The sequence below is a fragment of the Pseudomonas ovata genome, assembly GCF_003131185.1.
GTDB classification, from domain to species: domain Bacteria; phylum Pseudomonadota; class Gammaproteobacteria; order Pseudomonadales; family Pseudomonadaceae; genus Aquipseudomonas; species Aquipseudomonas ovata.
Genome location: NZ_QFFU01000019.1, coordinates 56093 through 112410, shown reverse-complemented (window position 1 = coordinate 112410; position 56318 = coordinate 56093). Strand labels below are relative to the sequence as shown.

Here is a 56318-nt window from a genome sequence, read left to right as displayed (position 1 = left end):
CCGCCCGATGGTCAGTGGGGCGGTTCTTGTAGAACAGGGGAGGTTTAGGGTCTGTTGCCGTTTCATCACGGCCGTGCTGAAACGGCAACAGCCCCTAGCGCACGGTACTTTCGTAACGCGCCTGCCCCACCAGTTCCAGAGCGATGCGGTCGCCGGCTTCGAACGGACCGACACCGGCCGGCGTGCCGGTCATGATGATGTCGCCGGCCTGCAGCGAGAAATTGGCGGCCATGTGCTGCAACATCGGCACGATCGGGTTGAGCATCAGGCTGCTGTTGCCGTCCTGCACGATCTTGTCGTTGATGGTCAGGCGAATGCCGATGTCGGTCAGGTCCGGGAAGGTGTCAGCCGAGACGAACGGCGCGATCACCGCAGCCCCGTCGAAGCACTTGGCCAGTTCCCACGGCAGGCCTTTCTCGCGCAGGCGGGTCTGCACGTCGCGCAGGGTCAGGTCCAGGCCGGGGGCAAAGCCGCTGATGGCGTCCAGCACTTCTTCGACCGACGGGTTCTTGCTCAGCGACTTGCCCAGCAGCACCACGATCTCGGCTTCATAGTGCACGCTGCCACGGTCGGCAGGGATGCTGAAGCTGTCTTCCAGCGGCACCACGCAACTGCCCGGTTTCATGAACAGCAGCGGCTCGGTCGGCACCGGGTTGCCCAGTTCCTTGGCGTGTTCGGCGTAGTTGCGGCCGATGCAGACCACTTTGCCCAGGGGAAAGTGGATATTCGTTCCGTCGACATATTTATGCTGGTAGCTCATGGGGGCTCCTGAGGTCTGAGGGGGCAGGCATTCACCCTTGAGGGGCGAAGATTTTGCCGGGGTTCATGATGCCATTGGGGTCAAACACGGCCTTGATGGCTTTCATGTACTCGATTTCGGCCGGCGAACGACTGTACGCCAGATAATCGCGCTTGGTCATCCCCACGCCGTGCTCGGCGGAGATCGAGCCGTTGTACTTCTGCACGATCTCGAACACCCAGGTATTGACCTTCGCGCAGGTCTCGAAGAACACCGCGTTGTCCATGTGCCGGGGCTTGAGGATGTTCAGGTGCAGGTTGCCGTCGCCGATATGGCCGTACCACAGCACCTCGAAATCAGGGTAGTGCGCAGCCACGATGGCATCGATTTCAGCCAGGAAGGCCGGCACTTTGGCGACGGTCACGGAAATATCGTTTTTGTACGGGGTGTAGTGCGAGATGGTTTCGGAGATGTACTCGCGCAGCTTCCACAGGTTGCGCAGCTGTTGCTCGCTCTGGCTCATCACCCCGTCAAGCACCCAGCCCTGCTCGACACAGTGCTCGAAGAGGGCCAACGCCTGGTCGGCAAGCGCTTCATTGACCGCTTCGAACTCCAGCAGCGCATAGAACGGGCACGGCGTGGCGAAGGGCGCCGGCACATCGCCGCGAGCCAGCACCTTGGCCATCGAGGCATGGGAAAAGAATTCGAAGGCGGTCAGGTCCAGCTTGCCGTGGAAGGCATGCAACACCGGCATGATCGAGGCCACGTCGGCCGCGCCCAGCACCATCGCGGTCAGGTTCTTCGGTGCCCGGTCCAGGCGCATCGTGGCCTCGACCACAAAGCCCAGCGTGCCTTCGGCGCCGATGAACAGCTGGCGCAGGTCGTAGCCGGTGGCGTTCTTGAGCAGGTCCTTGTTCAACTCCAGCAGGTCGCCCTTGCCGGTCACCACTTTCAGGCCCGCCACCCAGTTGCGGGTCATGCCATAGCGAATGACCTTGATCCCGCCGGCATTGGTGCCGATATTGCCGCCTATCTGACTGGAACCGGACGAGGCGAAGTCCACCGGGTAATACAACCCGTGCTCGGCCGCCAGGTCCTGCAACTGGCGGGTGATCACCCCCGGCTGGCAGACCACGGTGCGGTCGGTCAGGTTGACGTCCAGCACCTGGTTCATGGCCTCGAATGACACCACCAGCTCGCCATTGGCCGCCACCGCCGCTGCCGACAACCCGGTGCGCCCGCCCGACGGCACCAGCGCCACACGGTGTTCATTGGCCCAGCGCACGATGGCCTGGACGTGTTCGACGGTGCGGGGCAGCACGACGGCCAGTGGCGCAGGAATAAACTGCCTGGTCCAGTCCTTGCCGTAGGTTTCAAGCGAGGGGGCGTCGGTCAGCACTCTGGCGGGCGCGACAAGCGCTGCCAGTTCATCGATAAGGGCACGCTGGGTCATCACTGAACTCTCGCAGATTTCATGGCAATCCTGAGAACCATTCACGTTGTGAAATGGGGTTTCGCGGGGTGCTTATGCTAGCATACGACGCCCAGTTGCCATTATGCGACGCGCCCACAGCGGGTCCATCCATGGTCAATGATGCCCCCATGCCATTTTTCCGGGATACAGGTTTACGCAGATGAGCAAGACTTCCCTCGACAAGAGCAAGATCAAGTTCCTTCTTCTCGAAGGTGTCCACCAGTCCGCAGTCGACGTACTCAAGGCCGCTGGTTACACCAGCATCGAGTACCACACCAAGTCACTGCCGGAAGCCGAGCTCAAGGAAAAGATCGCCGATGCCCATTTCATCGGCATCCGCTCGCGCACCCAACTGACCGAAGAACTTTTCGATTGCGCGAAAAAACTGGTCGCGGTGGGCTGCTTCTGCATCGGCACCAACCAGGTTGACCTGGACGCCGCCCGCGAGCGCGGTATCGCCGTGTTCAACGCCCCGTACTCCAACACCCGTTCGGTGGCCGAACTGGTGCTGGCCGAAGCCATCCTGCTGCTGCGCGGCATCCCCGAGAAGAACGCCTCGTGCCACCGTGGTGGCTGGATCAAGAGCGCGGCCAACTCCTTTGAGATCCGTGGCAAGAAGCTGGGCATCATCGGCTACGGCTCGATCGGCACGCAGCTGTCGGTCCTGGCCGAAGGCCTGGGCATGCAGGTGTACTTCTACGACACCGTGACCAAGCTGCCGCTGGGCAACGCCACTCAGGTCAACAACCTGAACGAACTGCTGGGCATGTCCGACATCGTCACCCTGCACGTGCCGGAAACCGCTGCCACCCAGTGGATGATCGGCGAGAAGGAAATCCGCGCCATCAAGAAGGGCGGCATCCTGATCAACGCCGCCCGCGGCACCGTGGTCGAGCTGGATGCCCTGGCCGAGGCCATCAAGGACAAGCACCTGATCGGCGCGGCCATCGACGTGTTCCCGGTCGAGCCGCGCTCGAACGACGACATCTTCGAAAGCCCGCTGCGCGGCCTGGACAACGTGATCCTGACCCCGCACATCGGTGGCTCCACCGCCGAGGCCCAGGCCAACATCGGCCTGGAAGTGGCCGAGAAGCTGGTCAAGTACAGCGACAACGGTACCTCCGTGTCGTCGGTCAACTTCCCTGAAGTGGCCCTGCCGGCCCACCCGGGCAAGCACCGCCTGCTGCACATCCACGAAAACATCCCTGGCGTGCTCAGCGAGATCAACAAGGTCTTCGCCGAAAACGGCATCAACATCTCCGGTCAGTTCCTGCAGACCAACGAGAAGGTTGGCTACGTGGTGATCGACGTCGACGCCGAGTACTCGGACCTGGCGCAGGAAAAACTGCAACAGGTCAAAGGCACCATCCGTAGCCGCGTGCTGTTCTAAGCCTCGCGGCTGCAATGAAAAGGAGACCTTCGGGTCTCCTTTTTTGTGGGCGGCACGGTCCACTGTGGGAAGTCGCCCTGTATCGCGCAGCAAACATGGGACCGGTGTAGCGCGCTTGCCGGAATGCCGGAATGCCGGACCACCGCGACCGGCTGCGCAGCAGTCGTAAATTGTGGCGTTTCACAGATTTCTGCGAGCGCTTCGCACTCGATCGCCGGATCGCCGCCCGGAGCAAAGCCCCCTCCCCCCATACCGCGTCGCCCTTGACTGATCGGTATTAACCTTCGGGTCTCCTTTTTTTGCCTGAAAGACCGGTTATGGCCGGGGCGTATAATGCGTATTCGCAGCCGAACCGAGATGACAGCAAAGCCCATGAACAGCGCCCGTTTGATTATCCGCAAAGCCGAGCCTGCCGATATTGCAGGCATCGTCGAACTGCAAAAAGCCAACCAGCAGGCGCGTGGCGGCAGCCTGTCCGGCGAGCTGCCAGCGGCACGCATCGCCGAAATGCTCGAAGACATGCCACAGGTCGTGGCGATGCAGGGCGACGAAGTGGTCGGTTTCTTGCTGACGACCTCACAGGTGGTCAACCGCCGACACCCGGTCATGGTGGTGGAAAAAACCCTTGAGGCCTTCCCGGCCATGGAGCCGGACGCCTATATCTATGGCCCGATCTGCGTCAGTGCCCGCCAGCGTGGTCAAGGACTGGCACAACGGCTGTTCGAAGCTCTGTTGCAATACGCACCTGATCGCCAGGGCGTGTTGTTCATCCGCGACGACAACCCGGCGTCTCTGCAGGCGCATCGCAAGATGGGCATGCGCGCAGTGGCGCAGTTTCATTTCAATGACGCGCTGTTTCATGTCTTTGCCTACAAAACGCAGGCAGGCAGCACACGCTAAGGAAACGGATCATCGCCCCGGCGCCGGAACCAGCCGGTCAGGGACAGGCGGTCGCGGCACGCAGGCAGCACCTCATGGGGGACTTCGCCGGAGAGAAACACCACCAGGCAACCGCCGACCGGGTCTACGTCATGGGGCTGGTCATTGCCCAGGTACATGCGCAACTGCCCACCCTGCCCGGCCTGCCAGTCGGGGTTGAGGTACAGCACGGCCGAGACCATGCGCCGGTCGTCATCGCGAAAGCGGTCCAGGTGGCGACGGTAGAACGCCCCCGGCGGGTACTGGGCAAAATGGCTTTCGAAATCTTCCAGCCCCAGGAACAGCCCGCGATTGAGCGCCATACGCAGGCTGTCCATGATCGACAGGTACTGGTCGCAGACCTCGACCTGACCCGGTTCCAGCCACTGGATGCGGTCGCCACGGACCTTTTCGCGCACTTCCTGGGCCGGGCCCCGACCGACGGCGGCCGGCTCCAGCTCACCGGCAGCCGCGCGCCTGCGGCACTCGGCCGCCAGGGCGCCGGTCAGCGCATCGGGCACGAAGACGCTCTGCTGCGACCAGCCCTGGGCGACCAGGTCATCAACGATGCGCAGCAATACGGGGTGATCAGGGGTCATTTGCATGGCGTGCATAGTATCCACAAGCCTGACGGACCGACAGCGGCGCCTGTGTGGATGACTGCTTTATTGTTCAAGGCAGTCACGCCTCGACAAAGCCCCGCCAACACCCGGACAATAGCACTCTGCCGACAGGAGTCCCGAATGCGTCGTTTGTGTGTTGTGCTGTTGATGTTGTGCGCGCTGCCTGCCTGGGCAGATGGCTTCGACCAGTTATACAAGGCCGCCGGCTGGCAACAGCAACGGGCGCACTTCAACGACGCCCTCAAGGCGGCGCAGCAGCGCTATAGCGCCAACCTGCCACCGGCGGTGTTCCAGGCCCTGGTCAATAACAGCAACCAGCGTTTTGCCCCGCAGGCGGTCGACCAGCGCGCCGAACAGCGCCTGCGCGAAAGCCTCAAGGACCCGGCCCCGGCGCTGCAATTTTTCCAGTCGCCGCTGGGCCGCAAGATCGTCGAGGCCGAGCTGACCGCCACGCGTGCCGACCAGTTGGCCAGGCACACCCAGGGCTTGCCGGTGGTCGAGGCCGATGCCACCCGCCAGTTGCTGATCGGCCACCTGGCTCAGGCGCTGCCGGCCAAGCAGGCCGGTGCCGAAGTCAGCCTGGCGCTGGCGGGTGTGGCCGCCGACAGCCTGAGCCAGATGATTCCCGGTCTGCTCGGCGGCGGCCAGGCCCAGGGCATGCTCGAAGGCCAGCGCGAGCGGCTGATGACCCAGATCGAAGCCGACCTGCATAACACCTTGCTGTACGTGTACCGCGACCTGTCGAACCCGGAGCTGGAAGAATTCGCCAGCTTCGCCGAGTCCGCCGAAGGCCGTGCCTACTACCAGGCCGCCCTGGCCGCAATCCGCGCCGGCCTGGCGGTCGGCCAGAGCAATTCGAGCCTGGTGCAGTAACCACGGCGCTGACACCTGGCAAACACCGGACGGCCTGGCGGCCGCCGCGCGCTTATCAAAAAAACCCACTCATTTATTGGATATTACATTCGCCGCTTGTAGGAGCGCGCTCTGCCCGCGACCGAGTGCGCAGCGCTCGCAAAATCTACGAAACGCCACAATTTTACAGTTGTGAACACATTCGAAATCTACGAAACGCCACAATTTTACGACTGCTAACGCAGCCGGTCGCGGGCAAGCGCGCTCCTACAAGCGCAGCTTCGGATTCTGTATACGTCCGTGCAGGAACTCGAAATACCGTGCGCGCAGTTCCGGCACTTCATTGGCCAGGTGGTGCCGGGCCTCGCGCAGCATCAGGATCTGCGGCTGGCTGAACTTTTCGTTGAGCACGCCCAGGTTGTGGCTCCAGTCGACGGTCATGTCCGCCTCGCCCTGTACGATCAACGGCGTGCGCGGGCTGCGCGGGGCGTTTTCGATGTGCACGATCCAGCGCGCCAAGGCACCGACCCAGGCGGTGGGCAGGCGCTTGGGTTGCAGCGGGTCGGCCAGCAGAAAAGGCAGGAAGGCCGGTGCGTTGGAGTTTTCGGTAAAGCGCCGGTTGATGCCGCTGACAAACGGGCGCAGCAGGTAATAGCTGGCCTTGGACCAACCCCAGGCACGCGGACGCACCAGCGGTGACAGCAGGATCACCTGGCCCTGGGCCGGGCTGTCGGCGCCGCGATGCAGCACATGGTCGACCACGATCGCCCCGCCGGTGCTCTGCCCGCACAGATGCCAGGGCTGCGGCAGACCCAGCGCCTCGGCTTCGACCAACAGGCGCTGCAAGACGGTCTGGTACTCGGCGAAGTCGCCAATGCTGGCGCGGCTGCCGCTGGATAATCCGTGCCCCGGCAGGTCGCAGGAGATCACGGCGAAATGCTGTGCCAGCGCCCACTCGACCACATGCCGGTACAGGCCCATGTGGTCATAGAAGCCGTGCATCAGAATCAGCGTGGCCACCGGTCGCTCGGGCCGCCAGACCTGGCCGACGATCTCGTAGCCGGCCACGTCCAGGCGCCCCAGCCAGCTGCGCACGACGTTTTCGCCGCCCAGGGTGCCCAGGCTGTAGAAGCGCTGGTAGGCCTGGCCGTCGGGCGACAGCGCGTCGCTGGCGTGCAGCGGCACCAGGCTGGCGCGCAGGTGCTCGTAGTTGAAAGTGTCGGACATCGGGCATCCACAAGGATCAGGTAAAACACAGCCTCGATCTTCGGCTGTCTGCAAGGCGCTGGCAAGCCACTGCGTCACAAACCGGCCAGCCTCTACACAGCCTGCAAGCAAGCCTGTAGCCTGCGCGGTTGCCCATGCCCTCACCGAGATACCGGATGAAACGCCGTCTTCGTATTGTCGCCACGACCCTCGGCGTCTTCCTGGCCCTGCTCGCCGCCGGGACGGCCTGGTATGTGTACAGCAAGCAACCGGTGCGTCAGGGCGAGCAAGCGCTCAAGGGGCTGCAGGCACCGGTCAGCGTGCGCTACGACGAACGCGGCGTGCCGCACATCCGGGCGCAAGACCAGGCCGACCTGTACCGGGCGCTGGGCTATGTACAAGCGCAGGACCGTCTGTTCCAGATGGAAATGCTCCGCCGCCTGGCGCGCGGCGAGCTGGCCGAGGTGCTGGGCCCCAGACTGATCGACACCGACAAACTGTTTCGCAGCCTGCGCATTGGCGAGCACGCCGACGCCTATGTCGCCCGCCAGGATCGCAACACGCCCAGTTGGCAGGCGTTGCAGCATTATCTGGACGGCATCAACCAGTATCAGGACAGCCACCCTCGCCCGCTGGAGTTCGACCTGCTGGGCATTACGCCACGGCCCTTCACCGCCGAAGACACCCTGAGCATCGGTGGCTACCTGGCCTACAGCTTTGCCGCTGCCTTTCGCACCGAGCCGTTGCTGACCTATGTGCGCGACGAACTGGGCGCCGACTACCTCAAGGTGTTCGACCTGGGCTGGCACCCGGATGGCCTGCTCGACGCCCGCCCGACCCTGAGCCAGGCCGACTGGCAGGGCCTGGGCGCCCTGGCGCAGTTGAGCCATCAGGCCTTGCAGGACGCCGGCCTGCCGCAGTTCGAAGGCAGCAATGCCTGGGCCATGGCCGGCAGTCGCACCCGCAGTGGCAAACCCTTGCTGGCAGGCGACCCGCACATTCGCTTCTCGGTGCCGGCGGTGTGGTACGAGGCGCACCTGTCGGCGCCGGGTTTCGAGCTGTACGGCCATTACCAGCCGCTCAATCCGTTTGCCTTTCTCGGCCATAACCTGGATTTCGGCTGGAGCCTGACCATGTTCCAGAACGACGACCTGGACCTGATCGTGGAGAAAACCAACCCCGACAACCCCGAGCAGGTCTGGTATCAGGGTCGCTGGGTGGACATGACCCGCAGCGAACAGCAGATCGCGGTCAAGGGCCAGGCGCCCGTCAGTCTGACCCTGCGCCGCTCGCCCCATGGGCCGATCGTCAATGACGCCCTGGGTCGCAATGCTGGCAGCACGCCAGTGGCCATGTGGTGGGCGTTTCTGGAAACCGACAACCCGCTGCTCGACGGCTTCTATGAAGCCAACCGCGCCGACACCCTGGGCAAGATGCGCAGCGCCGCCGAGAAGATCCAGGCGCCAGGGCTGAACATCGTCTGGGCCAGTGCCGCCGGTGACATCGGCTGGTGGGCCACCGGCCAGTTGCCGATACGCCCGGCCGGGGTCAACCCGGCCTTCCTGCTCGATGGCAGCACCGGCCAGGCCGACAAGCCGGGCTTTTACCCGTTCAGCGCCAACCCGCAGGAAGAAAACCCGGCGCGCGGCTATATCCTGTCGGCCAACGTCCAGCCCTTGTCACCCGCTGGTATCGAGATTCCGGGTTACTACAACCCGCCCGAGCGCGGTCAGCAGCTTGATCAGCAATTACGCGACCCGGCCATCAAATGGGATCTGGCGTCGAGCCAGGCCCTGCAACTGGGCACCCGTACCGATTATGCACGCAGCATCCTCAAGCCCTTGCTGCCGGTGCTGCGCCAGGTGGTCAGCGACCATGGCGAACAGCAGTGGGTCGAGAAAATGGCCGACTGGTCGGGTGATTATTCGCTGGACTCGGTCGCGGCCACGCTGTTCAACCAGTTCTTGTATGACCTGGCAGACAAGACGTTCCGCGATGAGCTGGGCGACGTCCTGTTCGATACGTTGCTGTCGACCCGGGCGTTTGATTCGGCCCTGCCGCGCCTGGCCGCCGAAGCCGACTCGCCGTGGTGGGACAATCGCGGCTCACCGCTGACCGAAACCCGCACCGACACCGTACGCGCAGCCTGGCGCGCCAGCATCAACCACCTCACGGCCGTGTACGGCCCGGACCCCAGGCAATGGCAGTGGGGCAAGGTCCATACGCTGACCCACGCCCACCCGCTGGGGGCGCAAAAGCCGCTGGACCGGCTGCTCAACGTCGGCCCTTTTCCGGCGCCGGGCACGCATGAAGTGCCCAACAACCAGTCGTCACGACTGAGCCCTGCGCCGTGGCCGGTGAACTACGGCCCCTCGACCCGGCGCCTGATCGACTTTGCCGACCCGGCCCACGCCCTGGGCATCAGCCCGGTGGGTCAGAGCGGCGTGCCGTTCGATACGCACTATGCTGACCAGGCCGAAGCGTACATGCGTGGCGAGTACAGACCGCAGCACATGAGCGAAGCAGACGTGGCGGCGCACAGCCAGGGGGAGTTGCGACTGCTGCCGTAGGAGCGCGCTTGCCCGCGACCGGCTGCGTTAGCAGTCGTAAATTTGTGGCGTTTCGTAGATTTACGGTCGTAAATTTGTGGCGTTTCATCAATTTTGCGAGCGCTAGCGCACTCGGTCGCGGGCAAGCGCGCTCCTACGGAGGTCAAGCGCCACGTCTACGATCATGTCTTCCTGGCCGCCCACCATGCGCCGCTTGCCCAGCTCGACCAGAATATCCACGGTCTTGAGGCCATAACGTGCGGCGGCCGCTTCGGCGTGGCGCAGGAAACTCGAATACACCCCGGCATAGCCCAGCGCCAGGGACTCGCGGTCGACACGCACCGGGCGGTCCTGCAACGGGCGCACGATATCGTCGGCGGCGTCCATCAGGGTGTAGAGGTCTGTGCCGTGGTTCCAGCCCAGGCGGTCGGCGGCGGCGATGAACACCTCCAGCGGTGCATTGCCGGCGCCGGCGCCCATGCCGGCGAGGCTGGCGTCGATGCGGTCGCAGCCCTCCTCCACCGCCACGATCGAATTGGCCACTCCCAGCGACAGGTTATGGTGGGCGTGCATGCCGGTTTCGGTGTCCGGCTTGAGCACCGCCTTGAACGCCCGAAAGCGCTCGCGCACATCCTGCATGCTCATCGCCCCGCCCGAGTCGGCCATGTACACGCATGTGGCGCCATAGCGTTCCATCAACCGCGCCTGCCCGGCCAACGCCTCGGGCGCCAGCATGTGGCTCATCATCAGAAAACCCACCGTGTCCATGCCCAGCTCGCGGGCACACTCGATGTGCTGCCGGGAGACATCGGCCTCGGTGCAATGGGTCGCCACCCGCACCACGCGGGCACCGGCGTTGTAGGCCGCCTTGAGGTCATGCACGGTGCCGATACCCGGCAGCAGCAAGGTGGTGATGCGCGCATGGCTGATGACATCGGCCACCGCCTCGATCCACTCAAGGTCCGAATGGGCGGCAAACCCGTAGTTGAAACTGGAGCCCTGCAAGCCGTCGCCGTGGGCCACTTCAATGCTGTCGACGCGGGCACGGTCCAGCGCCCGGGCGATGTCCTGCACGTTCTGGATCGAATACTGGTGGCGCACCGCATGGCTGCCGTCGCGCAGCGTCACGTCGGAGATATACAGCTTTCTGGTCGGATCAAAGGTCATCGCGGGTTCCTCAGGCGTTCAGCATCGACTGGGCCATCCGCTCGGCGGTGGCCAGCGCGGCGCTGGTCATGATGTCGAGGTTGCCGGCGTAGGCCGGCAGGTAGTGTGCGGCGCCTTCGACTTCGAGAAACACCGAGGTCTTGAGCCCGCAGAACCGGCCCAGCCCGGGGATATTCAACGGCGCCTCTGCCGGGATGACCTCGAACTGCACACGCTGCTTGAGCCGATAGCCCGGCACATAGGCGTGCACGGCAGCAACCATCTCTTCGATAGAGGCCTCGATCAGCGCCTGGTCGGCGGCCTCGGACAACACGAACACGGTGTCGCGCATCATCGGCGGCGGCTCGGCCGGGTTCATGACAATGATGGCCTTGCCCTTGCCGGCGCCACCGATGGCCTCGATGGCCCGGGAGGTGGTTTCGGTGAACTCGTCGATGTTGGCGCGGGTGCCGGGGCCGGCGGACTTGCTGGCAATCGAGGCGACGATTTCGGCGTAGTGCACCTTGGCAATGCGCGACACCGCCGCGACGATCGGAATGGTCGCCTGGCCGCCACAGGTCACCATGTTGACGTTCAACCGGTCCAGGTTCTGCTCCAGGTTGGCCACCGGCACGCAATAGGGCCCGATGGCCGCCGGGGTCAGGTCGATCAGGCGGATGCCCGGCTTGATCGCCCGCAGCAAGGCGTCGTTGTGCACATGGGCGCCGGCCGAGGTGGCATCGAAGACAAAATCGATCTCGTCGAACACCGGCAGGCGCGTCAGGCCTTCGACGCCTTCATGGGTCACCGCCACGCCCAGCCGGGCGGCGCGGGCCAGGCCGTCGGAGGCCGGGTCGATGCCGACCATCGCGCCCATTTCCAGGTGCCGGGCGTTGCGCAGCACCTTGATCATCAGGTCAGTGCCGATATTGCCCGAGCCGACAATCGCGACTTTGAGCTTCTTGGTGGTTTCAAGGGTCATGCATGTGCTCCGTAACGGCGGGCATCCCTGCGCGCCTCAAGGGTCAGGAAGTCTGTCCGAGCGCGGCGGCGCGGGCCTGGGATTTCTTTTCCAGCTGGGTGTAGACGATCCAGGTCAGCACCACCCCGCTGAGCATCACCGCCGACAGGAAATACAGCCCCGACGACAGCGTGCCGGTGTATTCCTTGAGCGCACCGATGCCGAACGGGCCAATGTAGCCGCCCAGGTTGCCGAACGAGTTGATCAGGGCAATGCCCGCCGCCGCACTGGCACCAGACAGGAAGCGCCCCGGCAGCACCCAGAAGATCGCCGTCACCGAGAACAGGCTGAAGGCCGTCAGGCACAAGGCCGCCAGTTGCCAGACAGGAATGCTCAGCCAGGCACTGAGGAACAGGCCGGTGGCGCCGAGGATGTACAGCACGGTGAGGTGCCCATAGCGGTCATTGAGACGGTCAGAGCTGCGCGGCACCAACAGCAGGCCCAGTACGCCGAAGACATAGGGAATCGACGAGATGAAACCGGTGGTCAGGTCGCTGCCGCCGAACTGGTGCACCAGGGTCGGCAGCCACAGGCTCAGGCCGTAGGTGCTCAAGGTGCTGGGCAGGTACAGCAGCGCCAGGATCAGCACGCGGCGATCAGCCAGGGCGCGCAGCGGGTTGGTGTGGTCGGTCTGGCCGTACTCGGCGCGGTCTTTCTCCAGCTCGCCCAGCAGCCACTGACGGTCGGCCTCGGCCAGCCAGCGGGCATCCTTGGGCGTGTCGGGCAGAATCTTCAGGGTCGGCCAGGCCAACAGCACCGCCGGCACCCCGATGACGATGAACAACCACTGCCAGCCGGCCAGGCCAAAGATGCCGTTCATGCCCAGCAGCCAGCCGGCCAGGGGCCCGGTGACCATCAGCGCAATGGGCTGCGAGAGAATGAAGAAGCCCAGCACCTTGCCGCGATGGCGCACCGGGAACCAGCGGGTAATGTAATACAGCACACCCGGGAAGAAGCCGGCCTCGGCCGCCCCCAGCAGAAAGCGCATCACATAGAAGCTGTAGGCACCCTGCACGAAGGCCATGCCGATGGTGATCAGCCCCCAGGTGATCAGGATCCGGGCAAACCAGCGCCGCGCCCCGAACCGCTCCAGCAACAGGTTGCTGGGCACCTCGAAGATGAAATAGCCAATGAAGAACAACCCGGCACCGAAGCCATAGGCCATGTCGCTCAGGCCCAGGTCGGCGTTCATGTGCAATTTGGCAAAGCCGACAGCGGAGCGGTCGATGAACGCGACCAGGTACAGCAGGATCAGGAACGGAATCAACCTGAGCGTGAGCCTGCGAATGATCCGAGCTTCCGGATTCATAGGTGTTCTCCAATTGTTTTTGTTATGGATTCGTTAGTCCTGATTAATCTGACTAATCACCGGCGCGCAGGCCGGAAAAGCCGGATCGACTCATTGATCCGGACAATATAGTAATACTATTTAAGCCGCAACCCTTTGAAATGCCCTTCATCTGGTGTATGTTTCAGGCACAGCATTCAAATAGTCATACAATAAGAGTTGCCTGATCATGACCGACAAGAAGACCCCACTGCGCTCCGCCCAATGGTTCGGTACGGCCGACAAGAACGGCTTCATGTACCGCAGCTGGATGAAGAACCAGGGCATCCCGGACCATGAATTCCAGGGCAAGCCGATCATCGGCATCTGCAACACCTGGTCGGAACTGACCCCCTGCAACGCGCATTTCCGCAAGATCGCCGAACATGTGAAGAAAGGCGTGCTGGAAGCTGGCGGCTTCCCGGTGGAGTTCCCGGTGTTCTCCAGCGGCGAATCCAACCTGCGCCCCACCGCCATGCTGACCCGCAACCTGGCGAGCATGGACGTCGAGGAAGCCATTCGCGGCAACCCGGTAGACGCCGTGGTGCTGCTCACCGGTTGCGACAAGACCACGCCGGCCCTGCTGATGGGCGCGGCCAGTTGCGACGTACCGGCCATCGTGGTCACCGGCGGGCCCATGCTCAACGGCAAGCACAACGGCAAGGACATCGGCTCCGGCACCGTGGTCTGGCAGATGCATGAGGCCTATAAAGGCGGGCAGATCAGCCTCGACGAGTTCCTGTCGGCCGAAGCCGGCATGTCGCGCTCGGCCGGCACCTGCAACACCATGGGCACCGCCTCGACCATGGCCTGCATGGCCGAAGCCCTGGGCACCTCGCTGCCGCACAACGCCGCCATCCCGGCGGTCGACTCGCGCCGCTATGTGCTGGCACACCTGTCCGGTATGCGCATTGTCGACATGGTCCGCGAAGACCTGCGCCTGTCGAAGATCCTCACCAAGGCCGCGTTCGAGAACGCTATCAAGGTCAATGCCGCCATTGGTGGCTCGACCAACGCAGTCATCCACCTCAAGGCCATTGCCGGACGCATCGGCGTCGAGCTGGACCTGGAAGACTGGACCCGTGTCGGGCGCGGCACGCCGACCCTGGTCGACCTGCAGCCGTCCGGGCGCTTTCTGATGGAAGAGTTCTACTACGCCGGTGGCCTGCCGGCAGTGATCCGCCGCCTGGGTGAGAACGGCCTGCTGCCCAACCCCGACGCACTGACCGCCAATGGCAAGAGCCTCTGGCAGAACTGCCAGGCCTCACCGCAGTACAACGACGAAGTGATCCGCCCGATCGACAACCCGCTGGTGCCTGACGGCGGCCTGTGCATCCTGCGCGGCAACCTGGCGCCACGTGGCGCAGTGGTCAAGCCGTCGGCCGCCACGCCGGCGCTGATGCAGCATCGCGGCCGCGCGGTGGTGTTCGAGAACTTCGACGACTACAAGGCGCGCATCGCCGACCCGGACCTGGACGTCGACGAAACCTGCGTGCTGGTGCTCAAGAACGCCGGCCCCAAGGGCTACCCGGGCATGGCCGAGGTCGGCAACATGGGCCTGCCACCCAAGGTGCTGGCCAAAGGCGTGACCGACATGGTGCGCATTTCCGACGCCCGCATGAGCGGCACCGCCTACGGCACGGTGGTGTTGCACGTGGCCCCGGAAGCGGCGGCCGGTGGCCCGCTGGCGGCGGTGCACAACGGTGACTTCATCGAACTCGACTGCCTGACCGGCCGCCTGCACCTGGACATCAGCGACGAAGAACTGCAAGGCCGTCTGCTCGACCTCAAGCCCGACACCTCGGCCAAAATTTTCTCCAGCGGCTACAGCCGGCTGTACGTCGACCATGTGCTGCAGGCCGACGAAGGCTGCGACTTCGACTTTCTGGTGGGCTGCCGTGGCTCGGAGGTGCCGCGTCATTCACATTGACCCACGTCCACCAGGCAGGAGCGCCAGCCGCCGTATTGCCGCGCCCCCCTCAGCCCGGCCCCAGGCGGGAGGGATGTTATGATGCAGCGCATTTCGCCAGAGCCCCTGCGTCTTTATGGATTACCAGACTCCCAAGCCACGCAAAAGCATGCATGCCCAGATCGTTCAGGAACTGGGCATGCACATCGTTTCCGGCCGCTTCAAGCCTGAAGAAAAGCTGCCACCGGAAGCCACGCTGTGCGAGGAGTACAAGGTCAGCCGCCCGGTCCTGCGCGAAGCCACGCGGGTGCTGACGGCCAAGGGGCTGGTCTATTCACGGCCACGGGTCGGCACTGTGGTCCGGCCCCGGGTGGAGTGGCACCTGCTCGACCCGGACGTGCTGTTCTGGCTGATGCGATCCACGCCACACAGCGAGTTTTTCAACACCCTGGCCGGGGTGCGACGCATCCTGGAACCGGAGATTGCCGCGCTGGCCGCCAGCACCGCGACCGACGCCGACATTGCCGTGATCGAAGCCGCCTACCAGCGCATGGAAGCGGCCAGGACCCGGGAAGAAATGCTCCAGCCCGACCTCGACTTTCACCGCGCTATTGCCGACGCCACCCATAACGACCTGCTGGCCTACATGTGCAACATGCTGTCGCTGCCGCTGCGTGAGTCGATCAACTTGACCAACCTGCGCCCCAACACCCAGCAACTGAGCCTGCCGCGCCACCAGGCGATCCTGACCGCGATCAAGAACCGCGACGCCCTGGCCGCCCGCTACGCCTCGCTGGTGCAGCTCGACGACACCCGCACGGCACTCGATACCGTCATGAATGTTTTGACACCGCTGTAGGAGCGCGCTTGCCCGCGACCGGCTGCGTTAGCAGTCGTAAATTTGTGGCGTTTCGTAGATTTAAGGTCGTGATTTTGTGGCGTTTCATAAATTTAAGGTCGTAAATTTTTGGCGTTTCATAAATTTAAGGTCGTAAATTTCAGCGTTTCGTAGATTTAAGCTCGTAAATTTGTGGCGTTTCGTAGATTTAAGGCCGTAAATTTGTGGCGTTTCGTAGATTTTGCGAGCGCTACGCACTCGGTCGCGGGCAAGCGCGCTCCTACGGGGTTCCAATCAGTGCTGCGCCTTGCGTGGCGGCTACGCGCTTGTCCATACAGCGTTGACTCAAAGCCCGACAATCCCCCCCGGCGCCAACGGCTCGTCGTCCTGCACGATGCCGGTGCGAAGCGCGGCGCCGAACTCCGGGATCTCGATTTCGAAGGTGTCGCCTGGCTGCGGCTTGATTGCGTCGGCGAACGACAGCGTGGCAGTGCCGAAAAAGTGCACGTGCACATCCCCGGGGCGCAGGAACTGGCGGTACTTGAAGTGGTGGTATTCAAGATTTTCCAGGCTGTGGCACATGTTCTGTTCGCCGCTGAGAAACTCCTTTTCCCACAGCACTTCGCCGTTGCGATGAATGCGGCTGGTGCCGACCAGATTCGCGGGCAGCGCGCCGATGCGCAATTCCGGGCCATAGGCACAGAACCGCAGCTTGGAATGGGCCAGGTACAGGTAGCTGCGCCGCTCCAGCACATGGTCAGACAACTCGTTGCCCAGCGCATAGCCAAGACGGTACGGCTTGCTGTCCGGACCGATCACATACAGGCCGACCAACTCGGGCTCCTCGCCGACGTCCTCGGCAAAGGTAGGCAATGGAAAGTCGGCGCCGGGGCGCAGCACGATGCTGCCGTCGCCCTTGTAGAACCACTCCGGCTGCGCGCCCACCTGCCCGGTCCCCGGCTTGCCGCCCTCCACGCCCCAGCGAAACATGCGCGCCGTGTCGGTCAGGGTCGCTTCATCCTGGTCCTTTTTCTGGTGCATCTTGTCGCGGGTGTCGGCGCTGCCCAGGTGGGTCAGGCCGGTGCCGCTGACCAGGCAATGGGCCGGGTCTTCATGGTCCAGCGGCGCCAGCACCAGGCCGCCTTCGAGCAGTTCACGGTACAGCGGGCCGGCTTCGCTGCCGCGCTTGAGCACTTCGTCCTGCAGGCCGTGGCCGGCACTGATGGCGGCCAGCGCCAGCTCGCGGGTGCTGCTGGTGGCCAGCACGGTGTGCACCTGCTCGCCTTCGACAAGTCCGACGCGGCGCTCGCCGGTCGCGGTCTGGTACTGGATCAATCGCATGGTCATGGCCTTCTTGTTATGGATGAGATGGCCAACACTTTACGAATCCACCGATGGCCTGCCTAATGACGACCATTGATGACGTGATAACGGGCGCTTATCCCCATGGTTGCACCGCTTTCTTCACTGATTTCCCGCTTGCGCCTCAAACAGCTGCGCCTGTTGATCGCGCTGGACGACCACGGCTCGCTGCACAAGGCCGCCGAACAGGTGTCGATCACCCAGCCGGGCGCGACCCAGGCGCTCAACGAAATCGAATCGGCGTTCGGCACCCGGTTGTTCACCCGCACCAGCCAGGGCCTTGAGCCCAACGACCTGGGACGCTGCGTGATTCGCTATGCGCGGCTGATCCACAGCGACATGGCGCACCTGCGCGAAGAAATGCTCGGTATCCTGCAAGGCCAGGGCGGGCGCATTGCCGTGGGCACGGTGATGGGCGCCGTGCCCTTGCTGGTCGACAGCCTGGCCCGCCTGCGCCAGACCCAGCCGGAGTTGTCGGTGGAAATCGTCGAGGACACCAGCGCCCGACTGCTGGGCCTGATCGACCAGGGCCGGCTCGACCTGGCCATCTGCCGCACCAGCGTCAGCCAGCGCCCCGATGCTTACGACTGCCTGCCCCTGGCAGCGGAAGCCTTGCGGGTCGTGGCCAACACCCGGCACCCGCTGGCCACCGCCTCACGCCTGACACTGGCTGACCTTGAAGGCCATGACTGGATCGTCTATCCGACCAACATGCCCATGCGCCGGGTGCTGGAGCGCGAATTCAGCCAGGCCGGGCTGGATTTTCCGCGTTTTGCCATCGAGACCGCCTCGACCTTCGCCACCCTGACCCTGCTGCAGCAGGACCCGCAGCGCGTGGCCGTACTGCCGCAAGCGGTCGCCGAGAGTGCCCGCGGCATGGGCATCGCCCCCCTGGCGCTGGCGCTGCAATCACGCAGCGAACCGTTCTCGCTGGTCAGCCGGCATAACAGCCCACTGTCGGCACCGGCGCGGTTGTTGATGGAGGCGTTGCAGGTGGGGGTGGGTGATCCGTATTGACCGCTATGGATTCGGTCATACGGCAGTGTCGCTCAGCGCATACACCAGGCCAGCAATGACCAGCCCGCTTATACCCACGTACAGGCAGAGCAGACTGGCCACCGCCAGGCGCTTGAAACTGACTGGCAATTCATCAAGGTCAAATACGTCGTGAATGGCATCGTTTTTCTTGCTGCTTTTGAAAACCACCGCCCTGCTGAGTCTGATGAACAGCATGCTGCGCCAAGAGGCTTGTCCTTCTCCTATCGCCATCGCCTGGCTGAGTCTGGATAAAGGGCCGCGCTTGATCGCATCAAGCATGGTAAGCAGATGGTAATGGACGGCGTAGACCGTCAATCCCCAGGTGATCGATAAAGCGATAACCGGGCTGCCATAGAGCAAGACTTGAAACGCTGCATTCACATCAAAAACCTGGCCGGTCCTGGCAAAGCGCTCCCATTTCATCGCCGGAAAAACGATCAACATGGCAAGCATGGCACCATAAAAACAACCTGCGTTGGTGACCGCCATTATTCGAAAGCGACGGGGAAACCTGGCCAGGTCTTCAGCATCCAGAACACCAGAATGGATATTGACCCTGGAAAAAACAAACGCAACGCCCATGTCGAGCAGTAACAGGTTGCGGTACAGCGAGCCCTGATCATCCAGTCCCCGAGCATGGCGAGAAGAAAAAAGAAGACTGTTTTTCAACGCCTCCAGCATGGCAGTCAAAAAAAAACGGCGGACATACGTACCCAGAACAATATGGGTCATGATCATTGCGATGGGCGCAGTATAAAAAACCACACACCACCCGAAAAACCAGGGTAGGTGATCGTTCATAACCATTCACTTTCATAGAGCAGCTCTCCCCCAAACTCACCTAGCCAGCCTCCGGAAAGCGTTCCCACAAATGCCGCAACACCCACAACAGCAACCGCACACACCTCTTGAATCGCCACGCGTCCAGAAACACCGCCAATGCCTATACCGATAAAACCGCCTGCTTTCATCCATGTGGTGGCGCGACTGATTGCTCTCACATGTGAGGCATAGCCAGGAATACCTCCGTCAACGCCCGCCCTTTTCCAATGATGTACAAGGCTGCGACTGGAAATGCCCAATGCATTTTTTAACTTCCCCTGGTCATTGAACGTGGTCAACCCACGCACACGCTTAGAGTTCAACAATTGCGCATCAAGCGCCTTGAGCAGTTCTCTGCGCTGGGTAAAAAACTCAGGCGAATTGAGATGCCCATATTGCCGAAAGCGATCTTGATGATGTTTCTCGATTTTTTTCAGGATATCGCCCAACTTCGCCAAGTGCGCCTCCATCACCGCCGCACTCACCCCCATCCAGGTCGATGTCTCGCCGGTAAACGCCGCGATCTCTCCCGCGTACTTCATCATGAAGTCCGCCTCTTGCGGACTCAGCGGTTCCAGTGCGGCCCTGACCTCGTGGGCAGCGGCCACCAGTTGCGATTGCGCGTAGGTGCATGAATGGCTGTTCGGGTCGCTGAGGACAATCAGAGTGCCGGCCTTTACCGTGTCGCCTAGCCCTGGGTTCAGCTCGCTGAACAAGGGCATGGCCGAGGGCGGCAGGGCGTCGAACAGGCTGCGATACAGTTCGGCCGGGGACTGGCTGCGTTCGACGATTTAAAAGCCGGGCTCTTCTCCAGTCACCGGCTCTGGCTGGTAGCGCGTTCTGGGAGGAGGATTTTCAAAGGTGTAGACCGGCGGGGGTGGCGGTCGATGAGGCGGCGGGTGGTTGGGCTGGCCACGTTCCAGCAGTTGCGGCATCGGCGTGGGTTCGCCTCTGAAGTCGGATGTGAATGTGTTGGTGCGAGTGGGGTCGGCCATCGAGCGTTCCTCGGGGTGAGGCGACGCAGCCTAGCAAGCGGAAAGCGGAGAATTCAGGGCTTACGGGGAAATCGGAAGGGTCCTACAGGATTACGGCAATGCCCGGAATCGGCATCTGGCGCCGTAGGAGCGCGCTCTGCCCGCGACCGAGTGCGTTAGCGCTCGCAAAATTGATGAGCCGCCACACGTTTATGATTGTGAACACATTCAAAATCTCGGAAACGCTGAAAATTTACGACTGCTGACGCAGCCGGTCGCGGGCAGAGCGCGCTCCTACGGGGGGCCCGCAGGAGCGGTCAGGTTTCAGGCCTTGGCCGGCTGTTGCCAGTTGGCGCCCTCGTCAATGGCTTGCTGGATCGCCTTCTTGCGCCGTTCTTCGGCCTGGCGGGTGAAGTACCAGACCAGGAAAGTGGCCAGCGACACCGCCAGCAGAATCAGGCTGGCCACGGCGTTGATCTCGGGTTTGACCCCCAGGCGCACCGCGGAGAACACCTCCATCGGCAAGGTGGTCGAGCCGGGGCCGGAGACAAAGCTGGCCAGCACCAGGTCGTCCAGCGACAGGGCGAAGGACATCATGCCGCCGGCGGCCAGCGACGGCGCGATCATCGGGATGGTGATCAGGAAGAACACTTTCCAGGGCCGCGCGCCCAGGTCCATGGCGGCTTCTTCGATCGACAGGTCCAGTTCGCGCAGGCGCGCCGACACCACCACCGCCACGTAGGCAGTGCAGAAGGTGGTGTGGGCGATCCAGATGGTCAGCAGGCCGCGTTCGGCCGGCCAGCCGATCAGTTGCGCCATGGCCACGAACAGCAACAACAGCGACAGGCCGGTGATCACCTCGGGCATGACCAGCGGCGCGGTGACCAGCCCGCCAAAGGCGGTACGGCCCTTGAAGCGCGAGATGCGGGTCAGTACGAAGGCGGCCATGGTGCCCAGCGCCACGGCGGCAATGGCGGTGTAGAACGCCACCTCCAGCGAGCGCATCACCGAGCCCATCAATTGCGTGTTGTCCAGCAGGCCCACATACCACTTGATCGACCAGCCGCCCCACACCGTCACCAGGCGTGAGTCGTTGAATGAGTAGATCACCAGGATCAGCATCGGCAGGTAGATGAACAGCAGGCCCACCACCAGCATCAGGTTGGAAAACTTGAACCCTCTCATGCCCTGCCCTCCAGCTCTTTGGCCTGACTGCGGTTGAACAGGATGATAGGCACGATCAGCACCAGCAGCATGATGACCGCCAGTGCCGAAGCCACCGGCCAGTCGCGGTTATTGAAGAACTCCTGCCACAGCACCTTGCCGATCATCAGCGTTTCCGGGCCGCCGAGCAGTTCGGGGATGACGAATTCGCCCACCACCGGGATGAACACCAGCATGCAGCCGGCGATGATGCCGTTTTTCGAGAGCGGCACGGTGATTTTCCAGAAGCTGTTGAAGGTGCTCGAGCCCAGGTCGGACGCCGCTTCCAGCAGGCTCTGGTCGTGTTTGACCAGGTTGGCGTACAGCGGCAGGATCATGAACGGCAGGTACGAGTAGACCACGCCGATGTAGACCGCCACGTTGGTGTTGAGAATCTGCAGCGGCGTGTCGATCAGCCCCAGCCACAGCAGCGCTTCATTGAGCAGGCCGTTGTTGCCCAGGATGCCCATCCACGCATAGACGCGGATCAGGATCGCGGTCCAGGTCGGCATCATGATCAGCAACAGCAAGACGGTCTGGATGTCCTTGCGCGCATTGGCGATGGCGTAGGCCATCGGGTAGCCGATCACCAGGCACAACAGGGTGCTGAAGAACGCGACCTTCAACGAGCCCAGGTAGGCGGCCAGGTACAGCTCGTCACCCGCCAGCAACGTGTAGTTGCCGAAGTTGAAGATCAATTGCAGCTTTTCTTCGGCGTAGCTGAAGACTTCGGTGTACGGCGGAATCGCCACGTCGGCTTCGGCGAAGCTGATCTTGAGCACGATCAGGAACGGCAAGGCGAAGAACAGGAACAGCCACAGGAACGGTGCGCCGATCACCAGTTGCCGCCCGTTGGGCGTGATGCGCCCCAGGGTGCGCTTGAGCTTGCGTATTTTCATGAGCGCAGTACCACGCCGCTGTCGTCTTCCCACCACACGTACACTTCATCGCCCCAGGTGGGACGCGCGCCCTGGCGCTCGGCGTTGGCCACGAACGACTGCACGCGCTTGCCGCCGGGCAGTTCGATGTGGAACACCGAGTGGCCGCCCAGGTAGGCGATGTCGTGCACCTTGCCCCGCGACCAGTTGTATTCCACGGTTGGCGGCTCGGTGGTGATCAGCAGCTTTTCCGGGCGCAGGGCGTAGGTGATGCTCTTGTCTTCGACCGAGGTGCTGACCCCGTGGCCGACGTAGATCGGCCGCTCCAGCTCGGGGCTCTGGATCAGGGCATAGCCTTCCATGTCCTCGACCACTTCGCCGTCGAACAGGTTGACGTTGCCGATGAACTCGCACACCAGGCGGCTGGTGGGGGTTTCGTAGATGTCGATCGGGCTGCCGATCTGCGCGATCCAGCCCAGGTGCATGATGGCGATGCGCTCGGCCATGGTCATGGCCTCTTCCTGGTCGTGGGTCACCATCACGCAGGTCACGCCGACCCGCTCGATGATCTCAACCAGCTCCAGCTGCATCTGCGAGCGCAGTTTCTTGTCCAGTGCGCCCATCGGCTCGTCGAGCAGCAACAGCTTGGGCTTCTTGGCCAGCGAACGGGCCAGGGCCACACGCTGACGCTGACCACCGGAGAGCTGGTGCGGCTTGCGCTTGGCGTACTGGGTCATGTGCACCAGCTTGAGCATCTCGGCCACGCGCTCGTCGATCTCGGCCTTGCCCAGCTTGTCCTGCTTGAGACCGAAGGCGATGTTGTCGGCCACGGTCATGTGCGGGAACAACGCATAGGACTGGAACATCATGTTGATCGGCCGTTCGTAGGGCGGCAGGTCGGTGATGTCGACACCATCGAGGTAGATACGCCCCTCGGTGGGCCGTTCGAAGCCGGCCAGCATGCGCAGCAGCGTGGACTTGCCCGAGCCGGAACCGCCCAGCAGGGCAAAGATTTCACCCTTGTTGATTTGCAGGGACACGTCGTCCACCGCCACGGTCTCGTCGAACTTCTTGGTGACCCTGTCGACCTTGAGCAGAACCTCTTTGGGCTTCTTGCCGCTTTCGAGGGATTTCTTGAAGGCGCCGGAGGCAACTGCCATGGGTGAAACTCCCAACAATTATGTAAGACCGGCTTTAGCCGGGAATGGAGCGCCACGCCTGGCGGCCAAAGCCGCTCCTGCAAATGACACTCCATGACATTGGTTTTTACTTGCCCGACTTGACGCGGGTCCAGCTGCGGGTCATCAGGCGTTGCACCTTGGCCGGCAGCTCGCTGTTGACGAACAACCGGTCCAGCACGGCCTGCGGCGGGTAGACCTCAGGGTTGTCGCGGATCGAGGCCTGCATCAGTTCGCCGGCCTTGGGGTTCGGGTTGGCATAGCCCACCTGGTCGCTGACCTGGGCGATGACCGCCGGGTCCAGCAGGTAGTCGATGAACGCATGGGCCTGCTTGACGTTCTTGGCATCGGCGGGCACCGCGAGCATGTCGAACCACAGGTTCGCGCCCTCTTTGGGAATGCTGTAGGCAATCTTGACGCCCTTGCCGGCTTCGGCGGCACGGTCACGCGCCTGGAAGACGTCACCGGAGAAGCCTGCTGCCACGCAAATGTCGCCGTTGGCCAGGTCACCGATGTACTTGGAGGAGTGGAAATAGGTCACGTAGGGACGGATTTCCAGCAGCTTGGCCTCGGCCTTCTTGTAATCAGCTTCCTTGGTGCTGTTGGGGTCCAGCCCCAGGTAATTGAGCATGGCCGGAATCATTTCGTCGCCCGAGTCGAGCAGGGCCACGCCACAGCCAGAGAGCTTCTTGATGTTCTCAGGCTCGAACAGCACCGCCCAGGAGTCGATGGTGTCGACGCCGAGCACGGCCTTGACCTTGTCGACGTTGTAGCCGATGCCGTTGGTGCCCCACAGGTACGGCACGGCGTACTGGTTGCCCGGATCGTTCTTCTCCAGGCGCTTGAGCAGGGCCGGATCGAGGTTCTGGTAACGGGTCAGCAGCGACTTGTCGAGCTTCTGGAACGCCCCGGCCTTGATCTGCTTGCCCAGGAAATGGTTGCTGGGCACGACCACGTCGTAGCCGCTGCGCCCGGCCAGCAATTTGGCTTCGAGCGTGTCGTTGGAATCGAACACATCGTAGACCGGCTTGATACCGGTCTTGGTCTGGAAGTCGGCCAGGGTGGTCTCGCCGATATAGTCGGACCAGTTATAGACGTGCACTGTGGACTCGGCCTGGGCACTGACCGCCAGGGTCAGCCCGGTACCGGCCAGCAAGACTTTGAACAGCGTGGAGATAGACAAGGCATCAGTCCTTTTTGAAATGGTCCTGCCGCTTGAGACGGATGCCGGTCGGCATCAGAAGAAACAGTACGCGACTGACCTTCTTGTGCATTGAGCTTGAAGCGCTGCGCGGCCGGCAGGCCACGCAGCTTCTACACTAATTGTGACAGTTTATTTACCGGATTTGATCTTGGTCCAGCTACGGGTCAGCAGGCGCTGGGTCGCGGCCGGCAGATCGGAAATCGCATACAGCTTGGCAACCACATCGGCCGGTGGATAAATGCTCGGGTCGCCCGAGATGTCCTTGTCGACCAGCGGCGTGGCGGCCTTGTTGCCGTTCGGGAACCGTACTTCGTTGGTGATCTCGGCCATGACTTCCGGCTGCAGCAGGAAATTCATGAACTTATAGGCCGCCTCGAGGTTTTCGGCATCCTTGGGAATGGCGACCATGTCATAGAAGCTGCCAGCGCCTTCTTTAGGAATCGCGTAGGACAGCTTGACCTTGTCACCGGCTTCCTTGGCGCGTTCCTTGGCCTGCTCCAGGTCACCCGAGTAGCCGATGGCCACGCAGATGTTGCCGTTGGCCAGGTCCGAGATGTACTTGGAAGAGTGGAAGTAGGCAATCGAAGGGCGGATCTTCAACCACAGCGCTTCGGCTTCGGCCAGTTGCTTCTTGTCTTCACTGTCGGTCGGGTAGCCCAGGTAGTGCAGCGCCACCGGAATCATCTCGGTCGGCGAGTCCAGGAAGCTCACGCCGCAGCTCTTGAGCTTGGCGATGTTCTCCGGCTTGAGCACCACGTCCCACGAATCGATCTTGTCGACGCCCAGCGCAGCCTTGACCTTCTCGGGGTTGTAGCCGATGCCGATGGTGCCCCACATGTACGGGAAGGCGAACTTGTTGCCCTTGTCGCTGGCATCGCCCACGGCCTTGAGCAGGTCGGGGTCGAGGTTTTTCCAGTTCGGCAGCTTCGAGCGATCCAGCTCCTGATAGACACCGGCCTTGATCTGCTTGGCCAGGAAGTTGTTGCTCGGCACGACCACGTCATAGCCGGACTTGCCCGCCAGCAGCTTGGCCTCAAGGGTCTCGTTGCTGTCGAAGACGTCGTAGACGACCTTGATGCCCGACTCTTTCTCGAACTTGGCAATGGTGTCCGGAGCAATGTAATCGGACCAGTTGTAGACGTGCAGCACGTTGTCAGCGGCGTGCGCGTGAGCGGTCATCAGGCCCGCCATGGACAGCGCGAGAAGGGTCTTGCCGAATGTTTTCATGCTACAGCTCCAGAATTGTCGTTAGTGGCAGCGTCGGTAGTCTGGCAATTTACTGGCACGGCTTTCAAGCCGGCTCAGTGATTCAGCGTCTCGAGCGTCAAGTCCAGGCACTTGCGGGCCTTGTCGATCAACTCGTCGATCTGCGCCAGACTGATCACCAAAGGCGGCGCAATGATCATGGTGTCACCCACGGCCCGCATGATCAGGCCATTGTCGAAGCAGAAGGTTCGGCAGACCATGCCGGCCGACTGGCCGGTGTAGCGCTCGCGGGTGGCCTTGTCGCGCACCAGTTCGATGGCGCCCAGCAGGCCGACCCCGCGGACTTCGCCCACCAGCGGGTGATCACTCAGTTCCCGCAGGCGTTGCTGCAAATACGGTGCCGTTTGTGTACGGACTCGTTCGACGATGCCTTCTTCGCGCAGGATACGGATGTTCTCCAGCCCCACGGCAGCCGCCACCGGGTGCCCGGAATAGGTGAAACCGTGATTGAAATCGCCACCTTCGTTGAGCACGGCGACCACTTCGTCACGCACCACCAGCCCGCCCATGGGCACATAGCCCGAGGTCAGGCCCTTGGCGATGGTCATCATGTCCGGCTTCAAGCCGTAGTAGTCGCTGCCGAACCATTCCCCGGTACGGCCGAACCCACAGATCACTTCGTCGGCCACGAACAGGATGTCGTGGCGGGCGAGGATTTCCTTGATGCGCGGCCAGTAAGTGTCGGGAGGCACGATCACCCCGCCGGCGCCCTGGATCGGCTCGGCAATGAACGCACCGACATTTTCGACGCCCAGTTCCTGGATCCTGGCTTCCAGCTGGTCGGCGGCCCAGATCCCGAATTCATCGGGAGTCATGTCACCGCCCTCGCCGAACCAGTACGGCTGGGCAATGTGCGCCACGCCCGGGATCGGCAGGTCGCCCTGCTCGTGCATGTAGGTCATGCCGCCCAGGCTGGCACCGGCCACGGTGGAGCCGTGGTAACCGTTGAGGCGACTGATGATGGTCTTCTTGTTCGGCTGCCCCTTGATTGCCCAATAATGGCGCACCATCCGCAGCATGGTGTCATTGCCCTCGGAGCCGGAGCCGGTGAAGAACACGTGATGCATGCCTTCAGGGGCGATCTGGCCGATGGCCTGGGCCAGTTCCAGCGCCGGCGGGTGGGCGGTCTGGAAGAACAGGTTGTAGTACGGCAACTCGCGCATCTGCCGGCTGGCGGCCTCGACCAGTTCTTCGCGGCCGTAGCCCACGGCCACGCACCACAGCCCGGCCATGCCGTCGAGAATCTGCTTGCCTTCGCTGTCCCACAGGTACACACCGTCGGCACGGGTGATGATGCGCGGACCTTTTTCCTTCAGTTGCTTGTAATCACTGAAGGGGGCCAGATGGTGCTGGTCGCTCAGCCCCTGCCAGTGAAGGGTTTGCGGGTTCTTGGCGGTCATGAAGACACTCCATTGCCGGGTTGTTTACACATATTCGGGATTGATGCGCTGTAGGAGCGCGCTCTGCCCGCGACCGGCTGCGTTAGCAGTCGTAAATTTTCAGCGTTTCCTCAATTTTGCGAGCGCTACGCACTCGGTCGCGGGCAGAGCGCGCTCCTACAAGGCCCGGTACAGCGTCAGACCGAGAACAGCAGGAACTCGCGTTCCCACGAACTGATCACGCGCTTGAAATTCTCGTGCTCGGCGCGCTTGACCGCGACGTAGCCGACGATGAATTTCTTGCCCAGGTATTTCTCGATGGTCTTGCTGTTTTCCAGACGTTCCAGCGCATCTTCGATGGTCAGCGGCAGGCGCAGGTTACGGCGCTCGTAGGCGCGGCCCTGGACCGGCGCGCTGGGGTTGATGCCCTCGACCATGCCGATGAAGCCACACAGCAGGCTGGCGGCAATGGCCAGGTACGGGTTGGCATCGGCGCCCGGCAGGCGGTTTTCGACGCGGCGGTTCTGCGGGCCGGCATCCGGTACGCGCAGGCCGACGGTGCGGTTTTCTTCGCCCCACTCGACGTTGACCGGGGCCGAGGTGTCCGGCAGGAAGCGACGGAACGAGTTGACGTTGGGCGCGAACAGCGGCAGCAGCTCGGGAATGAACTTCTGCAAGCCACCGACGTGCTGCAGGAACAGCAGGCTCATGGTCCCGTCTTCATTGGAGAAGATGTTCTTGCCGGTGTTGATGTCGACGATGCTCTGGTGCAGGTGCATGGCGCTGCCCGGCTCGCCGGTCATGGGCTTGGCCATGAAGGTTGCCGCCACGTTGTGCTTGAGCGCCGCCTCGCGCATGGTGCGCTTGAACACCACAATCTGGTCGGCCAGCGACAAGGCATCGCCGTGACGGAAGTTGATTTCCATCTGCGCCGTACCGTCTTCGTGGATCAGCGTGTCCAGGTCCAGGTTCTGCAGTTCGCACCAGTCGTAGACGTCTTCGAACAGCGGGTCGAACTCGTTGGCGGCCTCGATGGAAAACGACTGGCGGCCGGTTTCCGGGCGCCCCGAGCGGCCGACTGGCGGCTGCAGCGGGTAATCGGGGTCGTCGCTGCGCTTGGTCAGGTAGAACTCCATTTCCGGCGCCACGATCGGCTGCCAGCCCTGGTCGGCATAGAGCTTGAGCACCTTCTTGAGCACGTTGCGCGGCGACAGCTCGATGGGGTTGCCCTGCTTGTCGTAGGTGTCGTGGATCACCTGCGCGGTCGGCTCGATGGCCCACGGCACCAGGTACACGGCATTGGCGTCCGGGCGGCAGATCATGTCGATGTCGGCCGGGTCCAGCAACTCGTAGTAGATCTCGTCTTCGACGTAGTCCCCGGTCACGGTCTGCAGCAACACGCTCTCGGGCAGGCGCATGCCTTTTTCGGCGATGAACTTGTTGGTGGGGGAGATCTTGCCGCGCGTGATACCGGTCAGGTCGGACATCATGCATTCGACTTCGGTGATCTTGTGTTCTTTCAACCAATCGGTGAGCTGGTCGAGGTTGCTACTCATAAATACCTCAGGTTTGCTGTGTCCTGATGGCCATCAGGCATTTTTTTGCGACAGGGAGCTGTCACAGTGCAAGGCGCGCAGAAAGATCGCAACACCCGGCCGCGCAGAATGCGCCTGGCAGGTGCTGTTTTGATGAACGCAGGGTAAATAAACGGTCGCGACACGTTAAAAGTGTTGTCAGGCACAGGTACTGCAAGCGTGTTGCCGTCAAAGGCAAGGTGCTGGACGCGCCACTATAGTGATAGGGTGCAATGGACGCCGGTACGAATGCGCCATTAAAAGCCGTCGGTGTGCAGCGCACGTCGCTGTCGATCGATGACATCCAGCCCCCCTTTTGTTTTTGCTGTGATGGGTTGGGTCGGAGCTTAGCGCTGTTCAATTTATTTCACAACTTTGCAGAAAGTCTTGAACACGGTCCTCTTTCATCGTGCGAAATCCGTCACACTGACGGCTCGCGGATGCGCCGTTAAGCAGCACGTTCGGCACAGAGGGGCCATTTCAGGGCAATAAATGGCTCTATTGACTTCATCATGGCTTTCGGATTGACTGATCCAAGCAAAGCTCGATGATTGATATTTTTAACAACAAAGGTGTTGCATCATGTCGGTACCCCCGCGTGCCGTTCAGCTCAACGAAGCGAACGCGTTCCTTAAGGAACATCCTGAGGTTCTCTACGTCGACCTTCTGATTGCAGATATGAATGGCGTGGTGCGTGGCAAGCGAATCGAACGCACCAGCCTGCATAAGGTTTACGAGAAAGGCATCAACCTCCCGGCTTCCCTGTTTGCCCTGGATATCAATGGCTCGACCGTCGAAAGTACCGGCCTTGGCCTGGATATCGGCGACGCCGACCGCATCTGTTATCCCATCCCCAATACCCTGTGCAATGAGCCCTGGCAGAAGCGCCCCACCGCGCAGTTGCTGATGACCATGCACGAACTCGAAGGCGAGCCGTTCTTCGCCGACCCACGCGAAGTGTTGCGCCAGGTCGTCAGCCGTTTCGACGAAATGGGCCTGACCATCTGCGCCGCGTTCGAACTCGAGTTCTACCTGATCGACCAGGAAAACGTGAACGGCCGTCCGCAGCCGCCGCGCTCGCCGATCTCGGGCAAGCGTCCGCACTCGACCCAGGTCTACCTGATCGACGACCTGGACGAATACGTCGACTGCCTGCAGGACATCCTCGAAGGCGCCAAGGAACAAGGCATTCCGGCCGACGCCATCGTCAAGGAAAGTGCCCCTGCGCAATTCGAAGTCAACCTGCACCACGTGGCCGACCCGCTCAAGGCCTGCGACTACGCCGTGCTGCTCAAGCGCCTGATCAAGAACATCGCCTACGACCATGAGATGGACACCACCTTCATGGCCAAGCCCTACCCCGGCCAGGCCGGCAACGGGTTGCATGTTCACATCTCGATCCTGGACCGCGATGGCAAGAACATCTTCACCAGTGAGGATCCCGAGCAGAACGCCGCATTGCGTCACGCAGTCGGCGGTGTGCTCGAGACCCTGCCGGCACAGATGGCGTTCCTGTGCCCGAACGTCAACTCGTACCGCCGCTTCGGCGCACAGTTCTACGTGCCCAACTCACCGACCTGGGGCCTGGACAACCGCACCGTGGCCGTGCGCGTCCCGACCGGCACCGCCGACTCGGTGCGCATCGAGCACCGCGTGGCCGGCGCCGACGCCAACCCGTACCTGGTCATGGCCTCGGTCCTGGCCGGCGTGCACCACGGCCTGACCAACAAGATCGAGCCGGTGGCACCGGTAGAAGGCAACTCGTACGAGCAATTCGAACAGAGCCTGCCAAACAACCTGCGCGACGCGCTGCGCACGCTGGATGACAGTGAAGTGATGGCCAAGTATATCGACCCGAAATACATCGATATCTTCGTGGCGTGCAAGGAAAGTGAACTGGAGGAATTCGAGCACTCGATCTCGGACCTTGAGTACAACTGGTATTTGCATACGGTGTGAGTGGAACGCCAGGCATCATCGAAGGATGCCTGGCTTTTACATGAGATGACTCAATAAGGACTCATCCGCCATCGATCAAACGCATAGCGCCTGGACAGTTGCATTTCAAATAGTTGAAATGACGATTCATCAGTCACTCTTCTGAGGTTTGCAATCTCGACCTCAAGGCTCAGCATACTCCGTGCTCTAATAACGTCGTCTACCCGACGACCGAACCCGTGCTTATAAAAACTCAAGGCATAACCCAGCGATTCGATGCCGCTGGGCTGCACGCGCCTTGATACCGAGCGCTGTTGATCGGTTGCCAGCAAATCCGTTTCGGTTACCTTGCCCAGCATACGTTGCTGGGCCAGTGCCTGATCGCCGGCCTCCACGACCGTGCGCTGAAGGGCGCCATTGATCTCCATGGCCACCGCTTATGAAGCGGGCGACCCGCTCACCGGCCGAAACCCGACCGGCGTAGGAGCGCGCTTGCCCGCGACCGGCTGCGTTAGCAGTCGTAAATTTTCAGCGTCTACACAATTTTTGCGAGCGCTGCGCACTCGGTCGCGGTGGTCCGGCATTCCGGCAAGCGCGCTCCTACATCAAGCCCACCTCACCCGGACCGCGCTGTACAATGGCACCCTGCCTGCCCCGAGAGCCCTGCGCCATGACCCGCCCCGCCACACCCCGTAAACCCCGTGCCACCAGCCAGGCGCGTATCGACGCGATTCTCGATGCCGCCCGTGCCCTGCTGGTCACCGAGGGTGTGGACAGCCTGTCGATCTACAGCGTCGCCGAGCGCGCGCAGATTCCGCCATCGTCGGTGTACCACTTCTTCGCCAGCGTCCCGGCGCTGCTCGAAGCGTTGACCGGCGATGTGCATGCGGCCTTTCGCGCCACGTTGCAGGCCCCCGTGGACCACGAAAGCCTGCACAGCTGGCGCGACCTTTCGCGGGTACTGGAACAGCGCATGCTCGACATCTACAACCACGACGCCGCCGCCCGCCAATTGATCCTGGCGCAACATGGCCTGGCCGAGGTCAACCAGGCCGACCGCCAGCACGATACGGAGTTGGGTCAGCTGATGCAGGCGGTATTCGACCGGCACTTTCATTTGCCGCAGTTACCCGAGGACGTAGATGTGTTTGCCCTGGCGATGGAGCTGGGTGACCGGGTGTATGCGCGCTCGGTGCACTTGCAGGGCGAGATTACGCCGCGCATGGCGGAGGAAGGGATGCGGGTGGTGGATGCGTATCTGGGGTTGTACTTGCCGGTGTTTTTGTTGAGGAAGACGGTTGATCTTGTCATCGTTTAGCTAGCCACGACCGAAAGTATTAACTATCCCACCCTCTCGACTTTTCAACGCGGATAATGCCCGTACGCATGCCTGAAGTTTTCACGGTAGCGAGAAACAAGGCCAGGCGCTTGGCGCAGCATTTTGCTATATTTATCAAGCTCTTTTGCTCCTTTATTTTCAAGCGCCACTTTAGCCGCATAATGATTTACCAACCTCTCAACTTTCACCTCATGAATTGAAATTGAATGATAAGTCTTTTGAGATGCGCTCTTAGTCTTACGAAGCTGCCCAGTCAACGCTCCTCTTTTTTTCAACTTGGCAATATCCAGCATATACGAGCGCACCTCAACTTGCTGCAACACTCCGGACTGATTAGAACCCCTAAGCCCTTGCAATCCTGACATTTCTGTTGCTGATGTTGAGGGTAATGAACTGACGGCTGTCTGTGCCGTCGGCGGTGTAACGCCTCCAGACACCAATAGGTTCGACGGTGTCAGTGCAGGCGTCCCTTGCTGAAACCTGTCGAAGTCAATCATAAAATCATCCAGGTCAAAGAAAGGTGATGCCGAGGAAGAAGCGCTTGAAGAAGCGGCAGCAGCCGGCATTGGCCTCGCGTCACCCAGCGAGCGACTCATCTTACCGAGCGCCTTGAAGGGGAGTGGCATACGTCCGGTTGAGTCATTGAAATTAACCGGATCCCCCTGACAATACACATACGCATTCACCCCACCCTCCCCAAACGGACTCAACCTGTCCGGGCTGTTAAACCGCATCAACACCGGATTGAACGCCCGATACCCATTGCCCAACAGATAATGCCCGGTCACCGGATCCGGCCGCTCCCCTGCAAACCCCAACAGGCTGTGCAGGCCACTGGTAGGCCTTTGATAGCCATAGGCGGTGTACGCCTGCGCCTGATGCTGTCCGCTGCCAACGACATGCACCACCGAGCGCAACCCATCAGCTGCCAGCAAAGCGATTTCGGCGGCCTTGCCGGAATGACTGGCCTGCGCCAGCAAAGCGATTTCGGCGGCCTTGCCGGAATGACTGGCCTGCGCCAGCAGATGATCATCGACCTGCAGAATCGAATGTTGCATCCCGGCCTGGATTTGCGTGGCCAGGCGGCTCTTCTGGTAGAACAGCCGGGTTTCGACATCGCGTGTGGGGGCAAGGCCGGCGATGCGGTCGAGCGGGTCGTAGTGGTAGCGGCATAGCAGCCTGGGTTGCGCGATCATGGCCTTGCCTTTATCTGCCAGAAGCATTTGCAGTCAGGGTCAGGTATTGCAGGGGCGTTGGGCAGCTAGCAGAAATGACAGGGTGGCAATGTCAGGTGGTATCAGAACGGCATCCTCAAGGCACTCAAGATGCATCACCTCGCCCAATCGCCTACATAGCAGCCTCCCACAGGGTGCCTGGGCCATCCTAAAAATGAGAGCGGTGAAGCCGCGCATGTAAAGGCAACGAGGCCGTGTCCCGATCCATTGGCGAAACCATAGGCGAGTGAGGGGTGCCCGGTTCAGAAGTGCACCGTATATTCTGCCAAATAAAAACAATGAAATGCCTGAGCACTGCGCCTATCCGCACTCTGATATTAATTTAAGATTACTTGAGCTCCAAGACCCGGGAAGGAATAGAAGGCCCATACTTACGCTCATACTTTTCTTTAAAAGACCGCAAAGAACTTTTAACCTCTTCATGGAAATCACCGTACACTTCAACCCTAAACAAATCTGCCCCCCCTTTCTTCCTGTAATACTCCATCAACCCCAGCGTATCTTTATCAGCCTGCAACAGGGCTCGATATCGCTGATTTGCCCTACCCCGTCCAGCGGGAAGATCTGCACTTAATGTTTCTTGGCGCTTCATATTAGCCACCCTATCTATCAACGGACGCACAGGGGAACGTTTTGAGCTTTTGCCTTTAACTGGTGTTCTCCTGCTGCTGCCAGGCGATGAGGGTAATGAACTGACGGCTGTCTGTGCCGTCGGCGGTGTAACGCCTCCAGACACCAATAGGTTCGACGGTGTCAGTGCAGGCGTTCCTTGCTGAAACCTGTCGAAGTCAATCATAAAATCATCCAGGTCAAAGACAGGTGATGCCGAGGAAGAAGCGCTTGAAGAAGCGGCAGCAGCCGGCATTGGCCTCGCGTCACTCAGCGAGCGCCTCATCTTACCGAGCGCCTTGAAGGGGAGTGGCATACGTCCGGTTGAGTCATTGAAATTAACCGGATCCCCCTGACAATAAGCATACGCATTCACCCCACCCTCCCCAAACGGACTCAACCTGTCCGGGCTGTTAAACCGCATCAACACCGGATTGAACGCCCGATACCCATTGCCCAACAGATAATGCCCGGTCACCGGATCAGGCCGCTCCCCTGCAAACCCCAACAGGCTGTGCAGGCCACTGGTAGGCGCTTGATAGCCATAGGCGGTGTACGCCTGCGCCTGATGCTGCCCGCTGCCAACGACATGCACCACCGAGCGCAACCCATCAGCTGCCAGCAAGGCGATTTCGGCGGCCTTGCCGGAATGGCTGGTCTGCGCCAGCAGGTGATCATCGACCTGCAGAATCGAATGTTGCATCCCGGCCTGGATTTGCGTGGCCAGGCGGCTCTTCTGGTAGAACAGCCGGGTTTCGGCATCGCTTGTGGTGGCAAGGCCGGCGATGCGGTCGAGCGGGTCGTAGTGGTAGCGGCACAGGAGCCTGGGTTGCGCGATCATGGCCTTGCCTTTATCTGCCAGAAGCATTTGCAGTCATGGTCAGGCATTGCAGGGGCGTTGGGCAGCTAGCAGAAATGACAGGGTGGCGGTGCCTGGGCACTTTCTTCAGGCTGTTCAAGGTGCATTGACGGTACTGGCCTTATCGCCTGCAGAGCAGCCTGCCACAGGGATCGGGGCCGGGCCTGGTAGCGGTTCGTTGCCGGCTGCGTGATCGCAACACAACGAAAAACCCCGGAGGGCTTGCACCGTCCGGGGTCGGGTATTGCGCGCAATTACAGCTTGGCGATGGAAACCTCGGTGGATTTCACGAACGCAATCACTTCGCTGCCCACGCCCAGTTCCAGCTCCTTGACCGAGCGGGTGGTGATAACCGAGGTGACGATGCCCGAGGCGGTCTGCACGTCGATTTCCGACAGTACGTCGCCCAGGACGATTTCCTTGATGGTGCCTTTGAACTGGTTGCGAACGTTGATGGCCTTGATAGTCATAGGGTCTTTCTCCAGTGCGATTAGTTGGCCCAACGCAGTTGCGTAGGCAAGGGTGAAACGGGTTCGGGTTCCGGGGGCGAGCCTGGCAGGGCCAGCACGCGGTTGAGCACTTCGGTTTCCAGTGCCGCCAGGCGGTGCGAACCGCGGGCGCGTGGGCGCGGCAGGTCGACCAGCAGGTCCAGGCCGATGCGGCCTTCTTCAATCAGGATCACCCGGTCAGCCACGGCCACGGCCTCGCTGACATCGTGGGTGACCAGCAGCACGGTGAAGCCATGCTTGCGCCACAGGCTTTCGATCAGTTGCTGCATCTCGATGCGGGTCAGGGCGTCCAGCGCACCCAGCGGCTCGTCGAGCAACAGCAGGCGCGGTTTGTGGATCAGGGCGCGGGCCAGGGCCACGCGCTGCTTCTGGCCACCGGACAAGGCCGCCGGCCATTCATTGGCGCGTTCGGCCAGGCCGACCGCTTCCAGGGCTTCAAGCGCTTGCGGGCGCCAGTCGCCAGACAGGCCGAGGCCGACGTTGTCGATGATCTTCTTCCAGGGCAGCAGGCGTGCCTCCTGGAACATCAGGCGGGTGTCGTCACGGGCTTCGGACAGTTGCCCGGAGCCGGCGCGCAGGTCGCCGGCGGTGGGCTTGTCGAGCCCGGCCAGCAGGCGCAGCAAGGTGCTCTTGCCGCAACCGCTGCGGCCCACCACGGCGACGAACTGGCCGGCCGGGATGTGCAGGTCGATGTCCTTGAGCACTTCGCGCTCGCCAAAGGCTTTCTTGACTCGATGCGCCGACAGCGGAATGCCGCGCAACAGGTGGGCCGGTTGTGGCTGTTTCAGACTGCTCATGCGGCACCGCCTTTATGCACCTGGTAAGCCGGGTGCCAGCGCAGGCACACACGCTCCAGACCCCGGGCGGCCACATCGGCCAGTTTGCCGAGCACGGCGTACAGCACAATGGCCAGTACTACTACATCGGTTTGCAGGAATTCCCGGGCATTCATGGCCAGGTAGCCAATGCCGGAGCTGGCCGAGATGGTTTCGGCCACGATCAGGGTCAGCCACATGAAGCCCAGGGCGAAGCGCACCCCGACCAGGATCGACGGCATGGCGCCGGGCAGGATCACATGGCGGAACAGGCCGAAGCCCGACAGGCCGTAGCTGCGTGACATCTCGACCAGCGCAGGATCGATGTTGCGAATGCCGTGATAAGTGTTGAGGTAGATCGGGAACAGCGTGCCCAGCGCCACCAGGAACACCTTGGCGGTCTCGTCGATGCCGAACCACAGGATCACCAGCGGGATCAGCGCCAGGTGCGGCACGTTGCGGATCATCTGCACCGAGCTGTCCAGCAGGCGCTCGCCCCAGCGGGTCAGGCCGGTGATGAAGCCCAGCGCCAGGCCGATGCCGCCGCCAATGGCAAAGCCGACCCCGGCACGCCAGCCGCTGATGGCCAGGTGGGTCCAGATCTCACCGCTGCTGACCAGATTGACACCGGCTTCGATTACGGCGCTGGGCGCTGGCAGGATACGGGTGGACAGCCAGCCGGCGCTGACCGAGAGCTGCCAGACTGCCAGCAGCAGCACCGGCAGCGCCCACGGCGCCAGCCTGTGCAGAATACGTTGTGAAGCACTGAGGCTCATGGAGTTGTCTCCTCGAACGGCCTGTTGATCCGGTGTGGGCAGGTCACTGGGCGGTGGCCACGGCAGCGGGTGGGGTCCAGATCACATCCTTGATGCTCAACGGCTTGGGGATCAGCTTGAGCTGGTGGAAGGTGTCGGCGATTTTCTGTTGCGCCTCGACCACCTGTGGGGTGATGAAGTGCGCGCCGTAGCCCTGGCGCTTGACCGAGGTCAGGGTGATGTCGGCTGGCAGGCCCAGCAGCGGGGCGACCTGCTTGGTGACTTCGTCAGGGTTGGCCTGCGACCACTCCCCTACCGCACGCACTTCCTCGACCAGCGCTTCGATGACCTTCGGGTTCTTCTGTGCATAAGGCTTGGTGGCCAGGTAGAACTGGTGGTTGTCGACGATACCGGTGCCGTTGCGCAGCGTACGGGCCTGCAACTGTTGTTCGGCGGCGGCCTGGTACGGGTCCCAGATGACCCAGGCGTCGACGCTGCCGCGCTCGAAGGCAGCGCGGGCATCGGCCGGTGGCAGGAATACGGTCTGGATGTCGCTGTATTTCAGGCCGGCATCTTCCAGGGCCTTGACCAGCAGGTAGTGCACGTTGGAGCCCTTGTTGAGCACGACCTTCTTGCCCTTGAGGTCCTTGACCGAGGTGATCGGTGAATCCTTGGGCACCAGGATCGCTTCGCTGGTCGGTGCCGGCGGCTCGTAGGCCACGTACAGCAGGTCGGCACCGGCGGCCTGGGCAAACACCGGCGGGGTCTCGCCGGTCACGCCAAAGTCGATGGAGCCGACGTTGAGGCCTTCCAGCAACTGCGGACCACCCGGAAATTCGGTCCACTGCACCTTGACGCCCTGCTCGGCCAGGCGCTTCTCCAGCGAGCCCTTGGCCTTGAGCAGCACCAGGGTGCCGTACTTCTGGTAACCGATGCGCAGGTCTTCGGCCTGGGCCTGGGTCAGAACGCCGAGGCTCAGGGCGGTCGCCACAAGAGCGGCCAGGCTTCGACGCAAAAGGGTGGTGCGCATGGCGCTCTCCGTTGCTGAGTAAGTGAAAGTGGAGAGACAGTAACAGGGCTTTTTTATATCTATAAATCTTATTTTTTCATTTGGTTATTCTTTAAATGCATATAAAACAAAACCGGCTGGAGACAAGTGGTTTCAAGCCATTCGTGCTGAAGCCGATCGCCGGCAAGCCGCCTCCCACAGGTCCGTGGCAGGCTGGTACCGATCACTTGTGGGAGGGGCTTGCCCGTGATGGCGGTGGTACGTCAGGTAGCCGGCAAGACAGATGGCAGCCCTGGTGCTACAGGAGCAAGGGCTGGGTGTTTCGGCCACGCATAAAAAAGGGCCGATCAGATCGGCCCGAAAAACCCCACTCAGGGATGTGCAGGTATCAGCGATTCGGTTGTGGCGTCAGGCGCAGGTAGGGCGTGACGGCCGTGTAGCCTTTGGGGAAGCGTTGCTTGATTTCTTCCTCGTCCTTGATCGACGGCACGATGACGACGTCGTCACCGTCCACCCAGTTGGCCGGGGTGGCGACCTTGTGGTTGTCGGTCAGTTGCAGCGAGTCGATGACCCGCAAAATCTCGTTGAAGTTGCGCCCCGTGCTGGCCGGGTAGGTGATGGTCAGGCGCACCTTCTTGTTCGGGTCGATCACGAACAGCGAGCGCACGGTCAGGGTGTCGCTGGCATTGGGGTGGATCAGGTCGTACAGGTCCGAGACCTTGCGGTCGGCGTCGGCCAGGATCGGGAAATTCACGATCGTGTTTTGGGTGGTGTTGATGTCGTCGATCCACTTCACATGAGAGTCGACCGGGTCCACCGACAAGGCGATGGCCTTGACGCCGCGCCTGGCGAATTCATCCTTGAGTCTGGCGGTAAAACCCAGTTCGGTGGTGCACACCGGGGTAAAGTCCGCCGGGTGAGAAAACAGTACACCCCAACTGTCGCCCAGCCACTCGTGAAAACGAATACGGCCTTCACTGGAGTCCTGTTCGAAGTCAGGGGCGATATCGCCAAGTCGCAGTGTCATGGTGTAGCTCCTTGTCAGCAGGTGGGCGTTCGGGTGCGTTCAGATAGGAGTGCACTGTGCACCGATCTGTTGAAACTTAAAAAGAATAAATATCGATTTATATATAGCTTTAATGAATATCAAATTATGGGCAAAAAGAACCCCGCACCAGGGCGGGGTTCTTTTATGCACCGTTCAACACACTTACATGAAGTTGTAGGTGTAGTTGAAGATCAGACGGGTCTGGTCGGTGTTGGTCGAGCTGGCCAGGGCCGCGTCGCCACGGTAGGTGCCGTGACGCAGGGTGGTGCCGAAGCCCTTGAGCGGACCGCTCTGGATGACGTAGTCAACGCGCATGTCACGTTCCCACTCGGAGAATTCGCGACCGGCAGTGGCGCCAGTGCCCTTGATGTCTTCGGCATGCAGGTAGGCGATCGCGGCTTTCAGGCCTGGAACGCCAGCCTTGGCGAAGTCGAACGAGTACTGACCGAAGGTGGTGTTCTCGCCGGCGCGGGTGAACTGGTTGATCATCGAGTCGGTGAACAGGTAGAAGCTGCCGCCACCGTTGCCTTCTGCACGGCCACGGCCGTCGGCGATGGAGCCCTGGTTCAGCGAAACGAAACCGCCGTCGTCGCCCACTTGCTGGTGACCGACCATGACCGCATGGCCACCCAGCGAGTAGGTGAACATGGCCGACCAGGTGCTGTTGTCGACTTCACCCGGGGTCTTGGCATAACCGTTGTTGTTATTGAACAGGTAGCCGGAAGTGCCGCTGCTGTTCTTGCCGTCGGAGCTGCTGTTGAAGTAACGCAGGTCGGTCTTGAACGACTGGTTCTCGGCGATCGGGTACACATGCACCAGGCCCAGGAAGTGCTGCTTGTAGAAGTCTTCCAGGTTGGCGAAGTAGTACTGCAGGGTCAGGTCTTTGGTGACTTTCCAGTCAGCGCCGGCGAAACGGAATTCGTCGCTGCCTTTGGAGGCGCCGCCTACGGACAGGTCAGTCCAGTTGGACGAAGCACGACCGATGCTCTGGGTCAGCTGACCGGCAGTGAAGGTCACGCCGTCCAGTTCCTTGGAGGTCACGATGCCGCCTTCGAACGCCTGAGGCAGCAGGCGACCGTCGTTGGAGACCAGAATCGGCAGGTTCGGGGCCAGGGCGTTACCGATTTTCAGCTCGGTCTTGGAGATACGGGCCTTGGCATTGGCGCCGGCACGGCTCCACTCGTTGACAGCCGAACCGTCGGTGTCGCTAGGCGTCACGCCGCCGTTGGTGGCAGCCGAACGGTAGCCACGGCCGCCGTCCAGGTGGATGCCCACCAGGGCTTGAGCGTCCAGACCGAAGCCGACGGTACCCTGGGTGTAGCCCGAGGTGTAGTCGAACTTCAGGCCAGTGGCCGTCTCGCGGTGAGTGTGGTTGGTGCCTTCACGAAAATCGTTGTTGAAGAACAGGGTCCGGGAACTCACGGACGCCTTGCTGTCTTCGATGAAACCGGCAGCGCCGGCCTGCTGAGCCATGACGCCGAATGCTACGGCCAGGGCCAGGGTAGACTTTTTCATTACTTCGCTCCTCGTGAATCTAATTTTTGTAAGCCATGGCTCCGACTCCTCGAAGGCATGGTCGCGCGATTAACGCCAGTGTTGACCTTGAGGTCAATCGTGTACCGGACGTCTCACGACTAATTGACTAGACCGCGTTGCTTCGGCCCGCTGCACGGTAGTGGAAAAAGCACGAATCAAAAAGTAACGATTTTCACGCTCTTTAGACTCAATGGCTATATACAAAACCGGGTACGCATCGGATCGCCAAGGAGTGTATCCACCTGAAACGCTAATGCCTAAAAAATATTTCAGGACCGTTCGTCAGATCGCTTGGTATGGGGATAACGGACTGTAGGATCACGTCTTTTTTCCTACATTACATGGTCTGGTGGCTGACTCTCACGCACCGAAAAACCCTTGTAAAACGTGACGTTCAGCGTGCTTAGCAGCAATTGTGACAATTGCCACCACCTGGAAGACAGGCGGTGTTGTCGACCCGCAAGAAAAACAGTGAATCGGCTTTCGGATGTCTCCTGAGCCTGTTTATGAGGCTTACAGGGCAGTGTGCGACTGGGGTGTGATGGAACAAACAGGTCATGACCCTGTCGCCGTTCGCCCGGTAGGAGCGCGCTTGCCGGAATGCCGGACCACCGCGACCGAGTGCGCAGCGCTCGCAAAAATCTGCGAAACGCAACAAATTTACAGTTGTGAGCACATTCGAAATCTACGAAACGCCACAATTTTACGACTGCTAACGCAGCCGGTCGCGGGCAAGCGCGCTCCTACGAATAGCACAGTGCCTCACCTTGGGTGCAGGCACGGGATCCGTGCGCTATCGAGGTGCAGAAACCGGAGTGAGCCTGGCCGAACCTGAGCGTTTATATCGCCAGCCCGATTCAGGCAGATGGGGTAAGCCCCCGTTTCAAAGGCCCTGCAGGATTTTTCGCCATCCGATTACAAAAAAATCCAAACCTGGCACGCCACCTGCAATACCTCTTGCACCTACCAGTTTTGGGGGCCTTGGTACAGGCAGGCCGGGGATTCCCCTCTTTTATTGCTCACGGAGGCTGACTTCCAGCCTCCAGCGCCCGTCCACCTCGGCAGCGTTCCAGTCGCCGTGCAGTGGACGGGCCGCCAGCAGCGTCAGCACCAATCCTTTCTCAGCGCGTTGCAACGTCCAGCGAGTCACCTTGCCGTCGGCGCGCAACTGACCGTTCCACGGTTGCCCGGTGGCGTCCAGGCGCAACACGATGGCACCTTCGACCGTCTCACCCTCTACCTTGGGTTCTTCGTCGAACCACAGCGCCAGGCCGGTGGGCAGTTCTTCGATCTGTTGCAGTTCGGCCGGGTCCGATTGCTGCACCCGGCCGATCATCATGCCCACGGAAAAGCCGACAATCGCGATCGAGCCCAGCACACGCGGCCAGAACTTCGGTCTGGGGTCTTCTTCGGGAGTAGAATGCATCCCGTCCTTTTGTTCGGAGCCGTGCATGTTTCACGTCATCCTTTTTCAACCAGAAATTCCGCCGAATACCGGCAATGTCATCAGGCTGTGCGCCAACAGTGGCTGCACCCTGCATTTGATCGAGCCGCTGGGTTTCGAGCTGGATGACAAGCGGCTGCGCCGTGCCGGGCTCGACTACCACGAGTATGCCACGCTGCAAACTCACGCCGACTTGCCCAGCTGTCTGGAAAAGATCGGCCACCCGCGGTTGTTCGCCTTCACCACCAAGGGTTCGCAGCCCTTTCACGACGTCAGTTTCCAGCCCGGCGATGCCTTTATCTTCGGCCCGGAAAGCCGTGGCCTGCCGGGCGAGCTACTCGATACCTTTGCCACCGGGCACCGCCTGCGCCTGCCGATGCGCGAAGGCTGCCGCAGCCTGAACCTGTCCAACACGGTGGCCGTGGCCGTCTACGAAGCCTGGCGCCAGCAGGGTTTTGCCTGAGCACTGCGCCGGTTGACGACCACCCACAAAAAAAGCGCCCGTCGAGGCGCTTTTTCTGGCAAGCGAATCGACTCAGGCCGATGGCGCGTCGCCGGACTGCTGCAGACGCTGCAGCTCTTGCGCATACAGGGCGTCGAAGTTCACCGGGGCCAGCATCAGCGCCGGGAACGAACCACGCACCACCAGGCTGTCGATGGTCTCGCGCGCGTACGGGAACAGGATGTTCGGGCAGAACGCGCCCAGGGTGTGGCTCATCGACGAAGGGTCCAGGCCCTTGATCAGGAAGATGCCGGCCTGCTGGACTTCAACGATGAAGGCCACTTCGTCGCCGTTGTTGACGGTCACCGACAGGGTCAGCACGACTTCGTAGAAATCGTTTTCGAGCTCTTTCTGGCGGGTGTTCAGGTCCAGGCTGACCGAAGGGGTCCACTCCTGGCGGAAGATGGCCGGGCTTTTCGGGGCTTCGAACGACAGGTCGCGAACATAGATACGCTGCAGGCTGAACTGCGGTGCGTTTTCTTCGTTGGCAACGGCGCCGTTGGTGGTTTGTTCGGTCATGCTCGGATCCTTCTCGATAATAGGGACTTAACAGGAATGTGAATCAGCCTAGAAGCATTGCATCGAGCTTGCCGGCGCGCTCCAGAGCGAACAGATCGTCACAGCCGCCCACATGAGTGGCGCCGATCCAGATCTGCGGAACCGACGTGCGCCCGGCCTTCTGGGCCATTTCGGCGCGCAGTTGAGGCTTGCCGTCGACGCGGACTTCTTCGAAGGCGACGTTCTTGCGTTCGAGCAACTGCTTGGCACGAATGCAATACGGGCAATAGTCACTGGAATAAACGAGAACGTGGGTCATATCACTTCACCAATGGGAGGTTATCGCCGCGCCAGCTGGAAATGCCGCCCGACAGCTTGGCCGCCTTGAAGCCGGCCTTGATCAGTTCGCCGGCGGTGCTGCCGGCATGCTGGCCGTGGGCATCGACCAGAATCAGGGTCTTGTCCTTGTGCTTTTGCAGGTCAGCGGTGCGGGTCAGGATCTTGTCCTGTGGATAATTGAGTGCGCCAACGATGTGGCCGGCGGCGAAATCCTTGGTCGAGCGCAGGTCGATGACCACGCCCTGATCGCTGTTGACCAGCGCGGTCAGCTCGCCGGTGCTGACGCCACGGGCGCCCTTGCTCACCTCGTAAGCGATCAGCAAGGCCAGCAGAATCACGAAAGCGCCCGTGATCAGGTAGTGGTGGGTGACGAATTCAAGCAGGTGAGCAACCATGTCCAGTTTCCAGGGCGTTAAAATGCCGGCCAGTATACACAGCACCCAAGGTCGGCCAAAGTCTACCCGGCGTGACGCGCCGGGAACTTACACCTAAAATGCCTATCCTTTTGCTACTTCCCATTTTGCCAAGCAGGCCGCATGAAACCGGGTCACGTCATCCGGCTCATGCGCCCCGCAAACGAGGGTTCCCATGACTGCCACTGCAAAACCACTGGTTCTGATCATTCTCGACGGCTTCGGCCACAGCGAGAACCCTGAAGGCAACGCCATCATGGCGGCCCGCATGCCAGTCATGGAGCGCCTCTACGCCACCAAACCCCACGGCCTGATCTCGGGCTCGGGGATGGACGTCGGCCTGCCGGACGGGCAGATGGGCAACTCGGAAGTCGGCCACATGAACCTGGGCGCCGGCCGCGTGGTGTATCAGGATTTCACCCGCGTGACCAAGGCCATCCGCGACGGCGAGTTCTTCGAGAACCCGACTATCTGCGCCGCGGTCGACAAGGCGGTCGGCGCCGGCAAGGCCGTGCACATCATGGGCCTGTTGTCCGACGGCGGCGTGCACAGCCACCAGGACCACCTGGTGGCCATGGCCGAACTTGCGGTCAAGCGGGGCGCCGACAAGATCTACCTGCATGCCTTCCTTGATGGCCGTGACACCCCGCCACGCAGCGCCCAGTCCTCGCTGGAATTGCTCGACGCCGCCTTCGCCCGCCTGGGCAAGGGCCGTACCGCCACGATCATCGGCCGCTTCTTCGCCATGGACCGCGACAACCGCTGGGACCGTGTGTCAGCCGCCTACAACCTGATCGTCGACGGCCAGGCCGAGTATCACGTCGACAGCGCCGTGGCCGGCCTGCAGGCAGCCTATGCGCGCGACGAGAGCGACGAATTCGTCAAGCCCACCGCCATCGGCGAGTCGGTTCGTGTCGAAGACGGTGACGCGGTGGTGTTCATGAACTTCCGCGCCGACCGCGCCCGTGAACTGAGCCGGGTGTTCGTCGAGAACGATTTCAATGAATTCCCGCGCGCCCGCCAGCCCAAGGTCAACTACGTGATGCTGACCCAGTATGCGGCCAGCATCAACGCGCCGTCGGCGTTTGCGCCGGGCAGCCTGAAAAACGTGCTGGGCCAGTACCTGGCCGATAACGGCAAGACCCAGCTGCGCATCGCCGAGACCGAAAAATACGCCCACGTGACCTTCTTCTTCTCCGGTGGCCGTGAAGAGCCGTTCCCGGGCGAAGAACGCATCCTGATCCCGTCGCCAAAGGTCGCCACCTACGACCTGCAGCCGGAAATGAGCGCACCGGAAGTCACCGACAAGATCGTCGACGCCATTGAGCACCAGCGTTATGACGTGATCGTGGTCAACTACGCCAACGGCGACATGGTCGGCCACAGCGGCGTAATGGCAGCGGCGGTCAAGGCCGTGGAATGCCTGGACGAATGCCTGGGCCGCATTACCGCTGCACTGGAGAAGGTCGGCGGCGAAGCGCTGATCACTGCCGACCACGGTAACGTCGAGCAGATGACCGACGACCACACCGGGCAGGCCCACACCGCTCACACCTCGGAACCGGTGCCATTCGTCTACTTTGGCAACAAGCCGCTGAAAGTGCGTGAAGGTGGCGTGCTGGCCGACGTCGCCCCGACCCTGCTGCACCTGCTGGGCATGGAAAAGCCCGAGGAAATGAGCGGGCACTCGATTCTGGTGGCTGAATAAGGGTCACAAGCACAAGTAACTTACTGATTCATTGGCTATCAAATTCACGCCTTGTAGGAGCGCGCTTGCCCGCGACCGGCTGCGTTAGCAGTCGTAAACTTTCAGCGTTTCCGAGATTTTGCGAGCGCTGCGCACTCGGTCGCGGGCAGAGCGCGCTCCTACTGCGTCAGGCGACGCTGAACATTTGTTTTGCTTGATATGACGGGCATACTAGGCCCGTCGCTTTTTTCACCTTGCCCGGTATCGCTTATCCCCATGTTTCGCGCCTTGATCGCCCTTGTCCTGGTCTGCCTGCTCAACCCGGCGTTTGCCGAGGATGAACGGGCCCAGACCCAAAAACAGATAGACGCCGCCCGTCAGGACGTTGCTGAGCTGCAAAAGGTGCTCAACAAGCTGCAGGCCGAAAAGAGCGGTGTCCAGAAGGACCTGCGTGCCACCGAAACCGAAATGGGCAAGCTGGAAAAGCAGGTCGAGGTCCTGCAACACGAACTAAAAAAGACCGAAGTCGAGCTCCAGAGGCTCGACCATGAAAAGAAAAAACTGGGTGAATCAAAGGTCGAGCAGCAACGCCTGATCGCCATCCAGGCCCGCGCCGCCTACCAGGGTGGGCGCCAGGAATACATCAAGCTGCTGCTCAACCAGCAGCATCCGGAAAAATTCGCCCGCACCCTCGCCTACTACGATTACCTGAGCAAGGCCCGCCTGCTGCAGTTGCAGCGGTTCAACGAAACCCTGCACCAGTTGGCCGGGGTCGAGAAGGACATTGACCTGCAGCAGGCGCAATTGCTGGTGCAGAAAAGCGACCTTGAAAGCCGTGGCCAGGAACTGGGCAAGGTACGCGAAGAGCGCCAGAAGGTACTGGCGAAGATCAATCAGGACTACAAGGCCGGCGATCAGAAACTGCAGGCCCGCCAGCAGGACCAGGCCGAGCTGAACACGGTGCTCAAGACCATCGAGGAAACCCTCGCACGCCAGGCCCGTGAAGCCGAGGAGGCGCGGCAGAAAGCGCTGATCGCGGCCCGTGAGGCTGAAGCCGAGGCCCAGCGCGCCCGTGAGCGTGAACAGCAACGCCAGCGCGAAGCCCTGGCCCGCAACGAACGCGAAGAACGCAACAGCCGAAGCGACGCTGAACCCGTCCCGCCGCGTCCGGTCCAACCCCTCGGCCCTGCCGTGTCCAACAGCGGTGCCACCTATGGCGGCGCGTTTGCAGAGGCCCGGGGTAAACTTCCGTGGCCCATCAATGGTCGACTGCTGGCACGCTTTGGCGAAGCACGCGGCGACGATGAGCGCTCACGCTGGGACGGGGTGATGATCAGTGCCTCTGCCGGCAGTCAGGTGCGGGCCGTGCATGGTGGTCGGGTGGTGTTCGCCGACTGGTTGCGCGGCTCCGGACTTCTGGTCATTCTCGATCATGGCAACGGTTACCTGACCCTGTACGGGCACAACCAGAGCCTGCTCAAGGAAGCCGGCGACATCGTCAAGGCCGGTGAACCCATTGCCACGGCCGGCAACAGTGGCGGCCAGGAAGCAGCAGCGCTGTATTTCGCCATACGTCAGCAGGGTCGCCCCAGCGACCCGGCCCAATGGTGCCGCACTCAAGGGTAAGCGGCACCACCTTCTTCAGGAGCTTGTCAGCATGCAGCATCTGTCCCGCCTTACCTCGCTGGCCCTGGCGGTTGCCCTTGTGGTCGGCGCACCGCTGGCCCTGGCCGCCGAGAAAATCGCGCCAGCCCCGGCAGTCGCCCCCGCCAATGCCAAGGCGCCATTGCCACTGGACGAGCTGCGCACCTTTGCCGAAGTGCTGGACCGGGTCAAGGCCGCCTATGTCGAGCCGGTCGACGACAAGACCCTGCTGGAGAATGCCATCAAGGGCATGCTCAGCAACCTTGACCCGCACTCGGCCTACCTGGGCCCGGAAGACTTCCAGGAGCTGCAGGAAAGCACCAGCGGTGAATTCGGCGGCCTGGGCATCGAAGTGGGCGTCGAGGACGGTTTCGTCAAGGTGGTCTCGCCCATCGACGACACCCCGGCGTCCAAGGCCGGCATCGAGGCCGGTGACCTGATCGTCAAGATCAACGGCGCGCCGACCCAGGGCCAGACCATGCAGGAAGCGGTCGACAAGATGCGCGGCAAGATCGGGGAGAAAATCACCCTGACCCTGGTGCGCGACGGCGGCACTCCGTTCGATGTGACCCTGGCGCGGGCCATCATCCAGGTCAAGAGCGTCAAGGCACAGCTGCTTGAAAGCGGCTATGGCTATATCCGCATCACCCAGTTCCAGGTCAAGACCGGCGACGAGGTCGGCAAGGCGCTGGCCAAGCTGCGCAAGGACAACGGCAACAAGAAGCTCAGCGGTGTCATCCTTGACCTGCGCAACAACCCGGGCGGCGTGTTGCAGGCGGCGGTGGCCGTGGCCGACCACTTCCTGACCAAGGGCATGATCGTCTACACCAAGGGCCGCATCGCCAACTCCGAGCTGCGCTTCTATGCCGACCCGGCCGACGCCAGCGAGGGCGTGCCCCTGGCCGTGCTGATCAACGGCGGCAGCGCCTCGGCCTCGGAAATCGTCGCCGGCGCCCTGCAAGACCAGAAGCGCGGCATCCTCATGGGCACCGACACGTTCGGCAAAGGCTCGGTGCAGACCGTATTGCCACTGAACAACGACCGCGCCCTGAAGATCACCACCGCGCTGTACTACACGCCCAACGGCCGCTCGATCCAGGCGCAGGGCATCAACCCGGACATCGTGGTGCGTCGTGCCAAGCTCACCAGCGAGGCCGATGGCGAGAACTACCGCGAAGCCGACCTGCTCGGTCACCTGGGCAATGGCAACGGCGGCGCCGACAAGCCGACGGTCAAGAGCACCCCTGGCAAGGCACGGCCGCAGGATGAGGATTACCAGCTCAATCAGGCCCTCAGCCTGCTCAAGGGCCTGAGTATCACCCGCGGCAACTGATGCGCGGTTTCCCTCGACTGCGGCTGGCGCTGGCATTGCTGCTGGCCAGCCTGACGTTCAGCGCCGCCGGCCAGCCACCGGCGCGCGCCTACCTGAGCGTGATCATCGACGACCTGGGGCAGAACCCGGCCAGGGACAGCCGCACGCTGGCCCTGCCGGGGCCGGTGACCCTGGCAATCATGCCTGACACCCCGCACGCCACCGAGTTTGCCCGGCAGGCGCACAAGGCCGGCAAGACGGTGATCCTGCACATGCCGATGGATCCGGCCACCGGCCCCTACGCCTGGCACCCCGGTCTGCCGACCACCGAGCTGCAAGGCCGCCTGGACGCCGCGCTGCTCAAGGTGCCGTTCGCTGCCGGCGTCAATAACCACATGGGCAGTCGCATGACCGCCGAGACAGGCGCGATGGCCTGGCTGATGGCCGAGCTGCAGCGTCGCCATCTGTTTTTCGTCGACAGCCGTACCAGCGCCCGTACCGTGGCTGCCGCCGAGGCACAGAAGATCGGACTGGCCAGCCTGTCGCGGGATGTATTTCTCGATGATGAGCGCACCGCCGAGGCCATCACCCGGCAACTGCACACGGCCATCCGCCTGGCGCGTGAACAAGGCAGTGCCGTGGTCATCGGCCACCCCTATCCGGTCACCCTGGAGGTGCTGGAACGCGAGCTGCCCAGGCTCAAGGCCCAGGGCGTGGAATGGATCGAGCTGAGCCACATGATCAGCCTGCGCGGCAACAAGGCCATGGCCGGGCACGGCAAGGACGGCGTGTACCGCTGATACAGCCTGTCGCGGTCACGCAGCCACCTCGTAGGAGCGGCTTCAGCGGCGACCGGCTGCGCCAGCAGTCGTAAATTTGCAGCGCTTCATGGATTTCTGTGAGCGCTTCACGCTCAATCGCGGGGGTCCGGCATTCCGGCAGAGCCCCCTCCCACCACCGCGTGTCAGTCCGGATTGATCGGTATCGCGCGCCCTACAAGTACTTGTCCATGATCTGTTCGATCAGGCCTTCGGCGCGCATCTGGTCCAGGGCTTTTTGCAAGCGGTCCACCAAGGGTTGCGGGGTGTCCTTGTTCAGCGCCAGGTACAGCTCGGCCTTGTTGAAGCGCAGCACGGTCTTGAGTCCGGTGATGCCGTCCTGGCGCGCCAGCCAGCGGCCGACCGGGTCGGCGGTCGCCCACAGGTCGAGCTGACCGTTGACCAGCCGGCGCGGATTGTCCTGGTCGCGCAGCATCAGCACCGGATCGAAGCCCTGGCGCAGCAAGTGCTCGGCCACCGCGTCGCCCTTGTAGGCGCCTACGCGGTAGCTCTTGGCCTGCTCAAGGTCGGTAAGCGCCACGATCGGGCTGTCGGCCCGCGCCAGCAGCACCCACTGCACCGGAGCAATCGGCCCGACCCACTTGAACAACGGCTCGCGCTCGGGCGTGCGCACCGTGGAGAACACCGCGTAGCCCGGGTTTTCCAGGGCCAGCTTGTAGACCCGCTCCCACGGAAAGCGCAGCGTCAGGTTGTACTCGACCCCGGCGCGCTTGAACGTCTCGCGCATGATCTGCACCGAGATGCCATCGAGGTTACTGCCCTGGGCGAAGTTGCGACCGTCGATCGCCATGTTGTACGGCGGGTAGTTCTCGGTCAGCAGGACGATCTTGCGCACGCCTCCCTCACCGCCACGCGCCACGGCGCTGAGCAAAGGAACCAGACCCAGCAGGACAAGCAAAAGACCCTTGAGCATATTCCGGGACTCGAACATGACGACCGGTGCAGAGTGCCGCGAAGCAGCCAGGCTGTCTACCGGGACGAACGTTTGCCCGCCCCGGCAGCCAGTCGGCTCAGCGCACCACGATGCCACGCTGGGCCATGTAGGCCTTGGCTTCGGGCACGGTGTATTCGCCGAAGTGGAAGATGCTGGCCGCCAGTACGGCGCTGGCATGGCCTTCGAGCACACCGGCCGCCAGGTGTTCCAGGTTGCCGACGCCGCCCGAGGCGATCACCGGAATGCCCAGCGCATCGCTGATGGCGCGGGTCACGCCCAGGTCGAAGCCGTTCTTCATGCCGTCCTGGTCCATGCTGGTCAGCAGGATTTCACCGGCGCCCAGGCCTTCCATCTTTTTCGCCCACTCCACGGCATCCAGCCCGGTCGGCTTGCGACCGCCGTGGGTGAAGATCTCCCAGCGCGGAGGTTCACCGGGGCCGGAGACCTTCTTGGCGTCGATGGCCACCACGATGCACTGCGAGCCGAAACGCGAGGCAGCCTCGCCAACGAACTCGGGCGTGAAGACCGCGGCGGTGTTGATCGACACCTTGTCGGCGCCGGCATTGAGCAGGTTGCGGATGTCCTGCACGGTGCGCACGCCACCGCCCACGGTCAGCGGGATGAACACCTGGCTGGCCATGCGCTCGACGGTGTGCAGCGTGGTGTCGCGGCCATCAACGCTGGCGGTGATGTCCAGGAAGGTAATTTCGTCCGCGCCCTGCTCGTTATAGCGCCGGGCGATTTCCACCGGGTCGCCGGCATCGCGGATGTTCTCGAACTTGACGCCCTTGACCACACGGCCGTTGTCGACGTCCAGGCAAGGGATGATGCGTTTGGCCAAAGCCATGGGGTCAATCTCCGGTTGTAGGAGCGCGCTTGCCCGCGACCGAGTGCGCAGCGCTCGCAAAATTTGTGTGGCCGCTGAAAATTTACGACTGCTAACGCAGCCTCCGGTTGTGGGAGCGCGCTTGCCGGTATGCCGGACCACCGCGACCGGCTGCGTTAGCAGTCGTAAAATTGTGGCGTTTCCGAGACTTTTGCGAGCGCTGCGCACTCGGTCGCGGGCAAGCGCGCTCCTACCTGTTAGCGAGCGTTGTTAGCGCGTGTAGTTATCGCAGAAAGCCTGGGCCTCGGCGACGTCCAGGGTGCCTTCGTAGATCGCACGGCCGGTGATCGCGCCGATGATGCCTGGCGCCCTGGCGTCCAGCAGGGTCTTGATGTCACCCAGGTTATGGATGCCACCGGAGGCGATCACCGGAATGCGCGTGGCCTGCGCCAGCGCGGCGGTGAACGGCACGTTGCAACCCTGCATCATGCCGTCCTTGGCAATGTCGGTGTAGACGATCGCCGAGACGCCATCGGCCTCGAAACGCTTGGCCAGGTCGATGACCTGCACTGTGCTGATCTCGGCCCAGCCGTCGGTGGCGACGAAACCGTCCTTGGCGTCCAGGCCGACAATCACCTTGCCCGGAAACGCCCGGCAGGCCTCGGCCACGAACTCGGGTTCCTTGACCGCCTTGGTGCCGATGATGACGTAGCTGACACCGGCCTTGACGTAGTGCTCGATGGTTTCCAGCGAACGAATGCCGCCACCGATCTGGATCGGCAGGTGCGGATAGCGCCTGGCAATGGCCGTGACCACCTCACCGTTGACCGGCTGACCTTCAAAGGCGCCGTTCAGGTCGACCAGGTGCAGGCGGCGGCAGCCACCCTCGACCCACTTGGCGGCCATGCTGACCGGGTCATCGGAAAACACCGTGGAGTCTTCCATGCGGCCCTGGCGCAAGCGCACGCACGCACCGTCTTTGAGGTCGATTGCAGGAATGATCAGCATTGTTTTTCCTTGATTCGTAGGAGCGGCTTGAGCCGCGAAACAGACGCCACCGCTCGCGGCCCAAGCCGCTCCTACGGGTCGTCGTGCGCTCTCTTAATCTTTTTCCAGCGCCCACAGGTCGCTTTCGATCATTTCGAAGCGTTCCTTGAGCAACTGCTGGGCATCGAACAGGGCTCGATTGTAGTAATGCGGTGCGATCTCGCGGCCGAACAGTTCCAGCACCTCGGCCACCTCGAACGAGCCCAGCTCCAGTTCGAAACGCTCGGCGAACAGGCGCTTGAGCGTGTGGATCGCGTCCTGCTCCTGTTCGGGGGTCAGCTTCAGGGTGGGCGTGCGGGACTTGGCTCGGCTCATGCGGCTTACCAGCGCCCGTCCCAGGCCACGAAGTTCTGCAACAGTTGCAGGCCGTGGGTATGGCTTTTCTCGGGGTGGAACTGCACGGCAAAGCGCGAGCCTTCGGCCAGGGCGGCGGCGAAGTCGACGCCGTAGTGCCCGCGACCCACGACCTGGCGCGGGTTGCCGGCGGCAATGTAGTAGCTGTGCACGAAGTAGAAGCGCGCCTGGTCCGGGATGTCGTGCCACAGCGGGTGGTCGACGGCCTGGGTGACCTGGTTCCAGCCCATGTGCGGCACCTTGAGGTGCTCGCCGTCTTCGTGCAGGTCCTTGCCGAAGAACTTCACCTGGCCGGGGAACAGGTCGATGCAGTCGACGCCGTCGTTTTCTTCACTGCGCTCGAGCAAGGCCTGCATGCCGACGCAGATGCCCAGGAACGGACGGTCCTTGCTCACCTCGTGCACCAGCGTGTCAAAGCCCAGGCGGCGGATCTCGGCCATGCAGTCGCGGATCGCGCCGACACCGGGGAATACCACGCGGTCGGCTTCGCGAATCACTTTGGCGTCGCTGGTGATGATCACCTTGCCGGCGCCGACGTGCTCAAGTGCCTTGGCGACCGAGTGCAGGTTGCCCATGCCGTAGTCGATGACGGCTACTGTCTGCATCAGAGCACACCCTTGGTCGACGGCATCTGCCCGGCCATGCGCTCGTCGAGCTCGACGGCCATGCGCAGCGCGCGACCGAACGCCTTGAAGACGGTTTCGATCTGGTGGTGCGTGTTGGTGCCGCGCAGGTTGTCGATGTGCAGGCTGACCAGGGCGTGGTTGACGAAGCCCTGGAAGAATTCCTGAAACAGGTCGACGTCGAAACGACCGACCACCGCACGGGTGTACGGCACATGCATCTGCAGGCCCGGACGGCCCGAGAAGTCGATGACCACGCGCGACAGGGCTTCATCGAGAGGCACATAGGAATGGCCATAGCGACGGATGCCCTTCTTGTCGCCGATGGCCTGGCTGAAAGCCTGGCCCAGCGTGATCCCGACGTCCTCCACGGTGTGGTGGTCGTCGATGGCCAGGTCGCCCTTGCACTCGATGTCCAGGTCGATCAGCCCGTGCCGGGCGATCTGGTCAAGCATGTGCTCAAGGAAGGGAACACCGATATCGAATCGGGCCTTTCCGGTGCCATCCAGGTTGATCGAGACCTTGATCTGGGTTTCCAGAGTATTGCGCTCGACGGATGCCTTACGTTCGGCCATCACCAGCTCCGCAAATCAGTAGCGAAAAAGGCGGCCATTATAGGCCCAGAAGCGCCCGGCATGAAGCCAAGAGACGACAGGAAGGCGATTTGATGGCGACCGGCCCGCCGAGCGGAGGGATTTACAGAAGATCAATGACCTTAGCGGGAGGGCCGGAGGGTGGGCCGAACCCGTATTCAGCACGCGGCCATACATCTTGCGGGAGCGACCAACGGTCGCGAAAGGGCCGGCACATCCAGCCCCTTCAGCGCCTGAAGGCCCGCATTCGCGACCGTTGGTCGCTCCTACGGAGGGAGCACGCCTCCCGCAAGGCAGCGCTTACTTGAACAGGCTGGCGATGGCGTCGGCGACGCGGTCGACGTTGCTGTCGTTCAGGCCCGCCAGGCACATGCGGCCGCTGCGGATCAGGTACACGCCGTGCGTGTCCTTGAGTTCCTCGACCTGCTCGGCGGTCAGGCCGGTGTAGCTGAACATGCCGTGCTGGCGGGTGATGAAGCTGAAATCGTGCTGCGGCACCTTCTCGGCCAGCACCGTCACCAGGCGCTGGCGCATTTCGATGATGCGCGTGCGCATGGCTTCGACTTCAGCCAGCCACTGTTCGCGCAGCACCGGCGTATTGAGCACCCGGGCCACGATCTGCGCACCGTGCACCGGTGGGCTGGAGTAGTTGCGGCGTACCGTGGCCTTGAGCTGGCCCAACACGCGCTCGGCCAGTTCGGCGTCTTCACACACGATCGACAGGCCGCCGACGCGCTCGCCGTACAGCGAGAAGATTTTCGAGAACGAGTTGCTGACCAGCGTGGTGACGCCAGCCTCGGCCATGGCACGAATCGCGTAGGCGTCCTGCTCCATGCCGTAGCCAAAGCCCTGGTAGGCGATGTCCATGAAGGCGATCAGCTCGTTGCGCTTGACCACCTCGATGACCCGGTCCCATTCCTGGGTGTTCAGGTCCGCGCCAGTGGGGTTGTGGCAGCACGGGTGCAGCAGCACGATGCTGCGTGCCGGCAGGCCCTGCAGGGTAGCGAGCATGGCCTCGACGTCTACGCCACCGGTACGCTTGTCGAAGTACGGGTAGGTGTTGACCTTGAAGCCCGCGCCGCTGAACAGCGCGATGTGGTTTTCCCAGGTGGGGTCACTGACCCAGACCTGCGAGTCCGGGAAGGCGTACTTGAGAAAGTCCGCCCCCACTTTCAGTGCACCCGAACCGCCCACGGTCTGGATGGTTGCCACGCGGCGCGCTTCAAGCAAAGGGTGCCCGGCGCCGAACAGCAGGTTCTGCACCGCCAGGCGATACGGCGCCAGGCCTTCCATCGGCAGGTACACGCAGGCGCCCTGCTCGCCGGCCTCCAGCTCATGCTGGGCCTGCACGGCGGTGTCCAGGCGCGGGATGCGGCCCTGGGCGTCATAGTAAAGACCAATGCTCAGATTGACCTTGTCGGTGCGCGGATCCTTGCCAAAGGTTTCCATCAGCGAAAGGATCGGGTCACCGGCGTACGACTCCACGTGGGCAAGCATGCGGACAAACTCCTGAAGTTGGATGAATCAGGCCGAGTAACGGTCGGCCCTGTGGTTTTGCGCAATGATGAAGTTCAGCAATACCGCACCCAGCACCGAGAACGCCAGCACCGGCGCGCTGATAAAGCTCAGCGAGGCGACCAGCACGCACAGGTCGACCACCATCTGCGACCAGCCGGCCTTGAAGCCGTACCGGTCCTGGATATACAAGGCCAGGATGTTAACACCACCCAGACTGGCCTTGTGGCGGAACAGCATCAGGAATCCGACGCCCAGCAGCGCGTTGCCCACCAGGGCGGCGTACAGCGGCTGCAACTGGTCGATATGGATGAAACGGGGATGGAAATCGGAGAAGAACGCCACCAGCCCCACCGCGCAAAAGGTCTTGAGCGTGAAGGCCGCGCCCATGCGCCGCAGCGCCAGGTAATAGAACGGCAGGTTGAGCGCAAAGAATGCCGCACCAAACGGCACGGCGTAGCTGTAATGCAGAAACAGCGCGATGCCGGCGGTGCCGCCGGTCATGACGCCGGCCTGGCGCAGCAGCAGGACAGCAAAGGAAATCATCGCCGTGGCAATGACCACTGCAAAGATGTCTTCCTGGGTCGAGTGCCGGGTGGCCAGGCGTTTATCGCAGGTAACGGTCGAAGTCATGGTGCTGCTCGGAGGGGATCGAAAACCGTGGGCGTTTGCGTCTTCGATCCCTGAGTCGCACGACACTCACACAATGAGCGTAGATATTACTCAATAAGGTCATTGCTCGCGAATAGATGTTTATACATGCGCGAAATAAACGACAAGATGAATATAGATGCATTATTTACGCACACAAATCCGCCTTATGCCTCAAGACAGTGCAGCAGGTGCCTCTTCAGCGACGATCACAACGCTGTTTTCTTTCAAGCGCTCCAGCACCACCGCCGTCTTGATATGCGCCACGCTGTCGCTGGCAGTGATCAGCTCCATCAAGCGGTTCAGGCTGTCCAGGTTGGCCACTGCCACCTTGAGCGTGTAGTCGGCATCACCGGTGGTCTTGTAGGCGTCGATGATCGAATGCAGGGTCGCCACCAGCGACTGGAAGCGCTCGCGGTGCTCGGTGCGATGGCTGATCAGGCGCACCTCGATCATCGCCAGCACCTCGCGGCCCATGGCCTGGGGCGCGATACGGGCGTGGTAGCCGAGAATCAGGTGATTGTGCTCAAGGCCAATGCGCCGCCGTGAACATTGCGAGGCTGACAGCCCGACCA

General features: G+C 62.1%; 53 protein-coding genes (1 of these 53 cut by a window edge). 14 read left to right on the top strand and 39 right to left on the bottom strand.

Features of this window, described 5'->3' with window-relative positions; genetic code table 11:
- Window positions 1-94: 94 nt before the first annotated feature.
- Window positions 95-760 carry a fumarylacetoacetate hydrolase family protein gene (locus DGA31_RS21515; RefSeq protein ID WP_056838030.1) on the bottom strand — a complete coding sequence of 222 codons (666 nt, stop codon included), beginning with the start codon at window positions 758-760 and terminating at the stop codon, window positions 95-97.
- A gap of 31 nt (window positions 761-791) precedes the next feature.
- Entirely contained in the window at window positions 792-2192 is a 1401-nt protein-coding gene (locus DGA31_RS21510; RefSeq protein ID WP_109513910.1) for an FAD-binding oxidoreductase, read from the bottom strand.
- A 181-nt stretch (window positions 2193-2373) separates the two neighbouring features.
- On the opposite strand from DGA31_RS21510, the gene serA reads away from it, so the two are divergent.
- Together serA and DGA31_RS21500 are read left to right on the top strand one after the other, a co-directional pair.
- Complete coding sequence (gene serA / locus DGA31_RS21505) at window positions 2374-3603, top strand: phosphoglycerate dehydrogenase (RefSeq protein ID WP_056838034.1); 1230 nt, start codon at window positions 2374-2376, stop codon at window positions 3601-3603.
- 372 nt (window positions 3604-3975) lie between these two features.
- Entirely contained in the window at window positions 3976-4503 is a 528-nt protein-coding gene (locus DGA31_RS21500) for a GNAT family N-acetyltransferase (RefSeq protein WP_109513909.1), read from the top strand.
- On the opposite strand, the gene DGA31_RS21495 is transcribed toward DGA31_RS21500, so the two are convergent.
- Window positions 4500-5135, bottom strand: coding sequence for a 2OG-Fe(II) oxygenase (locus DGA31_RS21495; RefSeq protein WP_109513908.1), 636 nt, complete (start codon window positions 5133-5135; stop codon window positions 4500-4502). The genes DGA31_RS21500 and DGA31_RS21495 overlap by 4 nt on opposite strands.
- Before the next feature lie 129 nt (window positions 5136-5264).
- On the opposite strand from DGA31_RS21495, the gene DGA31_RS21490 reads away from it, so the two are divergent.
- On the top strand, window positions 5265-6017 hold the full coding sequence (locus DGA31_RS21490) for a DUF2059 domain-containing protein (protein WP_109513907.1): 753 nt from the start codon (window positions 5265-5267) through the stop codon (window positions 6015-6017).
- 246 nt (window positions 6018-6263) lie between these two features.
- On the opposite strand, the gene bipL is transcribed toward DGA31_RS21490, so the two are convergent.
- Window positions 6264-7223 carry a phospholipase BipL gene (bipL, locus tag DGA31_RS21485; RefSeq protein ID WP_109513906.1) on the bottom strand — a complete coding sequence of 320 codons (960 nt, stop codon included), beginning with the start codon at window positions 7221-7223 and terminating at the stop codon, window positions 6264-6266.
- 155 nt (window positions 7224-7378) lie between these two features.
- Here bipL and DGA31_RS21480 point away from each other — a divergent pair, with 155 nt between their 5' ends.
- Window positions 7379-9772 carry a penicillin acylase family protein gene (locus tag DGA31_RS21480; RefSeq protein ID WP_109513905.1) on the top strand — a complete coding sequence of 798 codons (2394 nt, stop codon included), beginning with the start codon at window positions 7379-7381 and terminating at the stop codon, window positions 9770-9772.
- 102 nt (window positions 9773-9874) lie between these two features.
- On the opposite strand, the gene dmpG is transcribed toward DGA31_RS21480, so the two are convergent.
- Genes dmpG through DGA31_RS21465 form a run of 3 tightly spaced genes read right to left on the bottom strand, consistent with a single transcriptional unit; the run spans window position 9875 to window position 13227 of the window.
- Entirely contained in the window at window positions 9875-10918 is a 1044-nt protein-coding gene (gene dmpG / locus DGA31_RS21475) for a 4-hydroxy-2-oxovalerate aldolase (RefSeq protein WP_109513904.1), read from the bottom strand.
- 10 nt (window positions 10919-10928) lie between these two features.
- A complete protein-coding gene (locus DGA31_RS21470; RefSeq protein ID WP_056842190.1) occupies window positions 10929-11879 on the bottom strand; it encodes an acetaldehyde dehydrogenase (acetylating) in 951 nt (316 codons plus the stop codon).
- 43 nt (window positions 11880-11922) lie between these two features.
- Window positions 11923-13227 (bottom strand): MFS transporter, encoded by a 1305-nt coding sequence (locus DGA31_RS21465; protein WP_109513903.1) that lies wholly within the window; start codon window positions 13225-13227, stop codon window positions 11923-11925.
- A gap of 208 nt (window positions 13228-13435) precedes the next feature.
- On the opposite strand from DGA31_RS21465, the gene DGA31_RS21460 reads away from it, so the two are divergent.
- Window positions 13436-15175: an IlvD/Edd family dehydratase gene (locus DGA31_RS21460; RefSeq protein ID WP_109513902.1), complete on the top strand. Its 1740-nt coding sequence runs from the start codon at window positions 13436-13438 to the stop codon at window positions 15173-15175.
- Window positions 15176-15290: 115 nt separating this feature from the next.
- Window positions 15291-16013 carry a FadR/GntR family transcriptional regulator gene (locus DGA31_RS21455; RefSeq protein WP_109513901.1) on the top strand — a complete coding sequence of 241 codons (723 nt, stop codon included), beginning with the start codon at window positions 15291-15293 and terminating at the stop codon, window positions 16011-16013.
- A 324-nt stretch (window positions 16014-16337) separates the two neighbouring features.
- On the opposite strand, the gene araD1 is transcribed toward DGA31_RS21455, so the two are convergent.
- Complete coding sequence (gene araD1 / locus DGA31_RS21450; RefSeq protein ID WP_056842205.1) at window positions 16338-17333, bottom strand: AraD1 family protein; 996 nt, start codon at window positions 17331-17333, stop codon at window positions 16338-16340.
- 105 nt (window positions 17334-17438) lie between these two features.
- Here araD1 and DGA31_RS21445 point away from each other — a divergent pair, with 105 nt between their 5' ends.
- Window positions 17439-18371 (top strand): LysR family transcriptional regulator, encoded by a 933-nt coding sequence (locus tag DGA31_RS21445; protein ID WP_109513900.1) that lies wholly within the window; start codon window positions 17439-17441, stop codon window positions 18369-18371.
- A 15-nt stretch (window positions 18372-18386) separates the two neighbouring features.
- Here the strand turns inward: DGA31_RS21445 and DGA31_RS21440 are convergent, their stop codons facing one another.
- The 9 genes from DGA31_RS21440 to DGA31_RS21400 all read right to left on the bottom strand — a co-directional run bounded on the left by DGA31_RS21440 (window position 18387) and on the right by DGA31_RS21400 (window position 28852).
- A complete protein-coding gene (locus tag DGA31_RS21440) occupies window positions 18387-19193 on the bottom strand; it encodes a hypothetical protein (RefSeq protein ID WP_109513899.1) in 807 nt (268 codons plus the stop codon).
- Window positions 19190-19936: a hypothetical protein gene (locus DGA31_RS21435; RefSeq protein WP_109513898.1), complete on the bottom strand. Its 747-nt coding sequence runs from the start codon at window positions 19934-19936 to the stop codon at window positions 19190-19192. Before DGA31_RS21435 ends, DGA31_RS21440 begins: the two co-directional genes overlap by 4 nt.
- Before the next feature lie 576 nt (window positions 19937-20512).
- Entirely contained in the window at window positions 20513-21373 is an 861-nt protein-coding gene (locus DGA31_RS21430; protein WP_109513897.1) for an ABC transporter permease subunit, read from the bottom strand.
- Entirely contained in the window at window positions 21370-22290 is a 921-nt protein-coding gene (locus DGA31_RS21425) for an ABC transporter permease subunit (protein ID WP_109513896.1), read from the bottom strand. The genes DGA31_RS21430 and DGA31_RS21425 overlap by 4 nt, the downstream gene beginning before the upstream one ends.
- Window positions 22287-23429, bottom strand: coding sequence for a polyamine ABC transporter ATP-binding protein (potA, locus tag DGA31_RS21420; protein ID WP_056842181.1), 1143 nt, complete (start codon window positions 23427-23429; stop codon window positions 22287-22289). The genes DGA31_RS21425 and potA overlap by 4 nt, the downstream gene beginning before the upstream one ends.
- Before the next feature lie 106 nt (window positions 23430-23535).
- Window positions 23536-24630 carry a polyamine ABC transporter substrate-binding protein gene (locus DGA31_RS21415; RefSeq protein ID WP_109513895.1) on the bottom strand — a complete coding sequence of 365 codons (1095 nt, stop codon included), beginning with the start codon at window positions 24628-24630 and terminating at the stop codon, window positions 23536-23538.
- A gap of 150 nt (window positions 24631-24780) precedes the next feature.
- The gene (locus DGA31_RS21410; RefSeq protein ID WP_109513894.1) at window positions 24781-25878 is read right to left on the bottom strand and encodes a polyamine ABC transporter substrate-binding protein; all 1098 of its coding nucleotides are present in this window, start codon (window positions 25876-25878) and stop codon (window positions 24781-24783) included.
- A 74-nt stretch (window positions 25879-25952) separates the two neighbouring features.
- Window positions 25953-27317, bottom strand: coding sequence for an aspartate aminotransferase family protein (locus tag DGA31_RS21405; RefSeq protein WP_056842178.1), 1365 nt, complete (start codon window positions 27315-27317; stop codon window positions 25953-25955).
- 176 nt (window positions 27318-27493) lie between these two features.
- On the bottom strand, window positions 27494-28852 hold the full coding sequence (locus tag DGA31_RS21400; protein ID WP_056842177.1) for a glutamine synthetase family protein: 1359 nt from the start codon (window positions 28850-28852) through the stop codon (window positions 27494-27496).
- Between the two features lie 600 nt (window positions 28853-29452).
- Here DGA31_RS21400 and DGA31_RS21395 point away from each other — a divergent pair.
- On the top strand, window positions 29453-30829 hold the full coding sequence (locus tag DGA31_RS21395) for a glutamine synthetase family protein (RefSeq protein WP_056842176.1): 1377 nt from the start codon (window positions 29453-29455) through the stop codon (window positions 30827-30829).
- Window positions 30830-30879: 50 nt separating this feature from the next.
- Here the strand turns inward: DGA31_RS21395 and DGA31_RS21390 are convergent, their stop codons facing one another.
- Window positions 30880-31236, bottom strand: coding sequence for a hypothetical protein (locus tag DGA31_RS21390; protein WP_109513893.1), 357 nt, complete (start codon window positions 31234-31236; stop codon window positions 30880-30882).
- Window positions 31237-31478: 242 nt separating this feature from the next.
- Here DGA31_RS21390 and DGA31_RS21385 point away from each other — a divergent pair, with 242 nt between their 5' ends.
- On the top strand, window positions 31479-32126 hold the full coding sequence (locus DGA31_RS21385) for a TetR/AcrR family transcriptional regulator (protein WP_109513892.1): 648 nt from the start codon (window positions 31479-31481) through the stop codon (window positions 32124-32126).
- A 44-nt stretch (window positions 32127-32170) separates the two neighbouring features.
- Here the strand turns inward: DGA31_RS21385 and DGA31_RS21380 are convergent, their stop codons facing one another.
- From DGA31_RS21380 to DGA31_RS21340, 9 genes are all read right to left on the bottom strand, one after another.
- Window positions 32171-33370 (bottom strand): RHS repeat-associated core domain-containing protein, encoded by a 1200-nt coding sequence (locus DGA31_RS21380; protein WP_241509629.1) that lies wholly within the window; start codon window positions 33368-33370, stop codon window positions 32171-32173.
- 340 nt (window positions 33371-33710) lie between these two features.
- A complete protein-coding gene (locus tag DGA31_RS21375) occupies window positions 33711-34859 on the bottom strand; it encodes an RHS repeat-associated core domain-containing protein (protein WP_241509628.1) in 1149 nt (382 codons plus the stop codon).
- Window positions 34860-35104: 245 nt separating this feature from the next.
- Window positions 35105-35320, bottom strand: a complete 216-nt coding sequence (locus tag DGA31_RS21370; protein WP_056842174.1) for a TOBE domain-containing protein — start codon at window positions 35318-35320, stop codon at window positions 35105-35107.
- 20 nt (window positions 35321-35340) lie between these two features.
- Complete coding sequence (gene ssuB / locus DGA31_RS21365; RefSeq protein ID WP_109513891.1) at window positions 35341-36156, bottom strand: aliphatic sulfonates ABC transporter ATP-binding protein; 816 nt, start codon at window positions 36154-36156, stop codon at window positions 35341-35343.
- Window positions 36153-36950 (bottom strand): aliphatic sulfonate ABC transporter permease SsuC, encoded by a 798-nt coding sequence (gene ssuC, locus DGA31_RS21360; RefSeq protein WP_056842172.1) that lies wholly within the window; start codon window positions 36948-36950, stop codon window positions 36153-36155. Before ssuC ends, ssuB begins: the two co-directional genes overlap by 4 nt.
- A 43-nt stretch (window positions 36951-36993) precedes the next feature.
- Window positions 36994-37959 (bottom strand): sulfonate ABC transporter substrate-binding protein, encoded by a 966-nt coding sequence (locus DGA31_RS21355; RefSeq protein ID WP_056842171.1) that lies wholly within the window; start codon window positions 37957-37959, stop codon window positions 36994-36996.
- 367 nt (window positions 37960-38326) lie between these two features.
- A complete protein-coding gene (locus DGA31_RS21350; protein WP_056842170.1) occupies window positions 38327-38965 on the bottom strand; it encodes a peroxiredoxin in 639 nt (212 codons plus the stop codon).
- Between the two features lie 183 nt (window positions 38966-39148).
- Window positions 39149-40501, bottom strand: a complete 1353-nt coding sequence (locus tag DGA31_RS21345) for an OprD family porin (RefSeq protein ID WP_056842169.1) — start codon at window positions 40499-40501, stop codon at window positions 39149-39151.
- Between the two features lie 1033 nt (window positions 40502-41534).
- Window positions 41535-41975, bottom strand: coding sequence for a hypothetical protein (locus DGA31_RS21340; protein WP_056842168.1), 441 nt, complete (start codon window positions 41973-41975; stop codon window positions 41535-41537).
- Here DGA31_RS21340 and trmL point away from each other — a divergent pair.
- Window positions 41974-42429 carry a tRNA (uridine(34)/cytosine(34)/5-carboxymethylaminomethyluridine(34)-2'-O)-methyltransferase TrmL gene (gene trmL / locus DGA31_RS21335; RefSeq protein ID WP_056842167.1) on the top strand — a complete coding sequence of 152 codons (456 nt, stop codon included), beginning with the start codon at window positions 41974-41976 and terminating at the stop codon, window positions 42427-42429. The two genes, DGA31_RS21340 and trmL, sit on opposite strands and share 2 nt — an antisense overlap.
- A gap of 72 nt (window positions 42430-42501) precedes the next feature.
- Here trmL and secB read toward each other — a convergent pair whose 3' ends face one another.
- From secB to DGA31_RS21320, 3 genes are read right to left on the bottom strand one after another with little or no spacing between them, the layout of a single operon-like run.
- Window positions 42502-42987, bottom strand: a complete 486-nt coding sequence (gene secB, locus DGA31_RS21330; RefSeq protein ID WP_056842166.1) for a protein-export chaperone SecB — start codon at window positions 42985-42987, stop codon at window positions 42502-42504.
- A gap of 43 nt (window positions 42988-43030) precedes the next feature.
- Window positions 43031-43285 (bottom strand): glutaredoxin 3, encoded by a 255-nt coding sequence (grxC, locus tag DGA31_RS21325; protein ID WP_056842165.1) that lies wholly within the window; start codon window positions 43283-43285, stop codon window positions 43031-43033.
- 1 nt (window position 43286) lies between these two features.
- Window positions 43287-43700: a rhodanese-like domain-containing protein gene (locus tag DGA31_RS21320; RefSeq protein ID WP_109513890.1), complete on the bottom strand. Its 414-nt coding sequence runs from the start codon at window positions 43698-43700 to the stop codon at window positions 43287-43289.
- A gap of 193 nt (window positions 43701-43893) precedes the next feature.
- Here DGA31_RS21320 and gpmI point away from each other — a divergent pair, with 193 nt between their 5' ends.
- From gpmI to DGA31_RS21300, 4 genes are all read left to right on the top strand, one after another.
- Window positions 43894-45426, top strand: coding sequence for a 2,3-bisphosphoglycerate-independent phosphoglycerate mutase (gene gpmI, locus DGA31_RS21315; RefSeq protein WP_056842163.1), 1533 nt, complete (start codon window positions 43894-43896; stop codon window positions 45424-45426).
- 255 nt (window positions 45427-45681) lie between these two features.
- Window positions 45682-47031: a murein hydrolase activator EnvC family protein gene (locus DGA31_RS21310; protein ID WP_056842162.1), complete on the top strand. Its 1350-nt coding sequence runs from the start codon at window positions 45682-45684 to the stop codon at window positions 47029-47031.
- A 31-nt stretch (window positions 47032-47062) separates the two neighbouring features.
- Entirely contained in the window at window positions 47063-48382 is a 1320-nt protein-coding gene (locus tag DGA31_RS21305) for a S41 family peptidase (protein ID WP_056842161.1), read from the top strand.
- Window positions 48382-49161, top strand: a complete 780-nt coding sequence (locus DGA31_RS21300) for a divergent polysaccharide deacetylase family protein (protein ID WP_109513889.1) — start codon at window positions 48382-48384, stop codon at window positions 49159-49161. Before DGA31_RS21305 ends, DGA31_RS21300 begins: the two co-directional genes overlap by 1 nt.
- Before the next feature lie 193 nt (window positions 49162-49354).
- On the opposite strand, the gene DGA31_RS21295 is transcribed toward DGA31_RS21300, so the two are convergent.
- From DGA31_RS21295 to DGA31_RS21255, 9 genes are all read right to left on the bottom strand, one after another.
- Window positions 49355-50113 carry a substrate-binding periplasmic protein gene (locus tag DGA31_RS21295; RefSeq protein WP_056842160.1) on the bottom strand — a complete coding sequence of 253 codons (759 nt, stop codon included), beginning with the start codon at window positions 50111-50113 and terminating at the stop codon, window positions 49355-49357.
- Window positions 50114-50210: 97 nt separating this feature from the next.
- Entirely contained in the window at window positions 50211-50981 is a 771-nt protein-coding gene (gene hisF / locus DGA31_RS21290; RefSeq protein WP_056842159.1) for an imidazole glycerol phosphate synthase subunit HisF, read from the bottom strand.
- A gap of 249 nt (window positions 50982-51230) precedes the next feature.
- Window positions 51231-51968 carry a 1-(5-phosphoribosyl)-5-[(5-phosphoribosylamino)methylideneamino]imidazole-4-carboxamide isomerase gene (hisA, locus tag DGA31_RS21285; protein ID WP_056842158.1) on the bottom strand — a complete coding sequence of 246 codons (738 nt, stop codon included), beginning with the start codon at window positions 51966-51968 and terminating at the stop codon, window positions 51231-51233.
- A 93-nt stretch (window positions 51969-52061) separates the two neighbouring features.
- Entirely contained in the window at window positions 52062-52322 is a 261-nt protein-coding gene (locus DGA31_RS21280) for a DUF2164 domain-containing protein (protein ID WP_109513888.1), read from the bottom strand.
- A gap of 5 nt (window positions 52323-52327) precedes the next feature.
- Window positions 52328-52966 carry an imidazole glycerol phosphate synthase subunit HisH gene (gene hisH / locus DGA31_RS21275; protein WP_056842156.1) on the bottom strand — a complete coding sequence of 213 codons (639 nt, stop codon included), beginning with the start codon at window positions 52964-52966 and terminating at the stop codon, window positions 52328-52330.
- Entirely contained in the window at window positions 52966-53559 is a 594-nt protein-coding gene (gene hisB / locus DGA31_RS21270) for an imidazoleglycerol-phosphate dehydratase HisB (protein ID WP_056842155.1), read from the bottom strand. Before hisB ends, hisH begins: the two co-directional genes overlap by 1 nt.
- A gap of 318 nt (window positions 53560-53877) precedes the next feature.
- Entirely contained in the window at window positions 53878-55074 is a 1197-nt protein-coding gene (locus tag DGA31_RS21265; RefSeq protein ID WP_109513887.1) for an amino acid aminotransferase, read from the bottom strand.
- 27 nt (window positions 55075-55101) lie between these two features.
- Entirely contained in the window at window positions 55102-55725 is a 624-nt protein-coding gene (locus DGA31_RS21260) for a YitT family protein (RefSeq protein ID WP_056842153.1), read from the bottom strand.
- A 192-nt stretch (window positions 55726-55917) separates the two neighbouring features.
- Window positions 55918-56318 carry the 3' portion of an Lrp/AsnC family transcriptional regulator gene (locus tag DGA31_RS21255; RefSeq protein ID WP_236709490.1) on the bottom strand. It continues 91 nt past the right edge of the window, so only the last 401 of its 492 coding nucleotides appear in the window; the start codon falls outside the window, past its right edge — the gene reads right to left on this strand; it ends in the stop codon at window positions 55918-55920.

Coding starts and splice junctions, on each gene's coding strand:
- DGA31_RS21515 (WP_056838030.1), bottom strand. CDS start 760: ATGAGCTACCAGCATAAATATGTCGACGGAACGAATATCCACTTTCCC.
- DGA31_RS21510 (WP_109513910.1), bottom strand. CDS start 2,192: ATGACCCAGCGTGCCCTTATCGATGAACTGGCAGCGCTTGTCGCGCCC.
- serA (WP_056838034.1), top strand. CDS start 2,374: ATGAGCAAGACTTCCCTCGACAAGAGCAAGATCAAGTTCCTTCTTCTC.
- DGA31_RS21500 (WP_109513909.1), top strand. CDS start 3,976: ATGAACAGCGCCCGTTTGATTATCCGCAAAGCCGAGCCTGCCGATATT.
- DGA31_RS21495 (WP_109513908.1), bottom strand. CDS start 5,135: ATGCACGCCATGCAAATGACCCCTGATCACCCCGTATTGCTGCGCATC.
- DGA31_RS21490 (WP_109513907.1), top strand. CDS start 5,265: ATGCGTCGTTTGTGTGTTGTGCTGTTGATGTTGTGCGCGCTGCCTGCC.
- bipL (WP_109513906.1), bottom strand. CDS start 7,223: ATGTCCGACACTTTCAACTACGAGCACCTGCGCGCCAGCCTGGTGCCG.
- DGA31_RS21480 (WP_109513905.1), top strand. CDS start 7,379: ATGAAACGCCGTCTTCGTATTGTCGCCACGACCCTCGGCGTCTTCCTG.
- dmpG (WP_109513904.1), bottom strand. CDS start 10,918: ATGACCTTTGATCCGACCAGAAAGCTGTATATCTCCGACGTGACGCTG.
- DGA31_RS21470 (WP_056842190.1), bottom strand. CDS start 11,879: ATGACCCTTGAAACCACCAAGAAGCTCAAAGTCGCGATTGTCGGCTCG.
- DGA31_RS21465 (WP_109513903.1), bottom strand. CDS start 13,227: ATGAATCCGGAAGCTCGGATCATTCGCAGGCTCACGCTCAGGTTGATT.
- DGA31_RS21460 (WP_109513902.1), top strand. CDS start 13,436: ATGACCGACAAGAAGACCCCACTGCGCTCCGCCCAATGGTTCGGTACG.
- DGA31_RS21455 (WP_109513901.1), top strand. CDS start 15,291: ATGGATTACCAGACTCCCAAGCCACGCAAAAGCATGCATGCCCAGATC.
- araD1 (WP_056842205.1), bottom strand. CDS start 17,333: ATGCGATTGATCCAGTACCAGACCGCGACCGGCGAGCGCCGCGTCGGA.
- DGA31_RS21445 (WP_109513900.1), top strand. CDS start 17,439: ATGGTTGCACCGCTTTCTTCACTGATTTCCCGCTTGCGCCTCAAACAG.
- DGA31_RS21440 (WP_109513899.1), bottom strand. CDS start 19,193: ATGAACGATCACCTACCCTGGTTTTTCGGGTGGTGTGTGGTTTTTTAT.
- DGA31_RS21435 (WP_109513898.1), bottom strand. CDS start 19,936: ATGCCCTTGTTCAGCGAGCTGAACCCAGGGCTAGGCGACACGGTAAAG.
- DGA31_RS21430 (WP_109513897.1), bottom strand. CDS start 21,373: ATGAGAGGGTTCAAGTTTTCCAACCTGATGCTGGTGGTGGGCCTGCTG.
- DGA31_RS21425 (WP_109513896.1), bottom strand. CDS start 22,290: ATGAAAATACGCAAGCTCAAGCGCACCCTGGGGCGCATCACGCCCAAC.
- potA (WP_056842181.1), bottom strand. CDS start 23,429: ATGGCAGTTGCCTCCGGCGCCTTCAAGAAATCCCTCGAAAGCGGCAAG.
- DGA31_RS21410 (WP_109513894.1), bottom strand. CDS start 25,878: ATGAAAACATTCGGCAAGACCCTTCTCGCGCTGTCCATGGCGGGCCTG.
- DGA31_RS21405 (WP_056842178.1), bottom strand. CDS start 27,317: ATGACCGCCAAGAACCCGCAAACCCTTCACTGGCAGGGGCTGAGCGAC.
- DGA31_RS21400 (WP_056842177.1), bottom strand. CDS start 28,852: ATGAGTAGCAACCTCGACCAGCTCACCGATTGGTTGAAAGAACACAAG.
- DGA31_RS21395 (WP_056842176.1), top strand. CDS start 29,453: ATGTCGGTACCCCCGCGTGCCGTTCAGCTCAACGAAGCGAACGCGTTC.
- DGA31_RS21390 (WP_109513893.1), bottom strand. CDS start 31,236: ATGGAGATCAATGGCGCCCTTCAGCGCACGGTCGTGGAGGCCGGCGAT.
- DGA31_RS21385 (WP_109513892.1), top strand. CDS start 31,479: ATGACCCGCCCCGCCACACCCCGTAAACCCCGTGCCACCAGCCAGGCG.
- DGA31_RS21380 (WP_241509629.1), bottom strand. CDS start 33,370: ATGCTTCTGGCAGATAAAGGCAAGGCCATGATCGCGCAACCCAGGCTG.
- DGA31_RS21375 (WP_241509628.1), bottom strand. CDS start 34,859: ATGCTTCTGGCAGATAAAGGCAAGGCCATGATCGCGCAACCCAGGCTC.
- DGA31_RS21370 (WP_056842174.1), bottom strand. CDS start 35,320: ATGACTATCAAGGCCATCAACGTTCGCAACCAGTTCAAAGGCACCATC.
- ssuB (WP_109513891.1), bottom strand. CDS start 36,156: ATGAGCAGTCTGAAACAGCCACAACCGGCCCACCTGTTGCGCGGCATT.
- ssuC (WP_056842172.1), bottom strand. CDS start 36,950: ATGAGCCTCAGTGCTTCACAACGTATTCTGCACAGGCTGGCGCCGTGG.
- DGA31_RS21355 (WP_056842171.1), bottom strand. CDS start 37,959: ATGCGCACCACCCTTTTGCGTCGAAGCCTGGCCGCTCTTGTGGCGACC.
- DGA31_RS21350 (WP_056842170.1), bottom strand. CDS start 38,965: ATGACACTGCGACTTGGCGATATCGCCCCTGACTTCGAACAGGACTCC.
- DGA31_RS21345 (WP_056842169.1), bottom strand. CDS start 40,501: ATGAAAAAGTCTACCCTGGCCCTGGCCGTAGCATTCGGCGTCATGGCT.
- trmL (WP_056842167.1), top strand. CDS start 41,974: ATGTTTCACGTCATCCTTTTTCAACCAGAAATTCCGCCGAATACCGGC.
- DGA31_RS21340 (WP_056842168.1), bottom strand. CDS start 41,975: ATGCACGGCTCCGAACAAAAGGACGGGATGCATTCTACTCCCGAAGAA.
- secB (WP_056842166.1), bottom strand. CDS start 42,987: ATGACCGAACAAACCACCAACGGCGCCGTTGCCAACGAAGAAAACGCA.
- grxC (WP_056842165.1), bottom strand. CDS start 43,285: ATGACCCACGTTCTCGTTTATTCCAGTGACTATTGCCCGTATTGCATT.
- DGA31_RS21320 (WP_109513890.1), bottom strand. CDS start 43,700: ATGGTTGCTCACCTGCTTGAATTCGTCACCCACCACTACCTGATCACG.
- gpmI (WP_056842163.1), top strand. CDS start 43,894: ATGACTGCCACTGCAAAACCACTGGTTCTGATCATTCTCGACGGCTTC.
- DGA31_RS21310 (WP_056842162.1), top strand. CDS start 45,682: ATGTTTCGCGCCTTGATCGCCCTTGTCCTGGTCTGCCTGCTCAACCCG.
- DGA31_RS21305 (WP_056842161.1), top strand. CDS start 47,063: ATGCAGCATCTGTCCCGCCTTACCTCGCTGGCCCTGGCGGTTGCCCTT.
- DGA31_RS21300 (WP_109513889.1), top strand. CDS start 48,382: ATGCGCGGTTTCCCTCGACTGCGGCTGGCGCTGGCATTGCTGCTGGCC.
- DGA31_RS21295 (WP_056842160.1), bottom strand. CDS start 50,113: ATGCTCAAGGGTCTTTTGCTTGTCCTGCTGGGTCTGGTTCCTTTGCTC.
- hisF (WP_056842159.1), bottom strand. CDS start 50,981: ATGGCTTTGGCCAAACGCATCATCCCTTGCCTGGACGTCGACAACGGC.
- hisA (WP_056842158.1), bottom strand. CDS start 51,968: ATGCTGATCATTCCTGCAATCGACCTCAAAGACGGTGCGTGCGTGCGC.
- DGA31_RS21280 (WP_109513888.1), bottom strand. CDS start 52,322: ATGAGCCGAGCCAAGTCCCGCACGCCCACCCTGAAGCTGACCCCCGAA.
- hisH (WP_056842156.1), bottom strand. CDS start 52,966: ATGCAGACAGTAGCCGTCATCGACTACGGCATGGGCAACCTGCACTCG.
- hisB (WP_056842155.1), bottom strand. CDS start 53,559: ATGGCCGAACGTAAGGCATCCGTCGAGCGCAATACTCTGGAAACCCAG.
- DGA31_RS21265 (WP_109513887.1), bottom strand. CDS start 55,074: ATGCTTGCCCACGTGGAGTCGTACGCCGGTGACCCGATCCTTTCGCTG.
- DGA31_RS21260 (WP_056842153.1), bottom strand. CDS start 55,725: ATGACTTCGACCGTTACCTGCGATAAACGCCTGGCCACCCGGCACTCG.